The organism is Streptomyces fungicidicus, from assembly GCF_003665435.1.
Taxonomy (GTDB): Bacteria; Actinomycetota; Actinomycetes; order Streptomycetales; family Streptomycetaceae; genus Streptomyces; species Streptomyces fungicidicus.
The window spans coordinates 57672-115342 of record NZ_CP023408.1; the positions used below are offsets into that span (position 1 = coordinate 57672).

The 57671-nt window shown below is 71.5% G+C and carries 43 protein-coding genes and 7 pseudogenes (2 of these 50 cut by a window edge); 26 read left to right on the plus strand and 24 right to left on the minus strand.

What is annotated here, in order from left to right; translation table 11 throughout:
- The 4 genes in view from CNQ36_RS30475 to CNQ36_RS30490 are tightly spaced (at most 53 nt apart) and all read left to right on the plus strand, a layout consistent with a single transcriptional unit that may run on beyond the window.
- Window positions 1-653: the 3' portion of a sigma-70 family RNA polymerase sigma factor gene (locus CNQ36_RS30475; protein ID WP_121548707.1), read on the plus strand. It extends 3169 nt beyond the left edge of the window; the window shows 653 of its 3822 coding nt (coding positions 3170-3822); the start codon falls outside the window, past its left edge; it ends in the stop codon at window positions 651-653.
- Window positions 654-706: 53 nt separating this feature from the next.
- On the plus strand, window positions 707-3835 hold the full coding sequence (locus CNQ36_RS30480) for a helicase-related protein (RefSeq protein WP_121548709.1): 3129 nt from the start codon (window positions 707-709) through the stop codon (window positions 3833-3835).
- Window positions 3832-5682, plus strand: coding sequence for a DrmB family protein (gene drmB, locus CNQ36_RS30485; protein ID WP_121548711.1), 1851 nt, complete (start codon window positions 3832-3834; stop codon window positions 5680-5682). Before CNQ36_RS30480 ends, drmB begins: the two co-directional genes overlap by 4 nt.
- On the plus strand, window positions 5679-6764 hold the full coding sequence (locus CNQ36_RS30490) for a DEAD/DEAH box helicase (protein ID WP_121548713.1): 1086 nt from the start codon (window positions 5679-5681) through the stop codon (window positions 6762-6764). Before drmB ends, CNQ36_RS30490 begins: the two co-directional genes overlap by 4 nt.
- Window positions 6765-6846: 82 nt before the next feature.
- Here the strand turns inward: CNQ36_RS30490 and CNQ36_RS30495 are convergent, their stop codons facing one another.
- From CNQ36_RS30495 to CNQ36_RS30505, 3 genes and pseudogenes are all read right to left on the minus strand, one after another.
- A complete protein-coding gene (locus tag CNQ36_RS30495) occupies window positions 6847-9630 on the minus strand; it encodes a glycosyl hydrolase (protein ID WP_121548715.1) in 2784 nt (927 codons plus the stop codon).
- A 251-nt stretch (window positions 9631-9881) separates the two neighbouring features.
- Window positions 9882-10160, minus strand: a pseudogene (locus CNQ36_RS30500) (high-affinity choline transporter BetT); the annotation flags it as partial.
- A gap of 276 nt (window positions 10161-10436) precedes the next feature.
- Window positions 10437-11258, minus strand: a complete 822-nt coding sequence (locus tag CNQ36_RS30505; RefSeq protein ID WP_121548717.1) for an SAM-dependent methyltransferase — start codon at window positions 11256-11258, stop codon at window positions 10437-10439.
- A gap of 332 nt (window positions 11259-11590) precedes the next feature.
- On the opposite strand from CNQ36_RS30505, the gene CNQ36_RS30510 reads away from it, so the two are divergent.
- The 5 genes and pseudogenes from CNQ36_RS30510 to CNQ36_RS30530 all read left to right on the plus strand — a co-directional run bounded on the left by CNQ36_RS30510 (window position 11591) and on the right by CNQ36_RS30530 (window position 16440).
- Entirely contained in the window at window positions 11591-12856 is a 1266-nt protein-coding gene (locus CNQ36_RS30510; protein ID WP_121549613.1) for a PQQ-binding-like beta-propeller repeat protein, read from the plus strand.
- A gap of 339 nt (window positions 12857-13195) precedes the next feature.
- Window positions 13196-14550, plus strand: a pseudogene (locus CNQ36_RS30515) (DNA/RNA helicase domain-containing protein); the annotation flags it as partial.
- A 187-nt stretch (window positions 14551-14737) separates the two neighbouring features.
- Window positions 14738-15025, plus strand: a complete 288-nt coding sequence (locus tag CNQ36_RS30520; RefSeq protein WP_338058026.1) for a Scr1 family TA system antitoxin-like transcriptional regulator — start codon at window positions 14738-14740, stop codon at window positions 15023-15025.
- A 106-nt stretch (window positions 15026-15131) separates the two neighbouring features.
- Window positions 15132-15307: pseudogene (locus tag CNQ36_RS30525) on the plus strand (DUF397 domain-containing protein).
- 257 nt (window positions 15308-15564) lie between these two features.
- A complete protein-coding gene (locus CNQ36_RS30530; protein WP_121548719.1) occupies window positions 15565-16440 on the plus strand; it encodes a hypothetical protein in 876 nt (291 codons plus the stop codon).
- Between the two features lie 128 nt (window positions 16441-16568).
- On the opposite strand, the pseudogene CNQ36_RS30535 reads toward CNQ36_RS30530, so the two are convergent.
- A pseudogene (locus tag CNQ36_RS30535) lies at window positions 16569-17111 on the minus strand (DUF5753 domain-containing protein); the annotation flags it as partial.
- Window positions 17112-17513: 402 nt separating this feature from the next.
- Between CNQ36_RS30535 and CNQ36_RS35450 the strand changes: the two are divergent.
- The 4 genes and pseudogenes from CNQ36_RS35450 to CNQ36_RS35455 form a co-directional block, all read left to right on the plus strand.
- Window positions 17514-18572: a zinc metalloprotease gene (locus tag CNQ36_RS35450; RefSeq protein ID WP_240659557.1), complete on the plus strand. Its 1059-nt coding sequence runs from the start codon at window positions 17514-17516 to the stop codon at window positions 18570-18572.
- A 9-nt stretch (window positions 18573-18581) separates the two neighbouring features.
- Window positions 18582-18983 carry a DUF6281 family protein gene (locus tag CNQ36_RS30545; protein WP_176118963.1) on the plus strand — a complete coding sequence of 134 codons (402 nt, stop codon included), beginning with the start codon at window positions 18582-18584 and terminating at the stop codon, window positions 18981-18983.
- A 98-nt stretch (window positions 18984-19081) separates the two neighbouring features.
- Window positions 19082-19285, plus strand: a pseudogene (locus tag CNQ36_RS30550) (hypothetical protein); the annotation flags it as partial.
- A 92-nt stretch (window positions 19286-19377) separates the two neighbouring features.
- Window positions 19378-19628: pseudogene (locus CNQ36_RS35455) on the plus strand (DEAD/DEAH box helicase); the annotation flags it as partial.
- 255 nt (window positions 19629-19883) lie between these two features.
- Here CNQ36_RS35455 and CNQ36_RS30560 read toward each other — a convergent pair.
- Together CNQ36_RS30560 and CNQ36_RS30565 are read right to left on the minus strand one after the other, a co-directional pair.
- Entirely contained in the window at window positions 19884-20105 is a 222-nt protein-coding gene (locus CNQ36_RS30560) for a hypothetical protein (protein WP_121548721.1), read from the minus strand.
- A complete protein-coding gene (locus CNQ36_RS30565; RefSeq protein WP_240659558.1) occupies window positions 20102-20434 on the minus strand; it encodes a hypothetical protein in 333 nt (110 codons plus the stop codon). The genes CNQ36_RS30560 and CNQ36_RS30565 overlap by 4 nt, the downstream gene beginning before the upstream one ends.
- A gap of 109 nt (window positions 20435-20543) precedes the next feature.
- On the opposite strand from CNQ36_RS30565, the gene CNQ36_RS30570 reads away from it, so the two are divergent.
- Window positions 20544-20984, plus strand: coding sequence for a hypothetical protein (locus tag CNQ36_RS30570; RefSeq protein WP_121548723.1), 441 nt, complete (start codon window positions 20544-20546; stop codon window positions 20982-20984).
- A 7-nt stretch (window positions 20985-20991) separates the two neighbouring features.
- On the opposite strand, the gene CNQ36_RS30575 is transcribed toward CNQ36_RS30570, so the two are convergent.
- Window positions 20992-21597, minus strand: coding sequence for an HD domain-containing protein (locus CNQ36_RS30575; RefSeq protein WP_121548725.1), 606 nt, complete (start codon window positions 21595-21597; stop codon window positions 20992-20994).
- Window positions 21598-21624: 27 nt separating this feature from the next.
- Window positions 21625-24480: a type 1 periplasmic-binding domain-containing protein gene (locus CNQ36_RS30580; RefSeq protein ID WP_121548727.1), complete on the minus strand. Its 2856-nt coding sequence runs from the start codon at window positions 24478-24480 to the stop codon at window positions 21625-21627.
- A gap of 322 nt (window positions 24481-24802) precedes the next feature.
- On the opposite strand from CNQ36_RS30580, the gene CNQ36_RS30585 reads away from it, so the two are divergent.
- Window positions 24803-25357 carry a hypothetical protein gene (locus tag CNQ36_RS30585; RefSeq protein ID WP_040905602.1) on the plus strand — a complete coding sequence of 185 codons (555 nt, stop codon included), beginning with the start codon at window positions 24803-24805 and terminating at the stop codon, window positions 25355-25357.
- Between the two features lie 53 nt (window positions 25358-25410).
- Here CNQ36_RS30585 and CNQ36_RS30590 read toward each other — a convergent pair whose 3' ends face one another.
- The gene (locus CNQ36_RS30590) at window positions 25411-26175 is read right to left on the minus strand and encodes a CDP-alcohol phosphatidyltransferase family protein (protein ID WP_121548729.1); all 765 of its coding nucleotides are present in this window, start codon (window positions 26173-26175) and stop codon (window positions 25411-25413) included.
- Window positions 26176-26283: 108 nt separating this feature from the next.
- Here CNQ36_RS30590 and CNQ36_RS30595 point away from each other — a divergent pair, with 108 nt between their 5' ends.
- From CNQ36_RS30595 to CNQ36_RS30615, 5 genes and pseudogenes are all read left to right on the plus strand, one after another.
- Window positions 26284-27279, plus strand: coding sequence for a zinc-dependent alcohol dehydrogenase (locus CNQ36_RS30595; protein WP_121548731.1), 996 nt, complete (start codon window positions 26284-26286; stop codon window positions 27277-27279).
- A 115-nt stretch (window positions 27280-27394) separates the two neighbouring features.
- A complete protein-coding gene (locus CNQ36_RS30600; protein WP_040905601.1) occupies window positions 27395-27793 on the plus strand; it encodes a 6-pyruvoyl trahydropterin synthase family protein in 399 nt (132 codons plus the stop codon).
- On the plus strand, window positions 27790-29028 hold the full coding sequence (locus CNQ36_RS30605) for a glycosyltransferase family 4 protein (RefSeq protein ID WP_390463301.1): 1239 nt from the start codon (window positions 27790-27792) through the stop codon (window positions 29026-29028). The genes CNQ36_RS30600 and CNQ36_RS30605 overlap by 4 nt, the downstream gene beginning before the upstream one ends.
- On the plus strand, window positions 29025-29999 hold the full coding sequence (locus CNQ36_RS30610; RefSeq protein ID WP_121548733.1) for a class I SAM-dependent methyltransferase: 975 nt from the start codon (window positions 29025-29027) through the stop codon (window positions 29997-29999). Before CNQ36_RS30605 ends, CNQ36_RS30610 begins: the two co-directional genes overlap by 4 nt.
- A pseudogene (locus CNQ36_RS30615) lies at window positions 29996-30841 on the plus strand (lysylphosphatidylglycerol synthase transmembrane domain-containing protein); the annotation flags it as partial. The gene CNQ36_RS30610 and the pseudogene CNQ36_RS30615, both read left to right, overlap by 4 nt.
- A 197-nt stretch (window positions 30842-31038) precedes the next feature.
- On the opposite strand, the gene CNQ36_RS30620 reads toward CNQ36_RS30615, so the two are convergent.
- Complete coding sequence (locus tag CNQ36_RS30620) at window positions 31039-31830, minus strand: creatininase family protein (RefSeq protein WP_121548735.1); 792 nt, start codon at window positions 31828-31830, stop codon at window positions 31039-31041.
- Between the two features lie 42 nt (window positions 31831-31872).
- Between CNQ36_RS30620 and ribA the strand changes: the two genes are divergently transcribed.
- Window positions 31873-32532 (plus strand): GTP cyclohydrolase II, encoded by a 660-nt coding sequence (gene ribA / locus CNQ36_RS30625; protein ID WP_121548737.1) that lies wholly within the window; start codon window positions 31873-31875, stop codon window positions 32530-32532.
- Between the two features lie 3 nt (window positions 32533-32535).
- Here the strand turns inward: ribA and CNQ36_RS30630 are convergent, their stop codons facing one another.
- Window positions 32536-33765: a serine hydrolase domain-containing protein gene (locus CNQ36_RS30630; protein WP_121548739.1), complete on the minus strand. Its 1230-nt coding sequence runs from the start codon at window positions 33763-33765 to the stop codon at window positions 32536-32538.
- 48 nt (window positions 33766-33813) lie between these two features.
- On the opposite strand from CNQ36_RS30630, the gene CNQ36_RS30635 reads away from it, so the two are divergent.
- Window positions 33814-34260 carry a PPOX class F420-dependent oxidoreductase gene (locus CNQ36_RS30635; RefSeq protein WP_004922599.1) on the plus strand — a complete coding sequence of 149 codons (447 nt, stop codon included), beginning with the start codon at window positions 33814-33816 and terminating at the stop codon, window positions 34258-34260.
- Between the two features lie 27 nt (window positions 34261-34287).
- On the opposite strand, the gene CNQ36_RS30640 is transcribed toward CNQ36_RS30635, so the two are convergent.
- From CNQ36_RS30640 to CNQ36_RS30650, 3 genes are all read right to left on the minus strand, one after another.
- Complete coding sequence (locus CNQ36_RS30640) at window positions 34288-36681, minus strand: ATP-binding cassette domain-containing protein (RefSeq protein ID WP_121548741.1); 2394 nt, start codon at window positions 36679-36681, stop codon at window positions 34288-34290.
- A 185-nt stretch (window positions 36682-36866) separates the two neighbouring features.
- The gene (locus CNQ36_RS30645; RefSeq protein WP_121548743.1) at window positions 36867-38225 is read right to left on the minus strand and encodes an MFS transporter; all 1359 of its coding nucleotides are present in this window, start codon (window positions 38223-38225) and stop codon (window positions 36867-36869) included.
- A gap of 178 nt (window positions 38226-38403) precedes the next feature.
- Window positions 38404-39069, minus strand: coding sequence for a TetR/AcrR family transcriptional regulator (locus CNQ36_RS30650; RefSeq protein WP_004922591.1), 666 nt, complete (start codon window positions 39067-39069; stop codon window positions 38404-38406).
- A gap of 147 nt (window positions 39070-39216) precedes the next feature.
- On the opposite strand from CNQ36_RS30650, the gene CNQ36_RS30655 reads away from it, so the two are divergent.
- The gene (locus CNQ36_RS30655; protein ID WP_121548745.1) at window positions 39217-40104 is read left to right on the plus strand and encodes a shikimate dehydrogenase; all 888 of its coding nucleotides are present in this window, start codon (window positions 39217-39219) and stop codon (window positions 40102-40104) included.
- A gap of 42 nt (window positions 40105-40146) precedes the next feature.
- Window positions 40147-41934 (plus strand): bifunctional sugar phosphate isomerase/epimerase/4-hydroxyphenylpyruvate dioxygenase family protein, encoded by a 1788-nt coding sequence (locus tag CNQ36_RS30660; protein WP_121548747.1) that lies wholly within the window; start codon window positions 40147-40149, stop codon window positions 41932-41934.
- A 43-nt stretch (window positions 41935-41977) separates the two neighbouring features.
- Here CNQ36_RS30660 and CNQ36_RS30665 read toward each other — a convergent pair whose 3' ends face one another.
- The 9 genes from CNQ36_RS30665 to CNQ36_RS30710 form a co-directional block, all read right to left on the minus strand.
- Window positions 41978-42562 (minus strand): histidine phosphatase family protein, encoded by a 585-nt coding sequence (locus CNQ36_RS30665; protein WP_121548749.1) that lies wholly within the window; start codon window positions 42560-42562, stop codon window positions 41978-41980.
- Between the two features lie 5 nt (window positions 42563-42567).
- Window positions 42568-43452 carry a phosphogluconate dehydrogenase (NAD(+)-dependent, decarboxylating) gene (gene gnd / locus CNQ36_RS30670; protein ID WP_004922579.1) on the minus strand — a complete coding sequence of 295 codons (885 nt, stop codon included), beginning with the start codon at window positions 43450-43452 and terminating at the stop codon, window positions 42568-42570.
- A 6-nt stretch (window positions 43453-43458) separates the two neighbouring features.
- Window positions 43459-45102, minus strand: coding sequence for a glucose-6-phosphate isomerase (gene pgi, locus CNQ36_RS30675; protein ID WP_121548751.1), 1644 nt, complete (start codon window positions 45100-45102; stop codon window positions 43459-43461).
- On the minus strand, window positions 45095-46030 hold the full coding sequence (opcA, locus tag CNQ36_RS30680; RefSeq protein WP_121548753.1) for a glucose-6-phosphate dehydrogenase assembly protein OpcA: 936 nt from the start codon (window positions 46028-46030) through the stop codon (window positions 45095-45097). The genes pgi and opcA overlap by 8 nt, the downstream gene beginning before the upstream one ends.
- Window positions 46027-47691 (minus strand): glucose-6-phosphate dehydrogenase, encoded by a 1665-nt coding sequence (gene zwf / locus CNQ36_RS30685; protein ID WP_121548755.1) that lies wholly within the window; start codon window positions 47689-47691, stop codon window positions 46027-46029. The genes opcA and zwf overlap by 4 nt, the downstream gene beginning before the upstream one ends.
- A 634-nt stretch (window positions 47692-48325) precedes the next feature.
- The gene (locus CNQ36_RS30695; protein ID WP_121548758.1) at window positions 48326-49732 is read right to left on the minus strand and encodes a glycoside hydrolase family 16 protein; all 1407 of its coding nucleotides are present in this window, start codon (window positions 49730-49732) and stop codon (window positions 48326-48328) included.
- 366 nt (window positions 49733-50098) lie between these two features.
- On the minus strand, window positions 50099-52207 hold the full coding sequence (locus tag CNQ36_RS30700) for an MMPL family transporter (protein WP_040905594.1): 2109 nt from the start codon (window positions 52205-52207) through the stop codon (window positions 50099-50101).
- Window positions 52208-52358: 151 nt separating this feature from the next.
- On the minus strand, window positions 52359-53030 hold the full coding sequence (locus CNQ36_RS30705; RefSeq protein WP_121548760.1) for a response regulator: 672 nt from the start codon (window positions 53028-53030) through the stop codon (window positions 52359-52361).
- Window positions 53027-54223, minus strand: a complete 1197-nt coding sequence (locus tag CNQ36_RS30710) for a sensor histidine kinase (RefSeq protein ID WP_121548762.1) — start codon at window positions 54221-54223, stop codon at window positions 53027-53029. The genes CNQ36_RS30705 and CNQ36_RS30710 overlap by 4 nt, the downstream gene beginning before the upstream one ends.
- A 196-nt stretch (window positions 54224-54419) precedes the next feature.
- Between CNQ36_RS30710 and CNQ36_RS30715 the strand changes: the two genes are divergently transcribed.
- Window positions 54420-55757, plus strand: a complete 1338-nt coding sequence (locus tag CNQ36_RS30715; protein WP_121548764.1) for a 6-phospho-beta-glucosidase — start codon at window positions 54420-54422, stop codon at window positions 55755-55757.
- A 172-nt stretch (window positions 55758-55929) separates the two neighbouring features.
- Here the strand turns inward: CNQ36_RS30715 and CNQ36_RS30720 are convergent, their stop codons facing one another.
- Entirely contained in the window at window positions 55930-57063 is a 1134-nt protein-coding gene (locus tag CNQ36_RS30720) for an ATP-grasp domain-containing protein (RefSeq protein ID WP_004922556.1), read from the minus strand.
- A 235-nt stretch (window positions 57064-57298) separates the two neighbouring features.
- Between CNQ36_RS30720 and CNQ36_RS30725 the strand changes: the two genes are divergently transcribed.
- A protein-coding gene (locus tag CNQ36_RS30725) for a metallophosphoesterase family protein (protein WP_040905590.1) crosses the window boundary here: on the plus strand, window positions 57299-57671 show its 5' end (the start). The gene runs 485 nt beyond the window's last position; the window shows 373 of its 858 coding nt (coding positions 1-373); it begins with the start codon at window positions 57299-57301; its stop codon lies off the right edge, out of view.

A 57671-nucleotide genomic window follows, 5' to 3' on the forward strand; every position in this document is an offset into this window, starting at 1 on the left:
AGCACGTGCGGCGCCAGGCCGAGGAGCATCTCGCGCGTCTGAAGGAGCAGCACCGCGAGGCTTACGAGGCAGTACTGCGCCGTGCCGAGCGTGCGGAAGAGGCCGCCCGGGAGACGGCCGGCACCAGGCAGCGGGCGGACGAGCTGGAGCAGAGGCTGCGCGACTACCGCGAGGGTGCCGAGGCCCGCATCGGGGACCTCGAGGTACAGCTGAGTGAGACCCGGGCGGTGGCCGCCGAGCGTGAACGCGCCGCCGGGGCGTGGGTCGCCGAGCTGGAGACCCGTCTACGGAAGGCCGAGACGACTGCCGACGAGCGGGAGCGGGCCGCCGCGTCGGCACGGGAGGAATACCGCCAGGGCGCCCGACTGCGTGTCGCCGAGGTGGAGGCACGCCTGCGGGAGGCCGAAGCGGCCGTCGCCCAGCGGGACCTGTTCGTCGAGGCGGCACGGCGGCGCGCCGAGGAGGCCGAGCAGGAGGCGGCCCAGCGCATCGCACAGAGCGAGCACGACGCCTGGATCCGCATCACCGACCTGCAGACGCAACTCGGCGAGATGCGGACGCAGCTCAGCGAGGCGCAGGCACAACTGGCCGAGGCCCAGGAAGCAGTGGACCGCGGTCGCGGCTCCCTCCGGGACCGCTGGCGCCGCTCCTGAGCCCGTCGGCCGCCCACCCGTCCCGTTCCCCACTCATCAACATCAGGAATGTCATGGACCCCAGACAGGAACTCGTCTCCTACCTGCGGCGGCAACTCGTCGGACCGGTCGACGGCGACGACGAGACGCTCGACGCACCGCCCGACCGGCAGTACCTGATGGGCACCCTCTACCCACAGGAAGCCGATCTGCAGGGTCAACTCGACCTCGCCCGGGAAGAGTTCGAAGGAGCTGGCACCGAGCGGGGGGCCGAGGACACCGCACCGGCGGGCGACCCCGTACCGGAGTCGAATTCCTGGCTGCCGTCCTCGCTCGGATTCAGCTTCTACACCGACGCCGAGACCCTCGAGGTCGAGTGCTCCGCCGCCCGCTACCGCACCCAGTCGCGCAGCGACCAGCGCGGCAGGACGTGGCAGCGGATCGCCCTACCGGCCGAGACACACCTCCTCGGCCCGGGCCGGGAGCAGGTCTCCGTCCTGGACGCGCGAGCTGAACTGCGCGTCAAGCGCCGTGACTTCGGAAACGGGAAGCTCGTCACCGTCGCCCTCGTCAACGCCGCCCGGTACGACTCCGCGCTCGGCAAGAGCGCCCACTGGGACGGAATGCTGTTCCAAGTGGAGCTGCGGGCGCGGCCCGTGGACGGGCAGGTGCTCCAGTACCCGAGTGTCCGCCTCACCAGCCGCGACCTGGAGGAACAGGAGCTGCGCCTGCAGTACCGGCATGTGCGCACCCACGCCGTCGGCCACGGGTGCGCCGTCGAGGAACTGCGGGACGGCGACGACCGGACGGTGACGGGACTTCGGACGGCCGTGATGCCCGAGGCGGAGGTCACGGGCGTACGAGCCGCCGGACTGACCGACACACCGGTGCTCAGCCTCGCCCACCTCGCCGACCCGACCGTCTCCGTCGACCAGCTCCGTGAGGAACTGGCCGAGTTCGCCTCCGCCTACCGGGCCTGGTACGTCGGTCAGCTCAACACCGAGGTACCCGAATGGGGCCGCGAGGCAGCCGAGCGCGTCCTCGGGCGGATCGGCACCGCGGTCTCCCGCATCGAGTCCGGCGTCCGTACCCTCTGCGACCCCCGACGCCCCGAACTACTGCACGCCTTCCGGGCCGCCAACCACGCCATGGCCCTGCAGATGCGCCACTCGGCAGCCGACCTCGCCGGCACCAGGCGCCCCCGCCGCGACAACGGCGTACCGCCGGACCCGCAGCCGTACGCGGACGCCACCTGGCGCCCCTTCCAGCTCGCGTTCTTCCTGCTGGCCGTCGACGGAGCCGTCGACCCCCGACACCCGGACCGTGCCGTCACGGACCTCATCTGGTTCCCGACCGGTGGTGGCAAGACCGAGGCGTACCTGCTGCTGGCCGCGTTCGTCATGGTGCTGCGCCGGGGTGAACCCGACGGCGGAGGCACCGCCGTGCTCAGCCGGTACACGCTCAGCCTGCTGACCACACAGCAGTTCCAGCGCGCCGCGACGACCGTGTGCGCCCTGGAGTCCATGCGCCGGGCCGACCCGGCCACCTACGGCGAGGAGCCGTTCTCCATCGGACTGTGGGTCGGTGAGACCACCACCGCCAACAGCTACGACAAGGCGCGCCGCGACTTTGACAACGCGCGCGAGGCCGCCACCCCGGACGACGTGTTCATCCTCGACCGCTGCCCGTGGTGCGGCACGCGCGTCCTGCCCGCCCACAAGTCGCCCGACATCGACGACTACGGGGTGCGTGCCGCCGCCGACTCCTTCGCCTTCTTCTGCCCCAGGGACGAGTGCCTCTTCCACGACGAACTGCCCGTCGCCGTCGTGGACGACCACCTGTACGACCGTCCGCCCACCTTCGTCCTCGGCACCGTCGACAAGTTCGCCCGCCTAGCCTGGGAGCCGCGCGCCGGACGGCTCTTCGGCGCCGGCACCGGGCACCGGCCGCCGTCCCTCGTCATCCAGGACGAACTGCACCTGCTCACCGGCCCGCTCGGCACCACCGTCGGCCTCTACGAGTCCGCCGTCCTCGGACTGTGCGCCGCACCGGACGGCACCGGGCCCAAGGTCGTGGCGTCCACCGCCACCATCCGCCGCTCCGGCGAGCAGGTCCGCGCGCTCTACGGGGGAGACGTCCAGCTCTTCCCGCCCGCCGGACTCGACGCCCGCCACTCCTACTTCGCCGAGCCCGACACGACCCGGCCGGGTCGCCGCTACGTCGGAGTCATGGCCCAGGGACACACCGCCGGCCGTGCCTCCGTCGCCACCGCCGCAGCCCTGCTCCAGGGCGCCTGGGAACTGCCCCAGGAACACCGGGACGCCTACTGGACTCTCGTCGCCTACCACCACAGCCTGCGCGAACTGGGCCGCACGGTCACCGCCGCCGCCGACGACATCCCCGCCCAGCTCGCCGGACTCGACACCGGCGACGGCGTCCGCCCCCTGCCGGACCACCAGGTCGAGGAACTCACCAGCAACCTGCCGCGCTCCGAGCAGCCCGTGCTCCTCGACCGGCTGGAGAAGAGCTGGGACGACACGGGGTCGGTGTCCTTCCTGCCCTGCACCAACATGCTGTCCGTCGGCGTCGACGTGAAGCGGCTCGCCCTGATGCTGATGCAGGGGCAGCCCAAGACGACCGCCGAGTACATCCAGGCCACCAGCCGCGTGGGCCGCCACGCCGTGCCCGGACTCGTGGTGACCTTCTTCAACGCCACCCGCCCCCGCGACCGTTCGCACTACGAGACCTTCGACGTGTACCACCGCGCGCTCTACCGGCACGTCGAGCCGACCAGCGTCACCCCCTGGTCCGTACCCTCCCGCCGCCGCGCCCTGCACGCCGTGCTCGTCGTCCTCGTACGGCACCGGCTCGGACTGGCGGCCGAGAACCAGGCCGGGCGGATCCTCGACCGGATGACCGAAGCGGAGGAACTGGCGGAGGAGTTGGCGGTGCGGGCGGACACCGCGGAGCCGGGGGCCGGTGACGCGGTGCGCAAGGAACTCGCCGGGCTGCTCGCCGCCTGGGAGGACCTCGCGCGCCAGGCCCGCAAGGACGGCCGCGAGCTGTACTACCGCAGCCAGGGCAAGGGCCAGTCCAACCTCATCAAGAGCTTCGAGCAGGTCCACGGACTGTGGGAGACACCCAACTCGATGCGCAACGTCGACCGGGAATGTCAGATGACAGTGAAGGGAGCCGACCTGTGAGCCGCACACTCCGGGTACGTCAGTCGCAGACCGTGGTGCCCTTCGGGGTCGGGGCCGTCTTCGACATCCAGGGCGAGTCGTTCGTCGCCACCGGCATCGGCGACTGGCCCTCCCGCGGCAGACAGCCCATCGACTCGCCCCGGCTGGCCGACCGCCTCGGCGTCTCCGGCTTCTACGCCGCGCCCGCCGCCGCGGGCGACCGCTTCGACGTCGCGGACGCACCCGGAGCGCCGTACATCCGCTTCCCCTCCTGGCTGTTCTGCGGTGCCTGCCGACGGATGAAGCGGTGGAGGATCGCCGACGAGAAGCGCGGCCAGGCACCGCGCTGCCCCTCCTGCTCCCCGACGCGGACGCTGGCGCCGATGCGGTTCGCTCAGATCTGCCAGGCCGGGCATCTCAGCGACGTCGACTGGTGGTTCTGGGCGCACTCGCGGCGCGACGGTGGCGAACGGCGGCAGTGCGGGGAGCGCGAGAAGCTGCGCTTCCTCGTCTCCGAACGGGCCTCCGGCCTCGAAGCGCTCTCCGTCGCCTGCACCGCGAAGGGCTGCGGAGCCGTCCGGGACCTGCTCGACATCCTCGGCACCCACGGTATGCGCTGCTCGGGACGGAACCCGTGGCAGCGTGCCGGTGAAGCCGTCGACTGTCCCCGCCCGGTGCAGATCGTGCAGCGCACCGCCGGCAACCTCTACTACCCGATCGTGCACTCCGCGCTCGACATCCCCGAGACCGACGTCCCCGCGCACACCGACGACGCGCTCGCGGACCAGGTCCGCGAACACCACCTCTGGGTGTCGCTGTGCCGCGACCCCGCCTCGCCCCGTGCCCCCCTGTTCCGGCAGATGATCCAGGAGGACACGGCGGCCGACGACGGTCTGCTGGACGCACTCCTGGCCGAGGAGACGGGCGGAACGAGCCCTGCCGTTACGGCTGCCGCGCCCGACGGCCCCGCACGGCCCGACCTGAGCCGGGAGGAATGGGCCGCGTTCACGGCACCCGCCCCGCCCGCCACCCGTGACTTCGCCCTGCGCGAGACCACGCTCGGCCTGGCAGGCGAGACCGACGAACCCTGGGCCGGTCTCGCGAGCCGCTTCGGACGCGTCGTCCTCGCCGACCGGCTCCGTGAGGTCCGTGCCCTGTCCGGCTTCACCCGGGTTTCCCCGGACGCCGCCGTCGTTCCCGTCGACACCTCGCGCCGGCTGAAGTGGCTGCCTGCCGTCGAGGTCTTCGGCGAGGGCATTTTCCTCACCCTCGACCAGGGCGAGCTGAAGGACTGGGAGGAGGACCCGGAGGTACGCAGACGCGTCAAGGGCATGCGGGCCGACCTCGACCGCTCCTTCCAGAAGGACCGACTGCAGAACGTGACCGGTCCCGAACTCTCCCCGCGCTTCGTCCTGTTGCACACCCTGGCCCACCTCGTGATCCGCCAGCTGTCCTTCGAGTCCGGCTACACGACGGCGAGCCTGCGCGAACGGATCTACGCCCGCCCCGAACAGGACCAGTACGGCATCCTCGTCTACACCGCCGCGGGGGACGCCGAAGGAACCCTCGGCGGACTGGTCCGCCAGGGCGAGCCACCACGGCTCGCCGAAACGCTGCTGCGGATGGTCGAGTCCGCCGCCTGGTGCTCCGCCGACCCGCTGTGCGCCGAACACTCGGGGCAGGGCTTCGGCAACCTCAACCGGGCCGCCTGCCACGCCTGCGCCCTGCTCCCGGAGACCAGCTGCGAGGCCGGTAACAGCCTCCTGGACCGGGCACTCGTCGTCGGCGGCGAACGGGTTCCCGGCTACCTGCAGTCGATCGTCACCGCGGCCCGCGCCGCCGCGGCGGGCGCCCTGGAGCGAACATGACCATCAGCTACCTCGACCTGGACCCCGACCAGCGGGCCGGCCTCGACAGTCTTCCCTTCGACGGCAACCACCTGGTCGGCGGGCCGCCTGGCAGCGGCAAGAGCGTGCTGGCCGCGCAGCGCGCGGCCATGCTCGCCCTCACCGGCACCCCGGTGGTCCTGCTGACCTACTCCAACCTGCTGCGTCAGTCACTCGCCGGCACGGTGCACGCACTGGGCCCCGCGGACCGCTCGGTGCGCGTCATGACCGCACACCGCTGGCTCGCCGAGTGGTACGGAGCCACGCCGCCGGGCAGTGGCGACGGCTGGTACGACTGGGACGCCCTCCACAACCGTGCAGCCGAGACCGCCCCCACCGTCGGACCCACGCTGGTCATCGACGAAGGCCAGGACCTGCCGCCGGAGTTCTACCTGCTCTGCCGCATGCTGGGCGCCCGTACGACCGTCTTCGCGGACCAGTGCCAGCGGCTCACCGATACCAACTCGACCCTCGACGAGATCGTCCGCAACCTCGGCCGGTGCACCCGGCACGAACTCGACGGCAATCACCGCAACACCGAACAGATCGCATCCCTGGCGGCCCATTTCCACACCGGAGCCGACGTGCCGATCCTGCCCGCCCGCCAGGGACCGGTGCCGCGCCTACACCGGTTCCACGAGCGGGGCGTCGCGGACCTGCTCGTCCTGCTCGCCGAGGCGCAGCCCAAGAAGAGCATCGGGGTGATCGCCGCGACCAAGCACACGCAGTTCTCGTTGCTCGGCAGCATCCAGAACCGTGCGCCCCGCCTGAAGCCGCAGCTGTACACGTCCGAGTCCAAGGGCGGTCAGTACCGCAACCTCGACCTCGGCTGGCCCGGCATCGTGATCGTGCACCGCCGCAGCGCGAAAGGGCTGAGCTTCGACACCGTCGTCATCCCCGACACCCACTGGGACGCGGGGACGGACCCCACCTCCGCCACGTTGCGCATGTCGTACTACGTGATGGCCACCCGAGCGCGACAGGAACTGCACCTCGGCCATGAAGGGCAGTCGGAGCCGCCGCTCCTGGCGCAGATCAACCGCATGGACCTGCAACGGGGCTGACATGCGTCGATGGAACCGGTTCAGACAGACGTGCGGCGGGAAACCGGCCGGATGCCGGTCCCCGCCGCGGGCCTTGGACGGCTCAGCTGTAGGGGATCACCACCACCGACTTGTCCGTGCCCGTCTGGAGCTTCGAGGTGCCGTTGCCGATGGCGCTCCACACCTCGAGGCGCACGGTGCCGCCGTTGAGGTTGCCCGGGGTGCCCGTGGACGCCTTGAGGCCGCGCGCCTGCGTGTACTCCTCCCAGCCGGTGACCGGGTCGCTCGCGAAGTACTGGTACGTCTCGGTGCGGTCGAAGCTGCCGTCGCCGGTGAAGTCGTAGCTGATCCGGGCCTGTTGGCCGAGCCCGACCGTGGTGCCGGCGTCCACCTGGAGCCGGAAGGCGGTTCCCGCGCCCGGGGTGAGCGTGCCCTTCACGCCGCGGATCTCGTAGACGAGGGGCTGGTACGGGGTGCCGTCGCGGTTGGCGCCGCCGGCGGAGGCGATGGTGTCGCTGCCCACCGTGCCGCCGGTCGCCGTGGTCAGGGCGCCACCACTGCGCAGCTGGAAGGTGTTCCCGGTCGGCGGCTCCGGATCCGGGTCGGGGTCGGGGTCCGTGGAGCCGGTTCCCGTGCCGGTCGCGGTGGAACGGGCCGGTACGGAGAGGGTCTTGCCGTCGGAGAAGGTGACGGTGCGGGCCGTCGCCCCGTGGTTGTGGGCCGCGTAGGTCCTGGTCGAACCCTTGGTGAAGACGGCGGAGGTGGGGATGTCACCGGTCACGGTGGGGTCCGGTGCGCCGAGGGTGTCGAGGGTGTTGAGCCAGTGGTAGGTGTGCGCCTTCGACTCCCCGTCCTCGGGGGTGTAGTCGGCGTTGCCCGCGTCCCACTTCGCCTTGGCGGTGGCGGGGTTTGCGAAGGACTGGAACTCCCAGAGGATGTCGCGCCATTCGACGGCCGGGCCGCCGTTCTCCCGTTCCATCTCGGCGATGTTGCGCCGGATCGCCGCCTTCTCACCGCCGAGGTGGAGCGATCCGCCGGTCACGGGCAGGACGTTGATGCCGTGGATCTCCTCGGGGTTGGCGGTCCACCAGGTGGAGTAGGCGGCGCCACTGCCCCACACCATGCCGGCCGTGTCGTGACCGAACGAGGACGGGAAGACCTGCTCGTCGGCGTCGAACCAGTACTGGGCGATGGACTCCGACTCGGTGGTCAGCAGGAAGGTGCCGAGGTCACGCAGCGAGGTGTCGCCGGTGGCGGAGCCCCACAGGATGAGGGCGGCGCTGAGGTTGGTGGACTCGGAGGAGGACTCCTGGTTGTTGCCGGCGGCGAACCCCTGGTGGCCGGAGGCCCAGCTGTGGCCCGCGTAGATGTCGAAGCCGCGCAGGAAGGGGAAGGCGGTGTCGGTGCGGCTGGGGTTGGCGGTGTCCCGCACGAGGGTCTTGACCATGCCGCCCCAGGCGGACTCGGCGGCCCAGGCCGGGTCGTACTGGGCGACGATCGCCGCCGCGTAGACGTAGTAGCCGTAGTGGAAGTGGTGGTCGTTCAGCTCGGTGTCACTGCCGTAGGAGGCGGGGTAGCCGGTGAGGGTCTTCCAGTCCTTGTCATAGCTGAACTCGTTCGCGCCGCCTGCCGTGAACCAGTCCTGGAGCTTGCCCTTCATCAGGCCGAGCATCCGGTCGCGGACGGCGGTCTCACCGATCTGGTCGGCCACCGGGACGAGTTGGGCGAGGCGACCGAGGGCCTTGCCGGTCCAGTAGGTGTCGGCGGCTCCGGAGAAGGGGTCGGAGGCGTTGACGACGTCGTTCAGGTAGCCGCGCAGCCGGGCGGTGTCCACGCCGTTCGACTTGGGCAGCGCGGGCAGCACCGGCGCCGCCTTCTGGCGGGTGGTGAACGAGGCCGACTCGCGGACCTTCATGGTGCCGCGCGGCGAGACGTAGGTGTACGAGGTGAGCGGGTCCGTGGTGTTCAGCCACTGATGGCGGTAGAGGGCCTGGAGCGTGCCCCGCTCCGTGCCTTCCTTCGCCTCGGTGGTGAGCGTGTAGGTGGCCCCGACGGTGCCCCCGGTGTAGCTCCAGGTCACCTTGGAGCCGGTGACGAAGCTGTAGGCGTACTTCTTGAACGTCGCCAGCGCGCCGGTGGACGGCAGCACGGCGACGGAGAAGTAGTCCTTGGAGCCGAGGCCCGCGGTGACGGTGGACCCGGCGACGTTCCAGTCGCTGCCGGTCGGCGCGAACAGGGCGTAGTGGTGCCCGGCGACGGTGATGCCGAGGACGTTGCCCTGGTCGGCGAAGACGGTGGGCGCGTTTGCGGTGGTGATCTGGGCGTTGCCGCCGGAGCCCTTGGCGTACACGAACGGAGAGCCGTGGCCGATGGTGGTGCGCAGGGTGCGGGAGCCGTCGGACCAGTAGGGGGTGACCGTCCAGTCGGACCAGTCGTCGGCCTTGGTGTCGGGGGAGTTGAGGCCGGTCAGCCCGATGGTGAGGTCGCGCTTGTGCGCGTACTCGTACTGGCGGCCGTCGCCGACGATCGCGGGGGTCGTCGGGTAGCCGACGTCGAGCCCGCCGGCCGTGGCCTGGTAGGTGAGGGGGTGTCCGTACATGGGGGTGGAGTACGGGTTGTCGCCGTAGCGCTGGAAGGCCAGGGAGGACCACCAGTCGTTGGTCGGCACGGGCCGGTTCTTGGCGGCGGCGGTCACCTTGGGAGTGACCGGTGTTCCCGTGTTGGTGGTGGGGCCCGACGTGCCGGCGGGCCGGGTGTCGGAGTAACTTCCGGAGCCTACGGGGACGGTGGCGGCGGCCGCCGGTGCGGCGGCCGGGCCCAGGCCGACGAAGGCGAGGGCTGAGGCCAGCAGCAGAACGGTTGCCGGTCTGGTGCGTGGGGATGGCATGCGTCACCTCAAGTCGTGACAGGACAAGGCTCTGAGAGCGCTCTCAGATGGCCGGAACGTAAAGCCCATGTAATGCACGTGTCAATGCCTTGAACGCAGTGGGTACGCGGCGAGCCCGTGATTCGTCAGATCTTCGCGTCACGCCCGGGCCCGGCGGGCACCTACGGTGGCCGTCACCACCGTAGGAACGCCAAGCGCGCGGCGCCTACGCCTTCGGCCCGCTGTCCGCGGTGTCCTTGACGGCGTCGGCCGACACCTCTGCGGACCTGCTTCGTCGACGGGTAGGAGCGCATCCGCTCCAGTCGCTGCCGCCAGGTGCGTTCGGGCGCGTGGCCGCCGTGCGCCGCCGCCGAACGCCGGCGCAGGATCCGGCCCTCGCGCTCGGCCCGCTCCATACGCAGGGCCTTGGAGAAGGAGGCCATCACCAGTCAGGCGATGACCGTCACCGGCGGGGCGAAGATGAGCGTCGCGTACTCCATGGTGGTGACCCCGCCGGCCACCAGCATCGCGATGGTGAGTAGCGTGGTGAGGTCGTGAAGAACCGGCTGCACCTCGATGTCGGCCCGATCGACCGCAGTACCGAGGCCAGGTGTTCCGACTTCGCGGCCGAGGGCAACGAGTTCTGCGTGCTGTGCACGTCGGCACCTTGAAAGCGGGCCGTTGGTGAGGAGAGGGACGCCGGCCCAGAGCCCCGCGGCGGCCTTCCCTCGCTCGGCACGGCCGACCGTGCGCCGCGTCCGGCGCGGCGGGCAGAGCGCCGTCCGCGGACCGCCTGCGCCTCGCAGCCGATCCCCGGCAGCCGGGCGCTATACCTTCCTGGCCAGCCCGGCGGCGATGAGGCGTTCCCAGACGCTGAGTTGCCGTTCCGCGCCGCTCGCGGTCCATGGGTTGTCGACCGTGTCGGGACGCCACAAGGGTGCGGGGACGATTCCGGGGGCGAGGATCTCCAGGCCGTCCAGCAGGGAGGCGATCTCTTCGTCGGTGCGCCACCGGCCGCGGCCGAAGGTCTGCTGGAGGACCCGTTCGGCCTCCGCGGTCTCCGGGTTGTCGCCGGAACGGAAGTGGCTGACGAAGAAGTGGCTTCCGGAGGGCACGTGGTCCCGCCAGTGGCGGACGATTCCGGCAGGGTCCTCCTCGTCGTTGACGTGGTGGAGGACGGCGCTGAAGACGACGGCGACGGGGCAGTCGAAGTCGATGAGTTCCAGGGTGGCCGGGTGGGTGCGGACGCCTTCGGGGTCGCGTACGTCGGCCCGGACGACCCGGGTGCGGTCGTTCTGCTCCAGCAGCGCACAGCCGTGGACCAGCACCTGGGGGTCGTTGTCGACGTATACGATCCGGGCCTCCGGGGCGTGCCGCTGCGCGACCTGGTGGACGTTGTCGGCGGTGGGCAGACCGCTGCCCAGATCGATGAACTGCCGCACGTCGGTGGTCGTGACGATCTCTGTGATCGCCCGTGTCAGTGCCGCGCGGTTGGCGAAGGCGATGGCCACCGAGCCGGGCAGGTCCCGCAGGAACACGTCGCCAATTTCCCGGTCCACGGCGTAGTTGTCCTTGCCGCCGAGCAGGTAGTCGTAGACGCGGGCGATGCTGGGCCTGGTGGAGTCGATCGAGGAGCCTTCAACCGTCATGCGGTCATCCTCCCCCGCGATGTCGCCCGCCCACCGGCGTTCGGGAATCCCCGGGCGAAGCGAATTCGGGGGCGCACGGGCCCCCGGCCGGCGGCCGCGCGAGGACCAGCCCGGCGGCGCGTCCCGCGTGGTCGGGCGGTGTTGTCTTGTCTCGACCGGTTCACGGTGCCGTCCCGGTTGTGCTCCGCCGGACTGCGCTCACCAGGGTGTCGGTTAGCGTTCCTCGCGGCAGGGGCGTACGTCCGTATGTTCGGTACGGCGTGGGCCCCTCCTGATGTGTGTTCCCGCTCCGACGCAACACGGGGGTAAGACGAATGGCCACGGGCAACGGCATGGTGCAGGGCAGATCGTTCAGGTCGTCCGGGACGGGCAGGCCCGCTTCCCGCCGGCGTGTGCTCCGGCTGGCCGGCGGCGGTCTCGCGCTGGCCGCCCTGGCCGCCGGTACGGCCGGCTGTGACGACGACGCCGTGGACGTCGAGGATTCCGGCAGTGGCGGCGGCGAGCAGCCGAAGGGCGACGAGAAGGGCTCCGCCGACAGCGGCGGCAAGGGCGGGGACGGCAAGGCTCCCGCACCGCTGTGGACGAGGACGACCTCTGCCGAAACCTACGGGGACAACGACGAGTTCGTGGTCGCGGGCGGCGCCGTGATCGCCAGTGGCAGCCCGCTCGCCGCCCTCGATACCGCGACCGGCAAGCAGAAGTGGTCCCTGCCGGGCGGCACGGTCCCCGGCGCGACCCTGCTGCTCGGCAAGGACACGCTGTACCTGGCCAGCAGCGAGTACGACGGCACCGTCATCGGCTACGCCCCGGCCTCCGGTAAGGAGACCTGGCGCAGCCGCCTGGGCAAGGACTACCGGCAGCCGCAGCCCATCGCGGTGGACGAGAAGCAGGTGTACGTCATCGCCGAGATCCTCGAGGACGACGGGTCGTCGAAGACGAACGTCATCGCGGCCCTCGACAGCGCCTCGGGCAGGATCGCCTGGAAGGAACAGCGCGACCTCGGCACCGCGCAGAACGGCATCCACGCCGCCGTCCGCGGCCGCCACCTCGTCTACACCGACGTCAAGAAGAATCTCACCGTGCGCGACACCGCCACGGGCGGCCAGGTGTGGACGCGGAAGACCACCAAGACGAACTACGGCTTCTTCGCCGTCCACGAGGACCTGGTGATCGTCCCGCAGGAGAGGAACCTCCAGGCCTTCGCCCTGTCCGACGGCAAGGAGAAGTGGTCCCTGGAGGCGTCGGAGTTCGGCCTCTTCAGGGAGCCGGCCGTGGTGGACGACGTGCTCTACATCGCCGACAGCGCCAAGACGCTGCGGGCCGTCGATCCACGGACCGGCAAGCTGCTCTGGCAGTCCGAGGCCCTCGCGGACGCGGGACTCCAGGTGCCGCGGCAGTACGTGAAGGCGGGCGACACCCTCTACGGCGCGACGGACCTCGACGAGAAGGGCGGCATCATCGCGCTGGACGCGAAGACCGGCGCGGTGCGCTGGACGTTCAACGACGGAACCGGCGACCACCACGCCTGGCTGGTGGCCACCGACGGCGAGCGCGTTTTTGCCCTGCACGGCACCAAGTTGCACGCGCTGCCGGTGTGACGCACGGCCCGGACGGATGGACGGCCGGACCGGCACACCGGCGCGAGAGGCAGTGTGCTCGCACAACAACACCCGGTTGGAAACGCTCGGTTTCGCCACCGGGGGGGGGGAGATGTTCCGCGGCACGGTCGCGCGGCTCGCCGGGCCACGACGGTGGGTGGCCGGGACACTGGCACGGCTCTCGGTTGCCTTGGCCACCACGGACGTCTCCCAACGACACGAGGTAATCTCGCAGTCATCGCCAATGCGGCCCGACGGGCTTCCGCTCCACCCCGGTGAAGTTTCGAAGGACAGGCCCCCACCCGCACGAGTCATATTGTGCTGCCTGGGGGGAAAGCCTTGCTGCTCCGCGCGTCCGCCAAAACGGTCGCCGTCATGGCGTTCGACGGTTCGCTGTTCCTGCACCTCGCCGACCAGTTCGCTCATATGCACGGTTACCGGCCCAGCCCCTCGGAGGCGCGCTCCTGGGAGTGCAGCATCCCCGTCCTTGCCGCCGCGCTCACCGACGCCGGTCTGGGCGATGTGGAGATGATGCTGGAGTATGCCCTCCTGCTGATAGCAAGCGTGCCGATGTCGTCCTCGCCGGTTTGCATCCCTCCACCGGAGAACCGTCCCATGTCCTAATAAAGTTGCAGCAGTGGAGCGAGGCCCTGCCCCACGAGGACGATCCGACACTGTGCCATGTCGAGCGCTATACCCACCCTGTTCTCAATCTCTTCGAGCAGGTCTGTCGCTACTGTGACTACCTGGTCAACTTCAACGGAGCCGTGGCCGGTCACGGGCACCGGATCAGCGGCGTGGCTTTCCTGCACACAGCACCGAGGTGAGTTCCTCGACCACCTCCGTTCCGTATCGAGTGACAGGCCTCGCGGTGCCCGAGCCGCTGACGAGCTGCTCTCCGGTGCCACGGCGCCATCGAAGCAATTGATGTCCGTGGCCGTCGAAGAGGTGCGTGAACGACAGCAGTTCGTGCTCCTGGACGAACAGCAGGTGGCCTACCGCATGGTGCTCAACGCCGTGGAGAAGGCCAAGCGCGCCGACCGCAAGGAAGTCGTCGCCACCGGCGGACCTGACACCGGCAGGAGCGTGATCGTCTCCAACTGCTCGGTGAGCTTTATCGGCAAGGGTTGCCGGCCCTGCACGCCACCGGCTCCCAGTCGTTCACCAAGACGATGAGGAAGGTCGCTGGCTCCCGCAAGCGGGAGGTACAGGACCTGTTCAAGTACTTCAACAGCTTCATGACTACCGAGAAGAACAGCCTGAACGTTCTGATCTGCGACGTCGCCCACGTGCCCCTTTTCCTCCTCGACGAGCACCAGGTGGTGCGGCCGGGCGAGATGGGCACCGTGGCCAACAGCAAGGCGGCAGCGGCCAAGCGGGACATCCCGTGCCGCGTCGTCCCGCTGGAGAGCCAGTTCCCTGCGGCGGCAGCGACGCCTACTGCGCTGGGTCGTCCGGCTCCTCGGCCTCGAACCGGGCGGCCCGGTTGTCTGGGAGCCCGACGACCGCATGCAGCTGATGGTTGCCGACAGCCCGCAGGAGATGGAAGTCTTCCTCGAGTCCCGCCGGGCAGAGGGCTACGGAACCCGTGTGTCCGCCGGCTACTGCTGGCGTTGGTGCCGGAGCTCAAGCCCGGCCACCCCCTTCCGCTTGACGTCGTGATTGACGACCGGGGCCGCCCCTGGAACCTGCGGCCATGGTCGGCGAGGGCCAGGTTCACGGTTTTCGCCCCACGTGGGAGAACCTGCCGGAGGAGGCACGCATACCGCACCTGCCAGGGCCGCGCCGGACGGCGCTCCCGCAAGAGGCGGTAGAGCACGGGCCCGCACTCGCCCGATCTGTATCTGTTCTGACGCGCACCGCCTGCATGCGGAGTGGATCTTGTCCAGCCGTGACGCGCTGCTCGCCAGCTTTGTCATGGGTGAGGCAATGTTCAGGCTTCCCATCGGAGGCCGAGGCATCCTGCGTGGCCAGCTTGAGCAGATTCTCCTAATGGGGCAGCGGCGGAACGTCGAGATGCAGGTGATGCTGCTCGACCGTAAGGAGAACGCGGGTATCGCTGGTCCCTTCACCTTGATTGAAACGAAGGAAGGGCGGAGGATCGCGTACGCCGAGGTACAGAACGTCAGCCGCCTGCAAACGGAGCGGGACCGCGTCCGTGCGCTGTAGGCCAAGTACGGGATCATCCGGGCGCAGGCCCTGACTTCTCGAGAATCGTTGGCGTATGTGTAGAAGTTGCTGAGAGAGCCATGAACGAGACGTACGGCAGCCGCAGATAGACCAGTTGGTATGGCGCAGGAACAGCTACAGCAGCGAGGAAGGCGGCGAATGCGTCGAGGTCGCCACCCGCCCCGCCAAGGTCACGTCCGCGACTCGAAGGACACAACTCGCCCCGCACTCGCCGTAGAACCCACGGCGTGGGCTGCCTTCGTGGAGTTCGCGGCACGCTGACAGAGGTGGCACCGATCGCAGGGTCCTCCGGCAAGCACACGCCCACCGGAGGACCCTGCGCATCCCGCCTCCACAGCACACCTTCAGTGGGCCCGGCGCCATGCTCGCCGGGTGCCCGCGCCGGCGATCGCCCCCCGGGTGACAATCGGCCTCGTGACGCGAGCCGACCCTCACGCCACCGTCACTTACATAACGAGGTCTCAACCGAGCTGATCCATGCCGGCCCTTGCAGCTCGGAGGTACTGTAAGTTCCTGCCATGAAGCAGGGTAAAGAGGTCGATGACCCCGAGTCGCGTTTCTTCGCGGTGCTGCTGGCGGCGGCGAAGTTTCCGGGTGTGCGTATCCACAGGGAGGCGTACCTCCGCAGTGCGCTGGCTCGCCACTGCTCCGAGGACGAGATCCGACGAGCGATAGAAGAGACTCCCGCTGCCGCGGGCATCACTGTCGAGGTCCTCGACAAGATCGCCAATGAATCCATCCGCTACGAGACCGCGAAGGTCAGCGCCCTCTCGGCCGCCGCCGGGATACCCGGCATCCTCGCCCTTCCCGCCACGGTGCCCGCCGACGCGGCCCAGTACGTCGGTCACATGCTGCGCATCGCGCAGAAGCTCGCCTATCTCTACAGCTGGCCCGACCTGTTCTCCGACGAGGGCGATGACGTCGATGACGCGACCATGGGGGTGCTCACGCTGTTCTTCGGCGTGATGTTCGGCACCCAGTCGGCGAACGTTGCCGTGGGGAAGGTCGCCGGGATGATGTCGAAGCAGGTCGCGAAGAAGCTGCCTCAGAAGGCGCTCACCAAGGGTCTCATCTACCCGCTCGTGAAAAAGTCCGCGGCCTACCTCGGCGTTCAAATGACCAAGCAGTCCTTCGCGAAGGGCGTCTCCAAGGCCATCCCCGTCGTTGGGGCCGTTGTGTCCGGCGGCCTCACTCTCGCGACCTACCTTCCGATGGCCAAGAGGCTCAAGAAGCACCTCGCCGGCCTGCCTCTGGCGGACCCGGCGCACCGAGCGACGGAGGGGGACGTCGTGGACGGAGAAGTAGTGGAGGAGCACGAGTCATTCGACCCGTCAGACACTGAACAGCACGGCGCGATCACCACTGCCGTCAAGCCGGAGGAACCCAGGCCCTGACGCTTCGAGGGCCCTCCTGGCGGCCCAAGACAGCGGCCTTCTGCCTTCGACCGAGGTGCGGGCCCGAGTCCACCGGCGCCACGCCTGCTCGTGATGCGTTCCGTCCCGCACACGTACCCGCAACGCCATCACCGCGGGTTCAAGGACCGGCGGGCCGAGTTGATGACGTTGTGGGCGTCGGCCCCGTACACCGCCGACTCGCTGAGGGCCCTCCAGACCTTCTTGTACAAGGCTATGTTGTCGGCTTCGTCCAGCCACAGTTCGGCGTGTCAGTCCTCGGCGACGACCAGTCGGCCGTCGAGCACCCAGAAGCCGTTGCCTGGGACGATCTTGACGGGTGCCGCGAAGGGTGATGACACCCAACTCGACCGTGTCCATGCCGATCATGTCGTTGAGGCGGTCGAGTTGGCTCGCCAGCACCGAGGGCGGGCAGATCAGCGACCGCAGCGCGGCCTCCCACATCAACACATGCAGCTTGCGCCCGGACCGGTAAGCCATTTCTGGCGCCGCACTCGGGAGCGGACGTCTGCCTCGACATCATCGGCTCCGTCCAGAAACTCCGAGTACCGCTGGATGACATGTCGGGCGTACTCCGGAGTCTGCAGCAATCCGGCGATCACCGACTCTTCCCAAATCCATATGCCGAAGGAGCGGTCGATATCGGCGTCCACCGCCAAGACGGCCACACCAACATTGCCGCTGCCCTATGCCACACCGCCCGCGACCGCCGAAGTCCCCTGACCGTCCTCGGTCTCACCGGATGAATCCGGACGGATCTCGATCGTGCGAGAGGCCCTGGGTGGTACCGAGGGGTTATTTCAGCCTTGCCGGGCTTCGACGGCAGGATCGGCTATGTGGACTGCTTGGTGAAGGCGTCACCGCAGGCCCGATGACGGCTCGTCACGCGGGAAAGTATGCCTGTGCGGATCCGGATCACTGGCCGGAAAGCACCCTCTCACGATCCGATCATAGATGTAAGGATGTCTGTTCGATTACCGTCCCGTGCAATGGGGCTGAATCACAGGGGGTGGAGAGTGGCTGGACGCCATCCAGGACTCGTAGGTAGAACCAGCGTGGCGTTCGCGTTGGCCGCATCGCTCGCTGTCGCCGGGGGCAACGCACAGGCCGGCGCAGGCGCAATACCGATATGTCCGACCACGGATGAGTTATCGGTATACGAATTGCCGACTGGTTTGAACGTGCACACCTGCGATGTGGAGGGTCTCGTCGTCACCTATGACGGCACCGGAATAGAGATGCCGGAGGCCGACACAGCGGTAAGTATCGACATGCTGGCCGAAGACGGTACGGAGCACGGATTCACGCTGATCGTCACCTCGGACGGCAAGGTCTCCTATGACCTGTCCGAGGCCAACACGGAGTCGGTAACCGCAGGCGAGGACCGTGCCGATGTCGTGAGCCCGCGGCTGACGGCGGGTGATCTGACGGAGGAATCGGACTCACCGGTGTCCGAGCCGCCCGCACCCGACGGCCTCGGAGTGGCCGAGGTGGACGCCGCGAGCTCCCCCGGCGAGTGCCAGGACGGCGCCTACTCGACACTGGACCGGAAAGAGTACGGCATCTACAACTGGTACCTGGGGGACGGGGCCTATCCCGCAGGCATGACACGCTCTCAAGCGCTGGAGTACTTCGAAGGCTCGATCGGACGGATCACGGCCAGCACCAACAACTGTGGCCTGACCGACCAGGTACCCGCCAAGAGTCACTACGCGGGTACGACCACGTATGAAGCGGACGTGAGCGCCAACGGGACGTGCACTGCCCGGGATGGCAAGAGCACGTGGGACGCCGGTGACCTGGCCGCCGGGGCCGTCGCCTCGACATGCGCGTGGACATGGCCCAACCCGGTTGGCAAGAACGACCTCCGGGAAGCGGACGTGAGGTTCAACATCGCGGACTTCGACTTCACGAGGAATCCGACGAGTACCTGCAACGGCAGGTACCACGATGTACTCAACACCGGCACGCATGAGGCCGGTCACATCTTCGGGCTGGGCCACGTGGGTTCCGGACACTCGAATCTCACCATGTACACCAAGGCGGACCGCTGCGAAGTGAAGAAGAGGACACTCGGTAAGGGCGACGTCATGGGGCTTCGCAGCATTTATTAGGAGGACTTCGTGAGCTGGGTCGGACCACGTGCGATTGCGGCGGGATTGGCAGCCGTGGCGTTCACCGCGGTCGGGTGTGGATCAGAAGGGTCCGAAGGTGCCGGCGCGAACAGCGAGAGTGTGTGCGCGAGCGACGTCATCTATGAAGGTCGCACGTACATAAGGCTCTCGAATGTCGAGTTCAAGGCCGGACAGAAGCTCGGTACCGCCACGAGTCCGCCGTGCCGTGACACGAATGACCAAGGCGCCGAAGTGCCGGAGACCTCAGAGAATGCCTATGCGGTGAGCGGCATCTCTCCGGATCTGGCCATAGCGATCGGGCCATCTCCTGAACAGGCGGAAGCCTTCAGGGTCCTCCGCTCCGACAAGAAGATCCCCCCCGAGGTACAAGAGTTGATCGACGGATCGTGAGGTGAGGCGTGGGAACGGGCTTCGCCCGGCCCGCGCCTCCCTGTTACGGCTCCCCAATGAAGAGCGCCAAGCCGACCTCCACAACAACGCCCGACCCCGTCTCCGTCAGCGGAACCTTGCCCGTGGCCGCGCTCGCCCAGCGCGCCGGCATGCCCGTCACCCGGGGCGACGGCTTCGCCGCCGTCCTGCGACAACTCCTCAACTACGACGGCGTACAGGTTCTGGAGACCCTGCCAGACGGCCGCACCCTACGGCTCCACGAGGCGCTGCTGCGCGAGCAGTTCGCCCTCGGAGCGGGCTGAGGACACGACTCGGGGTGCCTCGGTCGCACTCCGACCAGTCCGTCGTCAGACGGTGATCTCACCCGCGTAGGCGGTGGACGCGGCCCATTGCTCCGAGAAAAGGCTGGCTGCGCCTGCGCGAGGACCTTACCCCGGCCGCCTGGCGCGCGGCACGGGAGAACGTCGGCGAGAGCCTGGTCCTGCCCGACGTGGCCCCCGGGCCGTACGCGGCCTGAAGTTCTCCGCCGCCCTTTCGGACCGCCTCGCCGTCGCCACGGTCGCGTCCCGCCTGGCCGACTTCGAAGGCGCTCGTGTGGTGTTGTCGGAGCCCGTACGTATTGTCGGCTCGAGTATCTCCGCCTGAAGCCCAAGGCATGTGCTTCATCCCCTCGTTTCGAGGAAGGGAGCGGACATCGGCTCCTGCACTTCGATCGGCAGGGGCGTGGACAAATCCGGGCGCGGTGCAAGCAGAAGGCAAGGCATGTGCGGGCGCCGCCACCGACAGGGTGTCTGGGTCTTCAACCCGCGCAGGTCCAATGCCGTCGGCTCCGCGGTGCGCCGTCACTGACGACGCCCCGACCGGGGTGACGGCAGGAACGGTGATGCGGGCCAGCGCGCTTCAGCCGGCCCGCACCGCGCTGTAACGGACCGGCCGGTCCTCCACCTTCACCAGCAGACCTTCGCTCGCGAGGTCGCGTAGGATCTGCCGGGCGGGCTTCTCCTGCGGGTCGTGCCCGGCGTCGCGCAGTGCGCGCAGGCCGCGTTCGGTGTCCCAGCAACCACCGTACGTGCGCACCGCCTTCTCGAGGTCGGCGCGCTGGCTGGAGCCCGGTTCGGTCAACGCTCTACCCCTGGCGCCTGCTCGCCGACGGCGGCGTGCGCCTTCTTCGTGTGGTTGGCGACGCTCGCCGGCGCACCCACGTAGTCGCAGGCTGGGCACTTCCGCCACACGCCCTCGGACACGGCACGCGCGCTCACCGAGTGGCCGGGGCCGTATCCGTGTCCGTGCAGCAACTGGGCCACGGAGGAACCGTATTCGGCCGCGAGCAGCGCCGCCTCCGCCACCTTGTCGTGGCCGGGGGCGAAGAACGATCCGGCGCCGACCTTCTTGGCGCAGCCGCACCAGCAGGTACCGGTCGGGGTGAGGCTGGGAAGAGACTTCGTCGTCATGCGGTCACAGTAGATCAACGGACGCAACGGTTCGGGGGCTTCGCCGTGTTCGGCGCCTTCCCGGGCCGCGGTGAAGGGCATCGGCACCGGGACTCGTAGCCTTCTGATCATGGCCGACATCCACGAACTCCAGCTCACGCTCGACCTGCCGGGCTCGCTCCCGCCGCAGGACCTCGCCCTGCTCCGGTGGCACCTGGGGGAGGAGGGCGGTCGGCAGGACGACGGGTACGAGTATCCGCTCTGGGCGGACCGGGGGCCGGCGTTGCGGGTCGGGGGAGCGCTGGTCGGGGAGCTGTGCTCGGACGGTCCGGAGTGGGCGCTGACCGTGCGGCAGGAGGCGCATCCCGACGAGTTCGACGACCTGCGCCGGATGGTGCTGTGGCTCGGCGCGCGGACGACGACCGTGGGCACCGTCGGGTACCTCCGCTTCTACGAAGCCCAAGTCCCCGATGTGCTGATCGCGGAGGCGGGAGCCGTCCGCAGCGCGATCCTGCGGGTGGAGAAGGTCGTCGAGTCGCCGGCGGAGGTGATTCCCGACCCCTGGGGGTGAATCGGGGTCACCGGCGGACGGAGGAACCGGCGCACGGGACCGGCCGGTCGAGGTCCGGGTCGCCGAACTCCGTGCGCAGGGCCTGGAACGCGGTGACCTTCTCCTCTCCGAAACGGCGGACGTGGGCGGCGTACTCGTCGGGGGAGAGGAACGCCGACGGGCGGGACTTGCTGTGGAACTTGTCCGCGTACATCACCAGCTTCTCCTCGCCCGTCACCGCCAGGTAGTCGGCGGGAGGCAGCGGGAGACCCTGGCGCAGGACGTCGTCCTTGGTGACCCCCACCCCGGTGTGGTGGGAGCAGAACCGGCGCAGAGGCTCGGGGAAGCCCTCGTTCTCGAGGATCTCGTGGCCGAGCAGGCCGTGCCGGATGTAGTTGCCGTAATCCAGGCGTCCGTCGTCACCGTAGAGGCGGTAGACGCCGATGTCGTGGAGCAGACAGCCCGCGCGGACGAGTTCGGCGTCGAGGTCGGCGAGGTGAGGTGCGGCGCGCAGGAGTTGTTCGGCGACGCTCCATACGATCTCGCAGTGGGTGTGCACGAGCGTGAACGCCTCGGCGGTGGGCGCGTGCTTCTCGTGCAGCGCGCGGATCTCTTCGGGTCCGGGAATCCTCACGTGGGGAGCGTACCGCCGCCGCTCCGCTCACTTGACCGAGCATTCCCGCACGGTGAGCGGCTCGGTGTCGCCGGCCGGTCTGCTGCACAGGACCGCCGCCTCCGCGAGACCCCCGGTGGTTCTCCTGACCCGTTTGAGGACGATGCTGTGGCCGTGCCGTTCGGCGTACAGGGGCGCGTGGGTGAAGTCGATCGTGCCGGTGGCCATCCCGTCGAGCTTGACGTTCCTCAGGTTGACCCAGGTCGCCGCGCGGCTCTGGCGTACGTCCCCGAGGCTGGCCGCCCAGTAGAGGGCGCGTGTGGCGTCGTGGGAAAGGGCCGTCTGCCCGCTCGCGAAGTCGGCGGCGTCGTAGGTGACCGCTCCGTCCTTCAGCCAGGGGAGGTAGTTGGCGGCGTCCTCGTAGAAGGCGGTCCTGGACGACGCCTCCTTCAACTCGGCCAGGGCCGCGTGGTACAGGGTGATCCGCGGGGCCACGCCGTCGCGGCCGCCCGTGCCGGAGAACTTGGCCTTGCTCAGATCGTCACCCGTGAAGATCGAGATCTCCCTGTTCGCGCACCCCGGTTCGGTGCCCAGCTGGGTCATCAGCGGGCCGATGTCCTCGACCCGTCCCGCGAAGTAGATCACCGAGGGAACGTCCTCGCCCCGGCAGATTCTCTCCGCGTGCAGCCGCAGTTCCGGCTTGCCGTTCGCCACCCGGTAGCGCTGCGCGGGCAGCGTCCTGAAGCCCTCCCGCTTCAACATCCGGCCTCCGTACAGGGCTTGTTCGCTGGTGTAGCGGTCCTGGGACTCCTTGGTGTCACGGGCCAGCACCAGCGCGTGCGGGGCCCGGCCCCGGGGGCGCAGCTGCCGGGCGACGAGGCCGAGCGCCTCGGCCTGGTGCTCGTCGGGAGCGGCGAGGCTGAACCAGTTGGAGAATTCCTTCGGCAGATACGTCGCCGAGTTGGTGCCCGAGACCACGGGCAGCCCCGCCTCGTGCAGCCGGCGGGTGACGTCGGGGCTGCTCTGCAGGTCGCGGCCGAAGCCGACGACGCCGACCACGGACGGGTCGCGTCCGGCGTACTCGGCGATCGCGTCGGCGGTGACCCTCTGATGCCCCATGTCCGCACCGCCGTTGGCGAGCAGCACCCGCAGCTTCACCGTGTAGTTCTCGTTGACGACGCGCTGGGCGAGGTACACGCCCGTCAGCTCCTCGGCGCCCTTGACCAGTGACGGGTCCACGGAGGAGGAGCTCAGGGGTCCCGCGTACACGACGGTGACGTAGGCGTCGGGGTGGTCGCGCAGGACCTTGGCGTTCTCGGCGCGCACCAGCCGCTCCAGCTCCTGCAGCCGCTTGCCCTCCCCGGTGGTTCCGCCGCTCAGCTGCGCGCCGAACCGGACGTCCCCGGTCGCTATGCCGACGCACTCGGTGCCGCCACCGGGCGCGGGACGCAGTTCGGTGTCGCGGTCGGCGGTCAGCAGCCCGGCCGAGCAGTACGTCCGGTGCAGCTCGCGGGCGTGCACGACACCCGCCGTGACGACCAGCGCGAGTACCAGCAGCAGGCTGTGCGCCGACCACACCAGGCGGGCCAGGGGAGGCCGGTGACGCGTCCGGACGCACCGCCAGTCGGACTGCCGCAGCTGCGCCAACTCGTCGCGCGGAAGGGGAATTCTGAGCACCCAGGGCAGGGCGTTGGTCCTGCTGGGCGACTGGTCGGCCCGCAGATTGCCGGCCCACTCGTCGTACCAGTGCCGCAGCCGCTGCGGAAGACGCGAGGGCGGGGAGACGGGCGACGGACGGCCGGGCGGAGGGTTCGTGTCGTCGGCGCCCCGGTCGAGCAGGGCCGCGTCGCCCGCCGCCACGCCCGCCACGATCAGCAGCGGGTCGAGCTCGCTGCGCCGGCTGCGGACGTCGCTGACCGCCCTGATCAGCTCTATGCCGCCGTTCTCCCGGCTCACCCGGCGCAGGAACAGCACCGGCGGGCGGGTCCGCTTGAACCCCCTCAGGTCCCAGCTGCGGCGCCGGTGGTTGTCCCGTAAGTCCTCGAAGAGCGCCAGCACGTACAGCTGCAGGGGGAACGGGCCGCCCTCGCGCATGGCCTCGGCCACGTCGTAGGCCCGGGCCGCGATGGCACGCCAGGAGTGGACGGGCCGCAGCAGCCGCACGCTCGTCGACTGACGGCGGGCGGCGGACTGGAGGAACGTGGTGGTCAGGAACCACCGGCTCTCCGCGCGCAGCCACAGGAAGAGGGGAGCGCGTCCGGGCACGTGGTTGAGGCCGGCGAGGAGGATCATCAGGCCGATGCCCGCCAGGACGGCGACGTACCACTCGGGGCGGGTGAGCAGCGCGGTGAAGGCACCCAGGACACCCATGGGGAGGAACTGCTGCACGTCACTGAGCAGCATCTGCCGGTTCCGCCGCGAGGGTCTGCGGGGGCGCCAGCGCTGCCGGGCGAGGATGCGCAGCAGATGTGTCTGGGCCCGCTCCCGCTGGGCGTTGCCGTCCGGGGTGCCGGAGGCGGCGGTCGGCCAGTGCTCCCGCATCTCCGGGTCGTCGGTGGCCTCCTGGATCGCGCGCACCAGGTTGAGGCGGGGGAAGGAGTAGGGCCGGTAGGAGGCGGACCGGCCGCCCCACTTCCGGGGATCGCCGAGGTCGCACAGGAGCCGCGCGGCCCGGGCGGTCGGATCGAGGTCCCCCTGCTGCGGTTCGGTCGGGGCGACGGCCAGGCGCGTGCCGTGCCGCCGCTGCCCTTCGCCCAGCTCGTCGACGAGTTCGGTGACCCGGCCGTCGTCGGCGGACTCCTCGGCGTGCAGCACGATCACCGGCATCGGAGGATCACTGGTCCGGAAGTCCAGGATCAGGGACTCCAGCTGTCGCTGGACGTCGATCCCCGCCTCGGTCGACATGCCCGGGTGTCCGCCCGGGCAGTCCTGAGGGACATTGTGGTCACGGCCGTGCATGGACACCCCCCGTGGTCGTAAGACACATGTGCCGCACGCGCTTTGTGAGGATAACGCCCGCCCCTGACAACCGTCCCGGTGCGACCGGAGGTCCGTCGGCGCGGTGACGCCCCGGCCGGTGGTGTCGTCACCGGGTGGCGATGTCACGCGATCGGGTGATGCTGTGCGATATGGGCACCTGCGCGGCGGGCGGTCCGTTCGATCCGGTGATGGGGACATCCCCGAGCACGCGCGACGACAACGACGACAACGACCACCGGAGCACATCGTGAGCCTGCACTTCCACCGCAACCCCGACGGCACGACGACGGGGCGCAACGACGCCAACGGCTTCACCGTGACGCACGACGAAGAGGAGGAGGTGAAGCGGCAGTTGTACGAGGACGCGGGGTGGGAGTACACGCCGCCACCGCCCCCGGTGCCACCCGGGTTCCACCGGTTCGCCCTGGTGCACGACGAGTTCGGGGACACCGGGTTCACGGACGAGCGGTACGCGGGGCTGCGGGCACGTCCGCCCGAGGGATGCGTGCCGGTCGACCGGGGGTGCTTCGCACTGCGGTGCGAGCGGCCGGGGCGGACGCTCGTGGACGCGGTGGCCGGCACGGTCGCGGAGGTCCGCCGCGAGCACGGGCTGGTGATGAACGGCCTGGGCGTCGAGAAGCCCGAGGAGTGGTACGACGCCGGCCACAAGAACGGATACGCGGCGGAGATCGTCGCCCACCTGGTGCTCATGGCGGCCGACCGGGCCCGCCGGCTCGGATACGGACGCAGGGAGGTGGTCCGGCTGCTCGACGCGACGGGCATCGACCAGGCAGCGGGGTGAGGGGAGGAGGCCGGGGCACTTGCAGCGGGCCGGCCCGCGCCCCCGGCCGGCCGTCAGCCCGCGACCAGTTCCCGCCGCACCTCGGGTACGGCCGGCGCCGTCGCCACGCGCGACGTCCGCCACAGCCACAGCACGTCCCGGCCGAACGACCACACCAGCAGCCCCAGCGCCAGCGCCACCACACCGGCGTTGACCGCGTGCGGCAGCAGGGCCGCCCCGGACACCAGCAGCAGCACGCCCTGCAGCGCCGCCACCGTCTTGCGGGCCGTGCTCGGCGGGAGCGGGGCGGTCAGCCAGGGCCAGACACGCGCCGCGGCCACGAACACATACCGCATACCGCCGATCAGGAGCACCCATGGACCCATCGCCATCGACACGTACACACTCAGCACCAGGATCAGGAACGCGTCCACCTCCATGTCGAAGCGGGCGCCGAGCGGAGTCGACGTACCGGTCCTGCGGGCCACCTTGCCGTCCACGCCGTCCAGGACCAGGGCGACGGCGGTCAGACCGACGAAGAGGGTGACGGGCGGCGCGTCCTGGAACGAGTCGGCGACCAGCGCGGTCACACCGCCGACGAGGGTGGCCCGGCCGAGGGTGACCCGGTTCGCCGCGCCGAAGGAGCGCAGCCCGGACCGCTGCAGGGCCCGGGAGAGCACCGCCCAGGTGGCGACCGCGAACGCGAGGCCGGTCAGCCAGCCCGCCGGGCCCATGCCGATCGCCGTGCCGATCAGGGCCAGCAACAGGATCTGTACACCCGCCCCCACGGCGGTCTCCTGGTGTACGGGCCTCGCGTCGTAACTGTTGTTCAGGGCCACCGAGCATCCTCCGGCCGTATGACAGAGTCGATCAACGCCGCTACCTTGTGCGCGGCCTGTGCACCACTCGGTACGCGTGCAGCTTCCCGATCGTTCAGGAGGACTCCGATGAACCGCACCGCACGTGCGTTCTGGCTCGACTCGCCCGGCCGGGGGACGATCCGCGAGGTCACCCTGCCCGAGCCCGGCGCGGACGAAGTGCTGGTGCGCTCGCTCTTCTCCGGGGTGAGCCGCGGCACGGAGACCCTCGTCTTCCGGGGCGGCGTGCCGGAGAGCCAGCACGCCGTCATGCGGGCGCCGTTCCAGGAGGGCGACTTCCCGGCCCCCGTGAAGTACGGCTACCTCAACGTGGGCGTGGTGGAGGAGGGACCGGAGGCGCTCGCCGGGCGGACCGTGTTCTGCCTGTACCCGCACCAGACGCGGTACGTCGTTCCGGCCGCCGCCGTCACCCCCCTGCCCGACGGCGTGCCCGCCGGGCGGGCCGTCCTCGCCGGCACCGTGGAGACCGCCGTCAACGCCCTGTGGGACGCGGCGCCGCTGGTCGGCGACCGCATAGCCGTCGTCGGCGGCGGCATGGTCGGCTGCTCCGTGGCCGCGCTGCTGGCACGGTTCCCGGGCGTACGGGTGCAACTGGTCGACGCCGACCCGGCCCGCGCGAAGACCGCCGAGGCGCTCGGCGCCGGCTTCGCGCTGCCCGGCGACGCCCTCGGCGACTGCGACCTGGTCGTCCACGCCAGCGCCACCGAGCAGGGACTGAGCCGCGCCCTCGAACTGCTCCGCCCCGAGGGCACCGTCGTCGAACTGAGCTGGTACGGCGACCGCCCGGTGAGCCTCCCGCTGGGCGAGGCCTTCCACTCCCGGCGGCTCGTCCTCCGCAGCAGCCAGGTCGGCACGATCTCCCCGGCCCGCGCGAACCGCAGCTACGCCGACCGGCTCGCCCTCGCCCTCGACCTGCTCGCCGACCCCGCCCTCGACGCCCTGATCACCGGCGAATCCGCCTTCGAGGAGCTGCCTGACGCCATGCCCCGCCTCGCCTCCGGCGAGATCCCCGCCCTCTGCCACCGCGTGCGCTACACCGACCCGGACCGGGACACACACGCCTGACCTCAGAAAAGACGTAGCGGACGCTGAACAGGGGAAGACAGTCAGCCGTACTACACGGCATCCCCGGCGGAGATCGGCCCGGGGAGCAGACGCGCCGCACCTGGAGGGTCGTCCGTTGTTCAGCATCACCGTCCGCGATCACATCATGATCGCCCACAGCTTCCGCGGCGAGGTCTTCGGACCGGCCCAGCGCCTCCACGGGGCCACGTTCCTCGTGGACGCGACGTTCCGGCGCGAGCAGCTGGACGACGACAACATCGTCGTCGACATCGGCCTCGCCACACAGGAACTCGGCGCCGTCGTCGGCGAGCTGAACTACCGCAACCTCGACAACGAGCCCGACTTCGCGGGGGTCAACACCTCCACGGAGTATTTGGCCAAGGTCATCGCCGACCGGCTCGCCGAACGCGTCCACAAGGGCGCGCTGGGCGAGGGCGCCAAGGGCATCGCGAAGATCGCCGTCACGCTGCACGAGTCGCACATCGCCTGGGCGAGTTACGAGCGTGCCCTGTGACCGACACGACCATCGACAGGCCCGACACGACCATCGATGGGCCCGGCACGGCCGTCGGCCGGGCCCCGGCCGCCCGCCTGGATTACGTCCCACGGCAGGCGTTCGCTCCGAGGAACGGCGGGATTATCCCCATGTCCCTGCGCTCCGTGCACTTCGTGATGCCGGACGGGGTCGACGACCCGGCCGCGCCGAGCGGCGGCAACGCCTACGACCGGCGCGTCTGCCTGGACCTGCCCGGCTTCGGCTGGCAGGTGCACCGGCACACCGTGGCCGGCGACTGGCCCCGCCCGGACGCCGACGCCCGCGCCGCGCTCGCCCGCGCCCTGCGCGAACTGCCCGACGGCGCCGTCGTCCTGCTCGACGGGCTGGTCGCCTGTGGGGTGCCCGAGGTCGTCGTACCGGAGGCGGAGGACGGGCGGCTGCGCATGGCCGTCCTCCTGCATCTGCCGCTCGGCGACGAGACCGGGCTCGACGCGGCCGTCGCCGCCGAACTGGACGCCCGCGAGCGCGCGGTGCTGCGGGCGGTGCCCGCGGTGATCGCCACCAGCGACTGGGCCGTACGCCGTCTCGTCTCCCACCACGGGCTGGCCCCCGACCGGGTCCACGTCGCCGCCCCCGGCGCCGACATCGCGCCCCTCGCCCCGGGCACCGACGGCGTATCGCGGCTGCTGTGCGTCGCCGCCGTGACCCCGCGCAAAGGACAGCACCGGCTGGTCGAGGCACTGGCGGCGGTGGCCGAACTACCCTGGAGCTGCGCACTCGTCGGCGGCCTCGGCCACGATCCCGACTACGTCACCCACCTGCGCGGACTCATCCGCGCCCACGGCCTCGAGGACCGGCTGGAGCTCACCGGGCCGCAGTCCGGCGCCGCACTCGACGCCCGTTACGCCACCGCCGACCTCATGGTGCTCACCTCGTACGCCGAGACCTACGGCATGGCGGTCACCGAGGCGCTGGCACGCGGCATCCCCGTGCTCGCCACCGATGTCGGCGGCGTGCCCGAGGCGGTCGGCCGCGCACCCGACGGCGGCGTGCCCGGCATTCTCGTCCCGCCGGAGAACCCGGCCGCCATCGCCGCCGAACTGCGCGGCTGGTTCGGCGAGGCGGACGTACGACGCCGGCTGAAGGCCGCCGCCCGCAGCCGGCGGGCCGCGCTCGGCGGCTGGGCGAGCACCGCACAGAGCCTGGCGGCGGTACTGCGCCGGCTACCCACCGAACCCCGGAGGGCCGCATGACCGAACAGGCGACCACCACCCAGCACGGCGGGACGATCCCCGCGCAGCCCGGCCCCCGGGACGTCATCCCCGGCGCCGGCCCCGCACCCCGCCCCGGTGAACGGGCCACCCTCAGACTGCGGGGGACCGGCACCGGGGAACCGCCCCGCTACGCCCCCGAGTGGCTCCAGCTGCGCGAACCCGCCGACGCCGCAGCCCGCTCCTACGACCTGCTCGACCCGCTGCGCATCCGGCTGGCCAACCTGCCGCGCCGCGCCGACGGCCTCGTCGTCCACGACATCGGCTGCGGCACCGGCTCGATGGGCCGCTGGCTCGCCCCCCACCTCGACGGCGCCCAGCACTGGGTGCTGCACGACCGCGACCCCTACCTGCTGCACTTCGCCGCCGTCGCCTCCCCGCGCTCGGCCGCCGACGGCAGCCACGTCACCGTCGAGACCCGGCGCGGCGACATCGCCCGGCTCACCCCGGACGCCCTGGCCGGGGCCTCCCTGGTGACGGCGTCCGCGCTGCTCGACGTCCTCACCCGCGACGACATCGGCACCCTCGCCGCCGCCTGCGCGGGAGCCGGCTGCCCGGCGCTGCTGACGCTGTCGGTGGCCGGACGCGTCGAACTGACGGCGCCGCACCCGATGGACCAGGAGATCACCGAGGCGTTCAACGCCCACCAGCGCCGGGACGGACTGCTCGGCCCGGACGCGGTCACCGTCGCCGCCGAGGTCTTCGCCGAGCACGGCGCGACCGTACGGCTGCACCCGAGCCCCTGGCGGCTCGGCCCCGCACAGGCGGCGCTGACCGAGCAGTGGCTGCGGGGCTGGGTCGGCGCGGCGGTGGAGGAGCGGCCGGAGCTCGCGGAGCGCGCCGACGGCTATCTCGCCGACCGCCTCCAGGCTTGCGCGGCGGGGGAGTTGCGGGTCGTCGTGCACCACAGTGATCTGCTCGCCCTGTGCCGGCCGGTGGGCGGGGCCGCATGAGCGCCGCGCTCCTCGGCCGGCTCACCTCACCCGCCGTGCGCACCCGTCTCGGGACGCTCGGCGGCGTCGCGATCCTCGCGGTACTGCTGTGGCGCCTGGACACCGGGCCGCTGCTGGAGGGGCTGCGCCGCATCGACGGGCCCGCACTGCTCGCGGGGCTCGGGATCGGGCTGGTGACCACCGTGTTCAGCGCCTGGCGGTGGGCGCTGGTGGCGCGCGGGATCGGGATCCGGCTGCCGCTGGGGGCGGCCGTCGCCGACTACTACCGTGCGCTGTTCCTCAACGCGGCGCTGCCCGGCGGGGTCCTCGGTGACGTCCACCGGGCGGTGCGACACGGGAGGAGCGCGGGGGACATGGGGCGGGGAGTGCGGGCGGTGGTGCTGGAGCGGACCGCCGGGCAGGTCGCGCTGTTCGCCGTCGGCGCGCTGGTGCTGGTGAGCATGCCCTCGCCGGTGCTGGGCGCGGTGCGGCAGGCCGTGCCGGTCGCCGGGCTCGGCCTGGTGGGAGCCTGTGCGGTGGTCCTGGCGGTGCGGATGAACCGGGCTCCGGGGCGGAAGGAGCGGGCCGGCGCGCGGCGGGGAGTGTTCGCCGAGGCGCGGGAAGCGCTGCTGTCGCGGCGCAACGCGCCCGGAGTGCTGGTCTCGTCCGTCGTGGTACTGGCCGGGTACGTCGGCATGTTCGTCCTCGCCGCGGACGTCGCCGGGGTGGGGGCGTCGGTGGGGGAGCTGCTGCCGCTCGCCGTGCTGGCGTTGCTGGCGATGGGGTTGCCGCTGAACGTCGGCGGGTGGGGGCCCCGGGAAGGCGTGACCGCCTGGGCGTTCGGGGCGGCGGGGCTGGGGGCGGGCCGGGGGCTGACCGTCGCGGTGGTGTACGGGGTGCTCAGTCTTGTGGCCAGTCTGCCGGGTGTGGTGGTGCTCGTCGGACGGTGGTGTGCGGGGGCGCGGGGCGGTGACCGTACTTTCCCCGGGCCCGCCGCCTCTTCTCTTCCCCACCCCGGGGGCGCTGCCCCCAAAACCCCGGCCGGCCTTCGGCCTTGTCCTCAAACGCCGGACGGGCCTGAATCAGCGGGCTCCCCGCTCAACAGGGAGAAGTACGGGGCGAAGGAATCCGTCAGGCTTTCCAGGAGTTTCTTGCCCTTTTCCGCCGAGGCCAGTGAAGGGCGGCCTATGACGCCGGAATCCGTGTAGGCGGACATGCCGGAAGTGAGGAGATGACGCCGGTCGTCCGCGATGTGATCGGAGGTCTCATAACCGGGGCGGAGCAATTCGGGGTGCGTGTGGAGAAGTATGGAGGTCTCGATTTCACCCGCGTGCATGTCGGTGAGGAGGGACGTGGCGACGCCCGCTCGCACACGCGCCGTCTCCCAGTCCTCCGCGGCCGGGAACAGCGCCATGCGCTCGCCGCGGGCGGAGGACTCCTGAACCGCGTTGCCCAGGACGTAGTTGCCGCCGTGCCCGTTGACCAGCACCAGGGCGTCCACCCCCGACCGGCGGAGCGAGTCGGCGACGTCCCGTATCACCGCGTGCAGGGTCACCGAGGAGAGGGAGACGGTCCCCGGCCAGGCCGCGTGCTCGTGCGAGCAGGAGATCGTCACCGGAGGGAGGAGGTGCACCGGACGGGCGTCCGCAATCGCCCGCGCGATCGCGCAGGCGACCAGGGTGTCGGTCGACAGGGGCAGGTACGGACCGTGCTGCTCGAAACTCCCCACGGGAAGTACCGCGATCTGCCGTGAGACGCCGGCTCCCCGATTCCGTACATCTTCTGTAGTATCCGCCGGCAACAGACCGTGCACCGGACCGTATGCCGCCGACCGCTTTTGCGAACCGCCCATAACTTTCACGGCCTTTCGTCTCTGCTTAGGAACCCGGGAATCATGACACAAAAAGTAGGCGTACTCGGCAAGAAGTCTCCGCAGCGGACCGGTGTGGAACGCGTCGTGAATGCGCCGCTGCCCACCGTGTACGGCGCGTTCCAGGCGATCGGCTACCTGGACCACGACCGCGGTGAGGAGCAAGTCGCCCTGGTCCACGGCGACCTCGGCGCGGAGGGTGTCCTCACCCGGCTGCACTCGGAGTGCCTGACCGGCGACGCCTTCGGCTCCCAGCACTGCGAGTGCGGCGACCAGCTGGCGTCGGCGCTGCGCGCGGTCGTCGCCGAAGGAGCGGGCGTGGTCGTCTACTTGAGAGGACACGAGGGCCGCGGGATCGGCCTGCTCGGCAAGCTGCGCGCGATGGCCCTACAGGCGGAGGGACTGGACACCGTCGAGGCGAACCTCGCGCTGGGCCTGCCGGTGGACGCCCGCGACTACGGCGTCGCCGCCGGGATCCTCCAGGACCTGGGCGTGCGTTCGGTGCGGCTGATGTCCAACAACCCCCGCAAACGCGAGGCGTTGGTACGGCACGGCATCCAGGTCGCCGAGCAGGTGCCGCTGCTGATACCGCCGTGCGAGAACAACATCACCTATCTGCGCACCAAGCGGGAGCGGCTCGACCACAATCTGCCCCACCTGGACGCCGTGGCGCACCTGCCCTGACGGTCAGTCCGTCAGCGCCTCGTGCACCAGCCGCCTGAGGTCGCGGAAGACGGTGTGGGAGCCCCTGGGCCGCACCTGCGTGTGGAACTGCACGGTCAGGTCGCGGCCGGGGTCGACCCAGAACGTGGTCGTGGCGACCCCGCTCCAGCCGAAGCTGCCGAGACCGGACGGGACCTGCGTACGGGACGGGTCGACGACGACCGAGACGCCGAGGCCGAAGCCGACCCCGTCGTTGCCCGGCTGGTCGTGGGCGGGCCGGCTGCCGAAGGCGCGCAGATCGGCGCCGCCGGGGAGGTGGTTGCGGGTCATCAGGTCCACGGTGCCGGCGGCGAGCAGACGGGTGCCGTCGAGTTCGCCGCGCCGGCGCAGCAGTTCCATGAAGCGGTGCCAGTCGTGCGCGGAGGCCACCATGCCGCCGCTGCCGGACAGGAACCGGGGCCGGCCCCGCAGCGGCAGTCCCGCGATCGGTTCGATTCCGCCGCCCTCGGACTCCCCGTACAACTCCGCGAGCCGCTCCGCCTGCTCGTCGCTCACCCGGAACCCGGCGTCCGCCATGCCGAGCGGCCGGAAGACCCGTTCGGCGAGGAACACGTCGAGCGGACGGCCCGACACGACCTCGATGATCCGGCCGAGCACGTTCGAGGCGACCGAGTAGTTCCACTGCGTCCCCGGATCGAACTGCAGCGGCAGGCCCGCGTACACCTCGGTCGTCCCCGCGAGGTCCGTGCCCGGCGCCACCGACGACTCCAGCCCGGCCGCCCGGTACAGCGCGTCGACGGGATGGGCGTGGTAGAAGGCGAACGTCAGACCGGCGGTGTGCGTCATCAGATGCCGCACCAGGAGCGGGCCGGCCGCCGGACGGGTCCGCACCCCGTCGCCGGAGCCGCTCTCGTACACGCGCGGTCGCGCGAACGCCGGCAGATGACGGCTCACCGGATCGTCCAGTGACAGCTGGCCCTCCTCCACCAGCATCAGCGCGGCCACCGCCGTCACCGGCTTGGTCATGGAGTAGATCCGCCACAGCGTGTCGCTCTCCACGGGCAGCCCGGCCGCGACGTCCCGCGCCCCGTACGCCGTGAGGTGCGCGACGCGTCCGCCCCGCGCGACGGCGACCAGGAACCCGGGCAGCCGTCCGTCGTCGGCCAGGCGGGTGAAATGCCGGTCCAGCCGCTCCAGCGCACCCGCGTCCAGCCCGGCCTCCGCCGGATCGGCCTCCTGCCGCAGCACTGTCATCGCTCTCCCAGGGGGAACACCGGCCCGGTGCGGACCGTTGATCGAGTCATGACCCAGGACGCCGAACAGAACGCACTGCTCGCCCTGCTCTCCGAGGGGAACGGCGGCGTGCTCGTCACCCTGAAACGCGACGGGCGGCCCCAGCTGTCGAACGTCACACACGCCTACTACCCCGATGAGCGCGTCATCCGCGTCTCGCTCACCGACGACCGGGCCAAGACCCGCAACCTGCGGCGGGACGACCGGGCCTCCTACCACGTCACCACCCCGGACCGGTGGGCCTACACCGTGGCCGAGGGCACCGCCGACCTGTCACCCGTCGCGGACGACCCCTACGACGAGACCGTGGAGGAGCTCATCCGGCTGTACCGCGACGCCAACGGCGAGCACCCCGACTGGGACGACTACCGCGCCGCGATGGTCCGCGACCGGCGGCTGGTGCTCCGGCTCCGGGTGGAACGGGCGTACGGCATCCCGCGCGGCGCCGGCGCATAGCGCACCGGCCGCCGCGCGGCGGCCGGATCAGCCGCCGACGTACGCCGCGAGGTGCTCGCCGGTGAGGGTGGAGCGGGCGGCGACCAGCTCGGCCGGGGTGCCCTCGAAGACGATCCGGCCGCCGTCGTGACCGGCGCCTGGGCCGAGGTCGACGATCCAGTCGGCGTGCGCCATGACCGCCTGGTGGTGCTCGATGACGATGACCGACTTGCCGGAGTCGACGAGCCGGTCGAGCAGACCGAGCAGCTGCTCCACGTCGGCCAGGTGCAGGCCCGTGGTCGGCTCGTCCAGGACGTACACACCGCCCTTGTCGGCCATGTGGACGGCCAGCTTCAGCCGCTGCCGCTCACCGCCGGAGAGCGTGGTGAGCGGCTGGCCGAGGGTGAGGTAGCCGAGCCCGACGTCCGCCATCCGCTCCACGATCCGGTGCGCGGCCGGGATCCGTGACTCGCCCTCGCGGAAGAACTCCTCGGCCTCCGTCACCGACATCGCGAGCACCTCGCTGATGTCGCGGCCGCCGAAGCGGTACTCCAGCACCGAGGCGTCGAACCGCTTGCCCCCGCAGTCCTCGCAGGTCGTGGCGACGCTCTGCATGATCGCCAGGTCGGTGTAGATGACACCGGCGCCGTTGCAGGTGGAGCAGGCGCCCTCGGAGTTGGCGCTGAACAGCGCCGGCTTGACGCCGTTGGCCTTGGCGAACGCCTTGCGGATCGGGTCGAGCAGCCCCGTGTAGGTGGCGGGGTTGCTGCGGCGGGAGCCGCGGATGGGCGTCTGGTCCACCGAGACCACGCCCTCCGGGGCCGGCACGGAACCGTGCACGAGGGAGCTCTTGCCGGACCCGGCGACACCGGTGACCACGCACAGCACGCCGAGCGGGATGTCGACGTCGACGTCCTGGAGGTTGTTGGCGCTCGCCCCGCGGATCTCCAGCGCCCCGGTGGCCTTGCGCACCGTCTCCTTGAGCTTGGCCCGGTCGTCGAGATGGCGGCCGGTGACGGTGTCGCTGGCCCGCAGCGCGTCGACGGTGCCCTCGAAGCAGACCGTGCCGCCCGCCGTGCCGGCGCCGGGACCGAGGTCCACGACGTGGTCGGCGATGACGATCGTCTCCGGCTTGTGCTCCACCACGAGCACCGTGTTGCCCTTGTCCCGCAGCCGCAGCAGCAGGTTGTTCATCCGCTGGATGTCGTGCGGGTGCAGACCGATGGACGGCTCGTCGAAGACGTAGGTGACGTCGGTGAGGGAGGAGCCGAGGTGGCGGATCATCTTGGTGCGCTGCGCCTCGCCGCCGGAGAGCGTGCCCGAGGCCCGGTCGAGCGAGAGGTAGCCGAGGCCGATCTCCACGAACGAGTCGAGGGTGTGCTGCAGTTTGCCCAGCAACGGCGTCACCGACGGCTCGGTCAGCCCGCGGACCCACTCGGCCAGGTCGCGGATCTCCATGGCGCAGGCGTCGGCGATGTTCACCCCGCCGATCCTCGAGGAGCGGGCCAGTGCGCTGAGCCGGGTGCCGTCGCACTCGGGACAGTCGGCGAAGGTGACCGCCCGGTCCACGAAGGCCCGGATGTGCGGCTGCATCGACTCCCGGTCCTTGGACAGGAACGACTTCTGGAGCTTCGGGATCAGCCCCTCGTAGGTGAGGTTGACCCCGTTGACCTTGACCTTGGTCGGCTCGCGGTACAGGAAGTCGTGGCGTTCCTTCTTGGTGTACTCGCGGATCGGCTTCTCCTTGTCGAAGAGGCCCGACTCGGCGATGATCCGCACGACCCAGCCGTCCCCGGTGTAGGTGGGGATCGTGAACGGGTCCTCGGAGAGCGACTTGGAGTCGTCGTAGAGCTGTGCGAGGTCGATGTCGGAGACCCTGCCCCGGCCCTCGCAGTGCGTGCACATGCCGCCGGTGCGGCTGAAGCTGACCTTCTCCGTCCTGGTCTTCTCGGACCCGCGGTCGACGGTGAAGCCGCCGCTCGCCGAGACCGAGGCGACGTTGAAGGAGTACGCGGCGGGCGGGCCGATGTGCGGCGTGCCGAGCCGGCTGAAGAGGATGCGCAGCATCGCGTTGGCGTCGGTGGCGGTGCCCACGGTGGAGCGGGGGTCGGACCCCATCCGCTGCTGGTCGACGGTGATGGCGGTGGTCAGCCCGTCGAGGACGTCGACCTCGGGCCGGGCCAGGTTGGGCATGAAGCCCTGCAGGAACGCGCTGTAGGTCTCGTTGATCAGCCGCTGCGACTCGGCGGCGATCGTGTCGAACACCAGGGAGCTCTTGCCCGAACCGGAGACTCCGGTGAACACCGTGAGCCGGCGCTTGGGGAGCTCGATGCTGACGTCCTTGAGGTTGTTCTCCCGCGCCCCGTGCACACGGATCAGATCGTGGCTGTCGGCGGCGTGCGTCCCGGCCGGCTGCCCGCCCGTCCTGGTGGCCATGCTCATCGTTCTCCATCCGTCGGGCGGGTGCCGCGTCCGCGGCCCCCGCCGGCGTTCCCCTGTACGGCCCGTCGGGCATGTGCCGCCCGCGCTGTGGCGCCAAGGCTAGGCTAGGCGGGCGGCGGTCACCTGCGCTTCTCCATTCCTGACCACGTGCCCGGCCGCTCGGGGAACGCCTCCGGGGCGGCGGATCAGGCCGTCACCTTCTCCGTCCGCTCCGCGCCCTCGCCCGCGGCGCGTTCGCCGAGCCGCTCGGTGGGGACCAGACGGGTCTCGCGGGCCGTGACCGCCGCGATGACCGGGGGCACGCACAGCGCCGCCGTGAACAGGGCCACCGCCGTCCAGTCGTCGCCGTCCGGGCCGGCGATCCGCGCGGCGAAGGTGACCGCGAACCCGGCGACCGCGAAGCCGATCTGGGTGCCGATGGCCACACCGGAGAGGCGGACCCTGGTCGGGAACATCTCGCCGTAGAAGGACGGCCACACGCCGTTCGCGGCGCTGTAGACGACACCGAAGGCGAGGATCCCGAGGAGCATGACGAGCGGGTAGCTGCCGGTGGAGATCGCCCACAGGTAGAGGAACATCGTCACCGCGCTGCCGGCCGCTCCGGCCAGATAGACGGGACGGCGGCCCACCCGGTCGGAGAGCGCGGCCCACAGGGGGATCGCGGCCAGCGCGACGACGTTGGCCAGCGCCGCCACCCACAGCATCGACGAGCGGGACATGCCGACCGCGTCACTGGTGGCGTACGCCAGCGCCCACACGGTGAAGATGGTGCTGACCGAGGCGATCAGCGCGCCGGCGACCACCCTCAGCACGTCCGCCCAGTGGTCGCGCGCCAGCACCACCAGCGGCATCCGCACGACGCCTTCGGTGGCGGTCTGCTGGGCGAAGGCCGGTGTCTCGTCCAGCCTGCGGCGGATGACGTACCCCACGACGGCGACCGCGACGCTCAGCCAGAACGGCACCCGCCAGCCCCAGGACAGCAGCTGCTCCTCGGGCAGCGCGGCGACCGGGATGAAGACCAGGGTGGCCAGCAGCTGGCCGCCCTGTGTGCCGCTGAGCGTGAAGCTGGTGAAGAAGCCCCGCCGGTCCGGTGGCGCGTGTTCCAGGGTCATGGAGTTGGCGCTGGCCTGTTCGCCGGCGGCCGAGACGCCCTGCAGCACCCGGCACAGCACCAGCAGGACGGGGGCAAGGGTGCCGACCTGGTCGCGGGTGGGCAGACAGCCGATGAGGAAGGTCGACAGACCCATCAGCATCAGCGTGAAGACCATGATCTTCTTGCGGCCGAGCCGGTCCCCGACGTGCCCGAGGAAGAGCGCGCCGATCGGCCGCGCCGCGTACGCGACACCGAACGTGGCCAGTGACAGCAGGGTCGCGGTGGCCGGGTCGGAGTCGTCGAAGAAGACCTCCGGGAAGATCAGCGCGGCCGCGCTGCCGTAGATGAAGAAGTCGTAGTACTCCAGCGCGCTGCCGATCCAGGCCGCGGTCGCGGCCTGCTTCGGCTGGCCGGGCGGGGAGGCGTCGCGGGGCGGTGCGGGGACGGACACGGCGTGCTCCTTCGGGGGAACTCCACGGCGGTGCGCGGAGGACGAGCGGAGGGGATGTGCCGATGCGCTAATTAACCCACTGGATAGTTAGTCGCGGCTGGGTACGGATGCTGCGCCCGGTCGCCCGCACTGTCAAGGGGTCGCGTCGTGCCGGCCGGTCCGCGTGCGGTCCGCGGGCTCAGTCCGCCGCGCGTTCCGCCGTCAGATAGGCGATCACCATGTCGCCCAGCATCGTCCGGTAGTGCTCGCGCCGGGCCGGGTCCACCAGGTCGCGGCCGAACAGCGCGCCGAAGGTGTGCCGGTTGGACACCCGGAAGAAGCAGAACGAGCTGATCATCGCGTGCAGGTCGACGGCGTCGACGTCGGCCGTGAACAGCCCCGACTCCTGCCCGGCCGCGAGGATCCGGCGGATCACGTCCAGCGCGGGCGAGCCCATCCGGCCCAGTTCCTCGGAGGCCGTGATGTGCTCCGCGCCGTGGATGTTCTCGATGCTCACCAGGCGGATGAAGTCCGGGTGGCGCTCGTGGTGGTCGAAGGTCACCTCGGCCAGCCGCCGGATGGCCGCCACCGGGTCCAGGTGCCCCACGTCCAGCTGCTGCTCGGCCTCCCGGATCACCCCGTACGCGCGCTCCAGCACGGCCGTGAACAGCCGCTCCTTGCCGCCGAAGTAGTAGTAGATCATCCGCTTGGTGGTGCGGGTGCGGGCGGCGATCTCGTCGACGCGGGCGCCGTCGTAGCCGGCCCGGGCGAACTCCTGTGTCGCCACGTCGAGGATCTCGGCCCTGGTGCGGGCGGCGTCACGGATGCGCTCGCCGGGCCGTGCCGGTTCTTCGACGCTGGTCATCGGGTCCCTTCGGGCCGAGGGGTGCAGTGCCGGTGATTCTAGGAGCAGGCACGCGCCCCGCCCGACGGGTCTTCCCGGAGGGCCGCCGCGGCTGATATAGCTAACGTACTAGTTCGTACATTAGTGAGCCGCCTCTGGAGGTCCGCGGTGCTCAAGGACTCGTATCTCGTCGGGCTGATCGGCTCCGGCATCGGCCCGTCGCTCAGCCCCGCGCTGCACGAGCGGGAGGCCGCACGACAGGGCCTGCGCTGTCTGTACCGGCTCCTCGACCTCGACACGATCGGCGTCCCGCCCGAGGCGGTGGGCGAACTGCTGCGCGCCGCCCGGCTGCTCGGCTTCGACGGGCTCAACATCACCCACCCGTGCAAGCGGCTCGTCGTCGAGCACCTGGACGCCCTCGACCCGCGGGCCGAGGCCCTCGGCGCGGTCAACACCGTGGTCTTCGACGGCGGACGCGCGGTCGGCCACAACACGGACGTGACCGGCTTCGCCACCGCCTTCGCCCGCGGCCTGCCCGACGCCCCGCTGGAGCGGGTCGTGCAGCTCGGCGCGGGAGGCGCGGGGGCGGCCGTCGCGCACGCCACGCTCACCCTCGGCGCCGAACGGGTCACCGTCGTGGACGCGCTGCCCGAGCGGGCCGACGGCCTCGCAGCCTCGCTGAACAGGAGCTTCGGGCCGGGTCGCGCCGCCGCCGCGGCCCCGGACCGGCTGCCGGAACTGCTCGCCGCCGCCGACGGGGGCGGCGGCCTCGTGCACGCCACTCCCACCGGCATGGCCGCCCACCCCGGCCTGCCGCTGCCCGCCGGGCTGCTGCACCCCGGACTGTGGGTCGCCGAGGTCGTCTACCGCCCGCTGGAGACGGAGCTGCTGCGCGCCGCCCGCGCGGCGGGCTGCGCCACGCTCGACGGCGGCGGCATGGCCGCCTTCCAGGCAGCGGACGCGTTCCGCCTGTTCACCGGGCGGGAACCCGACAGCGCGCGGATGCTCGCCGACCTCACCGAGCTGACCGGCGGCGCCGTCGGGGCGCCGCAGTAGACCGAGAGACCGAGAAGCCCCACGGAAGCAAGAGGTACCGACGTGCGTACGTCCATCGCCACCGTCTCCCTCAGCGGCTCCCTCACCGAGAAGCTCACGGCCGCCGCCCGGGCGGGCTTCGACGGCGTGGAGATCTTCGAGAACGACCTGCTCACCGCGGTCCTGACCCCCGAGGAGGTCCGCGCCCGCTGCGCCGACCTCGGCCTGACCGTCGACCTCTACCAGCCGCTGCGGGACATCGAGGCCGTGCCCGCGGACCTCTTCGCCCGCAATCTGCGGCGCGCCCGGCACAAGTTCGCGCTGATGCGCCGGCTGGGCGCCGACACGGTCCTCGTCTGCTCCAGCGTCGACCCGGCCGCCGTCGACGACGACGCCCTCGCCGCCGAGCAGCTCCGCGAACTCGCGGACGTCGCCGACGACTTCGGCATCCGGGTGGCGTACGAGGCGCTGGCCTGGGGCCGGCACGTCAGCACCTACGACCACGCCTGGCGCATCGTCGAAGCCGCCGCCCACCCCGCCCTCGGGACCTGCCTGGACAGCTTCCACATCCTCTCGCGCGGCAGCGACCCCCGGGGCATCGAGGACATCCCCGGCGAGAAGATCTTCTTCCTCCAGCTGGCCGACGCCCCGCTGCCCGCGATGGACGTGCTGCAGTGGAGCCGCCACCACCGCTGCTTCCCCGGCCAGGGCGGTTTCGACGTCGCCGGACTGGTCCGGCACGTGCTGCGCGCCGGCTACACCGGGCCGCTCTCCCTCGAGGTGTTCAACGATGTCGTACGGCAGGCCGAGGCCGGCCCCGCCGCCGTGGACGCCCGCCGCTCCCTGCTGATGCTCCAGGAGGAGGTGGGCGCGGCCGAGCCGCCCGCCCCCGTCGTCCCCACCGGGTTCGCCTTCGCGGAGCTCGTCACCCCCGACGCGCAGCCCCTCGCGGGACTGCTCGACGCGCTGGGCTTCGCCCGCGCCGCCCGGCACCGCTCCAAACCCGTCGACCTGTGGCAGCAGGGCGAGGCGCGGATCCTCGTCAACACCGGCGCCGCCGTACGCCGTGACGGCACCCGGCTCGCGGCCGTCGGACTGGAGTCACCCGACCCCGCCGGCGCCGCCGCCCGCGCCGAGGCACTGCTGGCGCCCGTACTGCCGCGCCGCCGCGCCCCCGAGGACGCCCCGCTCGACGCGGTCGCCGCACCCGACGGCACGGAGCTGTTCTTCTGCGGCGCGCCGGGGCCGGACGGCGGCTGGCGGTCCGACTTCGCGGACGTGGCGCACACCCCCGCCGCCACGGCCGTACGGCACATCGACCATCTCGCCCTCACCCAGCCCTGGCACCACTTCGACGAGGCGGCCCTCTTCCACCGCGGTGTGCTCGGACTGCTCGCCGGCGAGAGCGTGGACGTCGCCGACCCCTACGGTCTGCTGCGCAGCCGCGCGGTCGGCAACGCCGACGGCAGCGTCCGCATCGCCCTCGGCGTCGGCGCCGCGCCCACGGACGACACCGCGCACCCCCAGCACATCGCGCTCGCCACCGACGACGTGGTCGCCGCAGCCCGCCGCTTCCGCGCCGCCGGCGGCCGGCTGCTGCCCATCCCGGCCAACTACTACGAGGACCTCGCCGCCCGCCACGAGTTCGCCGACGGCGAGCTGGAGACCTACCGCGACCTGGGCATCCTCTACGACCGTGACGACCGCGGGGTCCTGCGCCACTGCTACACCCTCACCGTCGGGCGGGTCTTCTTCGAGATCGTCCAGCGCGACGGCGGCCACCGCGGCTACGGCGCCCGCGACGCCCCGGTCCGCCTGGCCGCCCAGCACACCGCGGGGACCGCCGGCTGAGCACCCGCCGCACCCGCCGTGCCGGCGGCGGCCGGCGCGACGGTCACGGCCGGGCGTTCCACTCCGCGACGACGGGGCTGCCGTGCTCCAGCGAGAGACGGCTCAGGGCGCCCGTCTCCAGGCGGAACAGCCGGCCGGCCGACGCGGGCAGACCCAGGCGCCGCGCCGTCAGGACGCGCAGGAGATGGCCGTGCGCCACCAGCATCACGTCCCCCTCCTCGAGCGCCCCGGCCAGCCGGGACAGCACCCGGTCCGCCCGCTCGCCGACCTGCTCCGGGGACTCGCCCGGGAACTCCCGGCCGGGCGGCACCCCGTCGGTCCACAGGTCCCAGCCGGGCCGGGAACGAACGATGTCCGCCGTGCCGATCCCCTCGTAGGCGCCGTAGTCCCACTCCCGCAGGTCCGGCTCCGGCAGCGCGCCGGTGAGACCCGCCAGTTCGGCGGTGCGCCGGGCGCGGACCAGCGGGCTGGTGAGGACCAGCCCGAAGGTCCGGCCCGCCAGCAGCGGCGCCAGCGACCGGGCCTGCGCCTCACCGTTCGGCGTCAGGGGCAGATCGGTCCGGCCGGTGTGCCGGCCCGCTCTGCTCCACTCCGTCTCGCCGTGCCGCGCCAGCAGCAGATCTCCCACCGGCGTTACGCCTTCTCCGCGGACTCGACGGCGTGCCCGCCGAACTGCTTGCGCAGCGCCGCGACCATGCGCATCTGCGGGGAGTCCTCCTGGCGCGAGGCGAACCGCGAGAACAGGGAGGCGGTGATCGCCGGCAGCGGCACCGCGTTGGCGACGGCCGCCTCCACCGTCCAGCGGCCCTCGCCCGAGTCCTCGGCGTATCCGCGCAGCCGCTCCAGGTGCTCGTCGTCGTCGAGGGCGTCGACCGCGAGGTCCAGCAGCCAGGAGCGGATGACGGTGCCCTCCTGCCAGGAGCGGAACACCTCCCGCACGTTGTCCACCGAGTCGACCTTCTCCAGCAGCTCCCAGCCCTCGGCGTAGGCCTGCATCATGGCGTACTCGATGCCGTTGTGGACCATCTTGGCGAAGTGCCCGGCGCCGACTCCGCCCGCGTGGACGTAGCCGTACGGACCGTCGGGCTTGAGCGCGTGGAAGATCGGCTGCAGCCGCTCCACGTGCTCCTCGTCGCCGCCGACCATCAGGGCGTAGCCGTGCTGCAGGCCCCACACCCCGCCGGACACACCGGCGTCGACGAAGCCGATGCCCCGGGCCCCCAGTTCCTTGGCGTGCCTCTCGTCGTCCGTCCAGCGGGAGTTGCCGCCGTCCACGACGGTGTCGCCGGGCTTGAGCAGGCTGCCCAGCTGGTCGACGACGTGCTGGGTGGCGGCGCCGGCCGGCACCATCACCCAGACCGCGCGGGGCCCGTCCAGACGGTCGACGAGGTCGGACAGGTGGCCGACGTCGGAGACCTCGGGGTTGGTGTCGTACCCGATGACGGTGTGGCCGGCGTTGCGGATGCGCTCGCGCATGTTGCCGCCCATCTTGCCGAGACCAACAAGACCGATCTGCATGTCAGCTCACTTCCTGCGTTCGCGGTAGGCGGCCACCAGCGCGGCCGTGGACGGGTCGAGACCGGGGACGTCGGCGCCCCCGGTGAGGGCGGGCTCGACGCGCTTGGCGAGCACCTTGCCGAGTTCGACGCCCCACTGGTCGAAGGAGTCGATGTTCCAGACCGCGCCCTGCACGAACACCTTGTGCTCGTAGAGGGCGATCAGCTGGCCGAGGACCGAGGGGGTCAGTTCGGTGGCCAGGATCGTGGTGGTGGGGTGGTTGCCGCGGAAGGTGCGGTGCGGCACCTGCTCCTCGGGGACGCCGTCCGCCCGCACCTCCTCGGCGGTCCTGCCGAACGCGAGGGCCTGGCCCTGCGCGAACAGGTTGGCCATCAACAGGTCGTGCTGAGCCTTGAGTTCGTCGCTCAGCCCGTCGACCGGGCGGGCGAAGCCGATGAGGTCCGCGGGGATCAGCTTCGTGCCCTGGTGGATCAACTGGTAGTAGGCGTGCTGCCCGTTGGTGCCGGGCGTGCCCCAGACCACCGGTCCGGTCTGCCAGACGACGGGGCGGCCCTGGCGGTCCACCGACTTGCCGTTGGACTCCATGTCGAGCTGCTGGAGGTAGGCGGTGAACTTCGACAGGTAGTGCGAGTACGGCAGTACCGCGTGGGACTGCGCGTCGTGGAAGTTGTTGTACCAGATGCCCAGCAGGCCCATCAGCAGCGGGGCGTTGGCCTCGGCGGGCGCGGTGCGGAAGTGCTCGTCGACGATCCGGAACCCGTCGAGCATCTCCCGGAAGCGGTCCGGGCCGATGGCGATCATCAGCGACAGGCCGATCGCCGAGTCGAAGGAGTAGCGTCCGCCGACCCAGTCCCAGAACTCGAACATGTTCGCCGTGTCGATGCCGAAGTCCGCGACCTTCTCCGCGTTGGTCGACAGCGCGACGAAGTGCGCGGCCACCGCCTTCTCGTCGCCCAGCGCCGCGAGCAGCCAGCTCCGCGCGGAGGTGGCGTTGGTGACCGTCTCGATGGTGGTGAACGTCTTCGACGCGACGATGAACAGCGTCTCCGCCGGGTCCAGGTCCCGGACCGCCTCGTGCAGATCGGCGCCGTCCACGTTGGAGACGAAGCGGACGGTGAGGTCCCGGTCGGTGAAGGCGCGCAGCGCCTCGTACGCCATCGCCGGGCCGAGGTCGGAGCCGCCGATGCCGATGTTGACGACGTTGCGGATGCGCCTGCCGGTGTGGCCCGTCCACTCGCCGGAACGGACCTGCTGCGCGAAGCCGGCCATCCTGTCGAGCACGTCGTGCACGCCGGGGACGACGTTCTCACCGTCCACCTCGATCACCGCGTCACGCGGGGCACGCAGCGCGGTGTGCAGCACCGCCCGGTCCTCGGTGGTGTTGATCCTCTCGCCGCGGAACATGGCGTCCCGCAGCCCGGACACGTCGGTGGCGACGGCCAGTTCCTGCAGCAGGGCGAGCGTCTCGTCGTTGACCAGGTGCCTGGAGTAGTCGATGCGCAGATCGCCGACATGTACGACGTACCGCTCCGCGCGGGACGGGTCGTCGGCGAACAGCGCGCGCAGGTCCGGCTGGGGCAGCGTGTCCGTGCGATGGTTCTCCAGGGCGGTCCACTGGGGCCGGCGGGTCGGCTCGGGGACGTCAGACATGCTGGGGAACCTCCTCGCCGGCCTCGCCGCGCAGGGCGACGGCGTACATCTCGTCCGCGTCGAGGCGCCGCAGCTCCTCGGCGATGAGCTCGGAGGTGGGGCGGACCTTCAGCGCCAGCCGGCGCGGGGGCTGTCCCGGCAGCGTCAGCGTGGCCAGCGGGCCCTCGGGGCGGTCGATGACGATCTCGCCGTCCGCCGTGCCCAGCCGGACCGCCGTGACCACCGGCCCCTCCGTCACCACCCGGTCCACGGTCACCCGCAGCCGCGCCTCCAGCCAGCGCGCCAGCAGCTCGGCTGCCGGGTTGTCCGCCTCGGCCTCCACGGTCGCCGAGGTCACCGCCGCCCGCGCCTGGTCCAGCGCCGCCGCCAGCATGGAACGCCACAGCGTCAGCCTGGTCCAGGCGAGGTCGGTGTCGCCGGGCGCGTAGCTGCGCCTGCGTGCGTCCAGCACCTCCATGGGGTTCTCGGCCGTGTACAGGTCGGTGATCCTGCGCTGGCCCAGCGCGCCCAGCGGGTCCTTCGCCGGGTTCTCCGGCGCGTCCGTCGGCCACCACACCACCACCGGCGCGTCCGGCAGCAGCAGCGGCAGCACCACCGAGTCGGCGTGCTCGGACACCTCGCCGTACGTCCGCAGCACCACCGTCTCCCCGGTGCCGGCCTCGGAGCCGACCCGGACCTCGGCGTCCAGCCGGGGGTGGGTGCGCTCGCGCGGGTTGCGGGTGTGCCGCTTGATCACGACCAGGGTGCGCGAGGGGTGCTCGTGCGATGCCTCCTCGGCCGCCTTGATCGAGTCGTAGGCGTTCTCCTCGTCCGTGACGATCACCATCGTCAGGACCATGCCCACGGCCGGCGTGCCGATGGCGCGGCGGCCCCGCACCAGCGCCTTGTTGACCTTGCTTGCCGTGGTGTCGGTCAGGTCGATCTTCATGGCCTGCGCCAGCTCCGTCCGTCTCGTGCGAGCATCTCGTCGGCTTCCGCGGGTCCCCAGCTGCCCGACGCGTACCGCGCGGGCCGCCCGTTGGCCGCCCAGTACCCCTCGATCGGGTCGAGGATCTTCCAGGACTCCTCCACTTCCTGGTGACGGGGGAACAGGTTGGCGTCCCCCAGCAGGACGTCCAGGATGAGCCGCTCGTACGCCTCCGGGCTGGACTCGGTGAACGACTCGCCGTACGCGAAGTCCATCGTCACGTCCCGGAGCTCCATCGAGGTCCCCGGCACCTTGGAGCCGAACCGGACCGTCATGCCCTCGTCCGGCTGTACGCGGATCACCACGGCGTTCTCGCCCAGCTCCTCGGTGGCGGTGGAGTCGAAGGGGGAGTGCGGCGCCCGCTGGAAGACGACCGCGATCTCGGTGACCCGGCGGCCGAGCCGTTTGCCGGCGCGCAGATAGAAGGGGACGCCCGCCCAGCGGCGGTTGTTCACCCCGAGCTTGATCGCCGCGTAGGTGTCGGTGGTGGAGGACGCGGCGATGCCCTCCTCCTCCAGGTAGCCGCGTACCTTGGCGCCGCCCTGCCAGGCGGCGCAGTACTGCCCGCGCACCGTGTGCAGGCCCAGGTCGTCGGGGAGCCGCACGGCGCGGAACACCTTCAGCTTCTCGCTCAGCAGCGAGGCCGCGTCGAAGGAGGCCGGCTCCTCCATCGCGGTGAGCGCCATCAGCTGCAGCAGGTGGTTCTGGATGACGTCACGGGCGGCGCCGATGCCGTCGTAGTAGCCCGCGCGGCCGCCGATGCCGATGTCCTCGGCCATGGTGATCTGCACATGGTCCACGAAGGACCGGTTCCAGACCGGTTCGAACATCTGGTTGGCGAAGCGCAGCGCCAGGATGTTCTGGACGGTCTCCTTGCCGAGGTAGTGGTCGATCCGGAACACCTGCTCCGGGTCGAACACCTCGTGCACGATCGCGTTGAGGTCCTGGGCCGACTTCAGGTCGTGCCCGAACGGCTTCTCGATCACCGCACGCCGCCAGGAGCCCTCGGGTGCGTCGGCCAGCCCGTGCTTCTTCAGCTGCTGGACGACCTTCGGGAAGAACCTGGGCGGTACGGAGAGGTAGAAGGCGTAGTTGCCGCTGGTGCCCCGGGAGGCGTCCAGCTCGTCGACCGCCTCGCGCAGCTGGTCGAAGGCGTGGTCGTCGTCGAAGTCGCCCGGCACGAACCGCATGCCCTCGGCGAGCTGCTGCCAGACCTCCTCGCGGAACGGGGTGCGCGCGTACTCCTGGACGGCGTCGTGCACGACCTCGGCGAAGTCCTGGTCCTCCCAGTCCCGGCGGGCGAAGCCGAGCAGCGAGAAGCCGGGAGGCAACAGGCCCCGGTTGGCGAGGTCGTACACGGCCGGCATCAGCTTCTTGCGGGACAGGTCGCCGGTCACCCCGAAGATGACCAGCCCGGACGGGCCGGCCACCCGGGGCAGACGGCGGTCCCGCGGGTCGCGCAGCGGGTTGGCCCAGTCGGCCGGGGGCGCGGGGAGGGCCCTGGGCGCCTCCCGGCCCTCCTCCGGCCGTTCCTCCCGGCCCTCCTCCGGCCGTTCCTCCCGGCCCTCCTCCGGCCGTCCCTCCGGGGCGTCCGTCGTCGGTTCGGTCGTCTCGTCGGTCATTCCGCGTCAGCTCCCTCGCTCCCGAGCGATTCCTTCACCGCGTCGGGCAGCTCCTGCCAGGCGTCCTCGAACTTCTCCTCATACAGGGTGTCCCGGTATGGGGTGTCCTTCACCCGGTGAAACGCCTTCCGCGGCACCTGCCCGTCGCCGCGGGGGGCGCCCGCCGGCCCCGGAACCGGACTCCCGGCCACCTCGCCGGGCCGCTCCACCGGCCGGACGGGGCCGCCGCGCCCCGGTGACGGTGCCCGCCGCGGCGCGCGCCGGCCGGGGACGGCCGCGCGGGCCGGCGGGCCGGCGGCGGCACCGGTCACGGGCCCGCGCTCGTCCAGTCGGGTGAGGCCGCCCGGGCCCGGACGCCCGTGGGCCCGGCCGTCCGGCCGGACCGGGGCCCGTCCGTCGCACGGCCTCTTCCGTGTTCCCGCTCCCGCGCCCGCGGTTGCTTCGCTCACAGTGATCATCTTCTTCCTCGCGGTCGGGTCAACCGCGCGCGGCGGCCGGCCATTCCCGGACGCCGGTTCGACCGAACGCGCGTGCGGTGCGCCCCCGCACCGCCGGCCGCGGGAACACGACAGCGGGCCCCACGCAATGCGTGGGGCCCGCTGTCCGGCCGGGGAGGCCGGTGTGGGGGGTGGGATCAGTGGGCGAAGGTGAACCAGTTGACGTTCACGAAGTCGGCCGGCTGGCCGCTGGTGAAGGTCAGGTAGACGTCGTGGGTGCCCGTCACGTTGCTGATGTTCGCCGGGATCGTCCGCCAGGACTGCCAGCCGCCGGTGTTGCCGACCGCGAAGCTGCCGATCGGCGCGTTGCCACGGCTGTCCAGACGTACCTCGACCAGTCCGCTGACGCCGGCGCCCGCTCCGCTCGCCACCCGCGCGGAGAACTGCCGGGCCGGGTTCGAGCCGAAGTTGACGCCCTTGAACTGCAGCCAGTCGCCGTTTGCCAGCGCGCCCACGTTCTGGCCGCCGCCCGAGTCCGAGGTCGACTCCGTCAGCACGCCGGACTGGCCGTCGTAGGACTCGGCCTGGATGGTGCCGTAGGCGTCGCGGTTGCCGCTCGGCGGGGGAGTGGTGCCGCCACCGCCGGAGGTCAGCACCTGCACGTAGTCGACGAGCATCGAGTGGCCGGGCTGGGTGCCCGAGTCGGGGCCGCCGCCGAAGGCGTCGGGGAAACCGCCGCCCATCGCCACGTTGAGGATGACGAAGTAGCCGTGGTTCGTCGCGTTGGCCCAGGTCGTCGCGTCGACCTGGTTGGCCCGGACCGTGTGGAAGTTGTTGCCGTCGAGGTAGAAGCGGATCTCCTCCACGCTCGTCGAGCGGTCCCACTCCATCCGGTAGGTGTGGAAGCCGGCCTGACAGGTCGTGCCCTGGCAGGTGGTCGAACCGCCGATGCCGCTGGTCTCGTTGCACGGGCCGCCCGGCGAGGTGCCGCAGTGCATGGTGGCGAACACGGTGTTGTTGCCCTGCGTGTTCTCCATGATGTCCAGCTCGCCGACGGCGGGCCAGTTCCAGTAGTTGCCCCGGTAGGGGGCGCCCAGCATCCAGAAGGCCGGCCAGTAGCCCTTGGCGGCGGCGCCGGTGACGTTGGGCACCTGGATGCGGCTCTCCACGCGCAGCTTGCCGCCGGCCGGGGGCTGGAAGTCCGTGCGGTTGGTCTCGACGCGGCCCGAGGTCCAGTTGCCGGAGCCGTCGCGGCGCGGGGTGATGCGCAGGTTGCCGTTGCCGTCGAGCGAGACGTTGTCCGTGCTGGAGGTCATCGTCTCGATCTCGCCGGTGCCCCAGTTGGCGGGGCCGCCCGGATAGCCCTTGCCGGTCGCGTACCGCCAGTTGGAGGTGTTGACACCGCTGCCCGCGGCACCGTTGAAGTCGTCGGCGAAGACCTGGGTCCAGCCCGACGGCGGGGGCGGCACGGAGGCGCTCGCGGACGGGCTCGCGGCCGTCGCGGCGCCCGCCGCCAGGGCGAGCGTGCTGACGACGGCGAGCAGCGCCCGCCGCAGCGGGCGGGGTCTGCGGAGGGTGCGGGGTATGCCGGAGGTGTCACTCATGTGGGGATGCCCTCTCGGGTACGGATGGCCGGTGCGGGGGTTGCTTCATGAGACGCTGTGAGAGCGCTCTCAAAGTGACGCCAATGTGCTCCGCGGCCTCCGCTCCGTCAAGAGGTGTAACCGTAAAAGTCCTTGCGGGCGTGGAGAGTTCATGTCCCGAAGTAACGCGAATACGGGCAAGGGACGCCACGCCCGCGGAGCGGTCGCGGCGACCCGGGGCTCCCGCGCACCGTGCGAGCCCCGCCCGTTCGACCACGCGGGTCGCGGGCGCTCCCCGGACACCCGTGGGAACGCGCGGGCGCGGCGCCCGGACGGGGTCCGGGCGCCGCGCCTGTCAGCCGTTGCGGCGTCTGCCCGGGCGGGACCTCACACCCCGCTCGGCACCCGCGGGCGGGGCGCCTCCTCAGGCTCCTCGCTCAGTCCGAAGCGGTCGTGCACCTTGCGCAGGGGCGCCGGGGCCCACCATGCGTGGCGGCCCAGGAGGGACATGGTGGCCGGGACCAGGAGCATCTGCACGACCGTCGCGTCGATGAGGACGGCCAGGGTGAGACCCAGGCCGATCTGCAGGATGGGCGAGAAGCCGCCCGTCATGAAGGCGGCGAAGACGATCGCCAGCAGCAGCGCCGCGCAGGTGACCACCCTGCCGGAGCGGCGCAGTCCGTCCACCACGGCCTCGCCGTCGTCACCGGTCCGCTGCCGGGCCTCGCGCATCCGGGCCAGGATGAACAGCTCGTAGTCCATGGCGAGTCCGAACGCGATCGCGACGATCAGCGGGGGCGCGGTGAGACTGAGCGCGCCCAGTCCCTCGGCGCCCAGCAGCCCGGCCAGGTGGCCGTCCTGGAACACCCACACCACCACCCCGAGCGCTGCAGCCAGGCTGAGCAGGGTCGTCGCGACCGTGCGCAGCGGCAGCAGCACGGACCCGGTGAACGCGAACAGCAGCACGAAGATGCCGGCCAGGACCGTCACGGCCGCCCACGGTGCCCGTTCGGCGAGCATGTCGCGGAAGTCGACCAGCCGTGCCGCGGGCCCGGTGACCTCGACCGCCTCGTCGCCCCGTACCTCCCGCACCCGCTCGACCAGCCCGGTCGCCTCGTCGCCGTCGGCCTCGCCGGGCGGCTGGATCTGCAGGACCGTCGCGCCGCCCGGCAGTTCACGGACGGCGGTGTTCGGGGACAGCGCGCGGATCGCGTCGGTGGCCGCCGGGTCGGCGGAGGGCCGGACGACGACGGTGACCGGTGTGACGCCGGTCCCCGGCGGGAAGTGCTCGATGACGGTGTCGTGCAGCTGGCGGGCCTCCGTGTCCGTGGGCAGCTGCCGCGCGTCCCCGATGGCGATCTTCATGCCGGCCAGGGGAAACGCCAGGACCAGCAGCACAGGGACGGCCACGGCCAGTACGGCGATCCGGCGCCTGGCCGCGAAACGGGCGAGACGGGCGAAGAACCGTCCCTCCTCGCCCTCCGGCCGCTCCTTCGCCGGAGCGATCCGTCCGCCGAACCGCGCCAGCAGCGCGGGCAGCAGGGTGAGGGCGGCCAGCATGTCGATGACGACCACGGCGGCGACCGCGAGGCCCATGCTGCGCAGGAACACGCTCGGGAAGACCAGCAGCCCGGTCAGACTGACGGCCACCGTGAGCCCGGAGAACAACACCGTCCGCCCGGCCGCCCCGACCGTGCGGTGGACCGCCTCGACGACGTCCTCGGTGTGCCGGCGCTCCTCCTTGAAACGCATCAGCATCAGCAGCGCGTAGTCCACGGCAAGCCCGAGCCCCAGCATCGTCGTCACCTGGATCGCGTACACCGAGATGTCGGTGACCTCACTGAAGGCGAACAGCGCGAGGAACGCCCCGGCGATGCCGCTGATCGCGATGACCAGCGGCATCAGCGCCGACCGCAGCCCGCCGAACACCACGAGCAGCAGCGCCAGCACCACGGGCAGCGAGACGATCTCCGCGAACTTCACGTCCTCCTGCGCCCGTTCACCGAGCTGCTGCCCCAGCAGCGGGCCCCCGCTGACATGGACGTCGGGTGCGTCGATCTCCCTGAGCCGGTCGGCCGCCGCGTCGAGCGTCCGCTCCTGGGCGTCGTCGTCCAGTCCGCCCTTGAGCGTGACGGGGATGATCAGCGCCCGTCCGTCCTCGGCGGTCAGACCGCGGGTGGTGTACGGGTCGGGCACGGCGGCGACGCCTTCGACCGCCCGGACGTCGGCCACGGCCCGCCCGACCTCGGCGCGCAGCTCCGGGTCCGCCACGGCGGTGCCGGCCACCACGCCGCTGATCGACTCGCCCGCGGGGTCCGCCCGCTCCAGGTACTCGGCGGCCGACTGCGACTCGGTTCCGGGGACTTCGGGCACGTTGTCGGAGAGCCGCGCGAAGACGCCCGTCCCCAGCCCGAAGCCCAGCAGCAGAAAGAGCCCCCAAAGGAGCATCACGGTCAAGGGGCGGCGGGTGGCCGCCCGGGCAAGTGCGGAAAGCACGGTCCCTCCCGGCGGGTGTCGGTGATTCGTCGCCTCACAGACTCGTGCCACGGGGCGGTGCGCCGGATCGCCGGAGGGAGCGGTTTGCGGGCCTCGCCCGTACGGGGGAGCCGGCCCCCGCACTCGTCCCCGAGAGGGAGCGGGGACCCGCTCAGGGGGAGCCCGGGACGATCAGCCCCGTCTCGTAGGCGCAGATCACCGCCTGTACCCGGTCCCTGAGAGCGAGCTTGCCGAGCACGTTGCTCACATGGGTCTTGACGGTGTGCTCGCTGACGAACAGGGTCGTGGCGATCTCCGCGTTGGACAGGCCCCGCGCCAGCAGACGCAGGGTCTCCACCTCGCGGGCGGTGAGCGTGTCCAGCCGCTGCGGGGTCGCGGTGTCGGCGGCGGCCCGCTCCCGGCGGCGCCGCACGATGTCCGCGACCAGCCGCCGGGTCACCGCGGGGGCGAGCAGCGAGTCACCGGCCGCCACCACCCGCACCGCGTGCACCAGGTCGTCCCGGCGGACGTCCTTCAGCAGGAAGCCGCTGGCCCCCGCGTACAGCGCCTCGTACACGTACTCGTCCAGGTCGAACGTGGTCAGCATGACCACCTTGCAGCCCGACTGCGCGCACACCAGCCGGGCCGCCTCCAGCCCGTCCATCACCGGCATGCGGATGTCGAGCAGCAGCACGTCCGGGGTGTGCCGGCGCACCGCGGCGACGGCCTCCTCGCCGTCCCCGGCCTCGGCGACCACCTCGATGTCGTCCTGGGCGTCGAGGATCATGCCGAAGCCGGCCCGGACCAGCTCCTGGTCGTCGGCGACGACCACCCGGATGCTCACCCGAAGGCCCCTTCCCGGTCGGCGGCCACCGGCAGGCGTACGACGACCCGGAAACCGCCGTCCGGGCCGCTGCCGGTCTCGGCGCTGCCCCCGCAGGCGGCTGCCCGCTCCCGGATGCCGATCAGCCCGTGCCCGCCGACCGGCGTGGCCGGGCCCCGCCCGTCGTCCGTCATGGTGAGGGTCACCTGGTCCTCCGCCCAGTCCAGCTCCACCACCGCGCGGGAAGCACGGGCGTGCTTCACGGTGTTGGTGAGAGCTTCCTGGACCACACGGTAGGCGGCGACCTCGGTGTCCGAGGACAGCGGGCGGGGCTCGCCCTTGGTGCGCAGTTCGGTGCGCAGCCCGGTGGAGTCCTGCACCTGGCGGACCAGCCGCGGCAGCGCCGCCACGCTCGGCTGCGGCAGCCGGGCGGTGACCTCGCCGTCCGGCCGTTCCTCCTTCAGCACGCCCAGGATGCGCCGTAGCTGGGACATGGCGTCACGGCCGGTCGAGGCGATGGTGTCGAACGTGGCCTCCGCGCGTTCCGGATCCTTGCGCACCACCACGGGCCCCGCCTCCGCCTGCACCACCATCAGGCTCACGGCGTGCGCCAGGATGTCGTGCATGTCCCGGGCGATACGGCCGCGTTCCTCGGCCCGGGCCCGCGCGGTGTCCGCCGCCCGCTCCCGTTCCAGCCGGCGCGCCCGGTCCTCCAGCTCGGTGGTGTAGGCGCGCTGGACACGGGCGAGCACCCCGAGTGCGTAGGCGCCGCCCAGGCCCATCAGGTGGAAGGCGTACTCGAAGGGCTGCTTGTCCGACTGGTGCTGCATGGTCACGACGACCCCGATCACCCAGCCCGCGAGCATCATCCGCCGCTGCCAGGGCTTGCCGAGGGCGGCCAGCGTGTACAGGACGACCATCCCGCCGTACATCACGTCCGGCGGCGGAGCGTGGTGCAGCGCCTGCGCCGGGGTGGCGACCGACACCGCGTACGCGGCCGCGCACGGTGCCCGCCGCCGCCAGATCAGCGGGATGGCGGTGGCGGCGCCGAGCAGCCAGCCGTGCCAGGTCAGGGGGTCGTCGCCCTCGTCGGGAAACATCCACTGCAGGGAGACGGCGAACAGCACGAGCGCGGCGAGCGCGGTGTCGAGGGCGTACGGATTCGCCGTACGCCACCGTACGACGACCGGCGCGAAGGCGGACCGGAAGGACATGGGCGGCTCCTCGGGGCGGGGGCCGTCCCAGTATCACGAGCGGCCCCGCACCCGGTCCTCACCGGTGAGAGGGATTTCGCGGCCCCGCCGCGCACCGGCGGGCGCCCGCCGGTCCGGCCGGTCCGGCGTGGTCCGGCGTGATGTCCGTGGCGCGAGTAGGGTCGGTCACGGTCGCCGTGGTGGGAAGGGTGCGGGTGTGAAGCTGACGATTCTGGGCGGCGGGGGTTTCCGCGTGCCGCTGGTGTACGGGGCGCTGCTCGGGGACCACGCCGACGGCCGGGTGACCCGTGTCGTCCTGCACGACGTGGACGCCGGGCGGCTGCGCGCCATCGCCCGGGTGCTGGCGGAGCGGGCGGCAGGGGTGCCCGACGCGCCCGAGGTGACCGCCACCACCGACCTCGACGAGGCACTGGGCGGCGCGGACTTCGTCTTCTCCGCGATCCGCGTCGGCGGACTGGAGGGCAGGGCGGACGACGAACGGATCGCCCTCGCCGAGGGCGTGCTCGGCCAGGAGACGGTCGGCGCGGGCGGGATCGCCTTCGGCCTGCGCACCGTCCCGGTCGCCGTCGACATCGCCCGCCGGGTGGCCCGCCTCGCCCCCGACGCGTGGGTCATCAACTTCACCAACCCCGCCGGACTGGTCACCGAGGCGATGTCCCGTCACCTCGGCGACCGCGTCATCGGCATCTGCGACTCGCCGGTCGGGCTCGGCCGCCGTGTCGCGAGGGTGCTCGGGGCCCGGCCGGCGGAGGCGTGGGTCGACTACGTCGGCCTCAACCACCTCGGCTGGGTGCGCGGCCTGCGGATCGCCGGCCGCGACGAACTCCCGCGGCTGCTCGCCGACCCGGTGCTGCTCGGCTCCTTCGAGGAGGGCAGGCTCTTCGGCGCCGACTGGCTGCGCTCCCTCGGCGCGATCCCCAACGAGTACCTGCACTACTACTACTTCAACCGGGAGGCCGTGCACGCCTACCGGGAGGCCGGGCGGACCCGGGGCGCGTTCCTGCGCGACCAGCAGGCCGGGTTCTACGCCGGGGTGGCCGACCCGGCCGTCCCCGCCCTGGAGTTGTGGGACCGCACCCGCGCCGAACGCGAGGCCACCTACATGGCCGAGAACCGGGAGGCGGCGGGCGCGGGCGAACGCGAGGCCGAGGACCTGTCCGGGGGCTACGAGAACGTGGCGCTCGCCCTGATGCGGGCCATCGCCCGCGACGAACGCGCCACCCTGATCCTCAACGTCCGCAACCGGGGCACCCTGGCCGCGCTGGACGGGGACGCCGTCATCGAAATTCCCTGTCTCGTGGACGCCCACGGGGCGCACCCGGTCGCCGTCGACCCGCTGCCGGGCCACGCCACCGGTCTGGTCTGCGCCGTGAAGGCCGTCGAACGCGAGGTGCTCGACGCCGCCCGGTCGGGGTCCCGCGCGGCGGCCGTCAAGGCGTTCGCGCTGCATCCGCTGGTCGACTCCGTGAACGTGGCCCGTCGTCTCGTCGACGGCTACACCGCCGTCCACCCCGGACTGGCCTACCTCCGGTAGCGTCCCGGACACGGCTTCGGGCCGGCCGGTCGCCCCCCGTGACAGCGGCCGACCGACCCGAGCCCCCCGTTCCCCCGTGCTTCCCCCCGGCGGCTTCCCCAAGCCGCCTTCGTCATCAAGAGCACCCGACCCGGCTCCTGATACACCCCCGGTCGAACTTTTCTGGAAATTTCTACGGGCGCGCCCCGGTCGCCGCCCGCGGCTCCGGGGACGCCGCCCGAGCCGGTACGGCACCCAGCGCGGATACGGGCCCCGGCTCCTCGGTGCGCTGCCGCGGCAGCGACACCGGCCGCAGCGGACGCAGACCCGACACCACCGTGTAGTCCTGGCCCAGGAACGGCGGCGTGATCTCGCCCGGGTCGTCGCCGAGCGCCAGCCGCACCGCCGCCCACGGGGCGTTCACCCCGCACTGCGACAGCTGGTGCAGCCCGCCCGCCGGCCGGGTGTTGACGTCCATCAGCACGGGCCGCTCGCCGAGCATCCGGAACTGGATGTTGGACAGGTGGTGCAGTCCGAAGCCCTCGGCGATCCGCCGGGCCGGCTCGAGCCACTGCTCGTGCAGGGTGAAGCCGCGGCGCCGGCCGTTCTTGGTGCGCCCCACCGCCAGCCGGATCCGGTTGTCCGTGCCGGTGAGGCAGTCCACCGACACCTCGGGCTGCTCCAGCCGGGGCATCACCAGCCAGTCCACCGGCTCTTCGGCCTCCCGTACGGCGTCCAGCACCTGGCCGAGCGGCACGTACGGGCTCGGGAAGCCGCTCAGCTGCGTGAGCGAGAACGGGGAACGTGTGATCATGCGGAAGCCCACCCCGCCCGCGCCGGACGCGGGCTTGAAGCAGGCCCGGTACCCGCGCCCCTCCAACTCGTCGACGGCCGCCACGAGTTCGTCGGCGCAACGGACCCGCCACCAGGGCGGCACGGGCACCCCGATCGCCTGCACCGCCTCATAGGCGATCACCTTGTCGTGGAACACCGCCACCGCCTCGGGCGGCGGCGCCAGCAGCGCCGTGCCGACCGCCTCGAAGTCGGCCCTGCGCGCGACGATCGCCGGCTGGTGCAGCCGGGGCACGAACACGTCGATGCCGCGCCGCTCGCACTGGGCGAGCGCGTACTCGACGTACGCCGCCGGGGAGAGGCCCTCGGGCTCTGGTTCGGCGGTGTCGGCGGCGGCCAGCACGGGGGAGTCGGGGTCGCCGTGGGTGGCGTGGATCTCCACGGCCCGGCCGGCGGGATTTCTCCGCAGCTGATCCATGAAGAACACGTTCTCCGCGTACGTGCGGTTGAGCCAGACGCGTACGCGAGAGACCATGCAGGCCGCCTTTCACGGTTCGCGGGCAGGGCTCAGCGGCCCGTTGCCCGGGCAGGAGTATGGAGGGTCACCAAACCGCCCTGTGCGAAGGGCGTCTCACGGCGGTGGTGTTGGCCAGATCATACGGCTTCGGGGACCGTTCCCGTACCACACACCGGAGACCGGCCGTGCTTGTTCCCGCGGCACGGATGTGATCTCGTGGTGGCGTTCGGGACGGCTGAAGGAGCGACGGGTGATGTCGGGGACGAACGGCGGCAGCAGGCTGTGGGCCATCAGCGACCTGCACATCGGCTACGCCGAGAACCGTGCCCTGGTCGACGCCATGCGGCCGGAGACCGACGGGGACTGGCTGATCGTGGCCGGGGACGTGGCGGAGACCGTGGAGGACATCCGCTGGGCCCTCAAGACCCTCGCCGGCCGGTTCGCCAAGGTCGTCTGGGTGCCGGGCAACCACGAGCTGTGGACCCATCCGAGCGACGCGGTGACGCTGCGCGGCGTCGCCCGCTACGACCACCTCGTCGAACAGTGCCGCGACCTCGGGGTGCTCACCCCCGAGGACCCGTACCCGGTCTTCGACGGGCCGGGCGGCCCGGTGGCCGTCGCCCCGC

Bases quoted from the DNA above. Each gene is read 5' to 3' on its own strand.
- CNQ36_RS30650 (WP_004922591.1), bottom strand. From the start codon at position 39,069: ATGACCAGCGTCGAAGAACCGGCACGGCCCGGCGAGCGCATCCGTGAC.
- CNQ36_RS30695 (WP_121548758.1), bottom strand. From the start codon at position 49,732: ATGAGTGACACCTCCGGCATACCCCGCACCCTCCGCAGACCCCGCCCG.
- pgi (WP_121548751.1), bottom strand. From the start codon at position 45,102: ATGTCTGACGTCCCCGAGCCGACCCGCCGGCCCCAGTGGACCGCCCTG.
- CNQ36_RS30580 (WP_121548727.1), bottom strand. From the start codon at position 24,480: ATGTCGACCGAGGCGGGGATCGACGTCCAGCGACAGCTGGAGTCCCTG.
- CNQ36_RS30620 (WP_121548735.1), bottom strand. From the start codon at position 31,830: ATGGGCGGTTCGCAAAAGCGGTCGGCGGCATACGGTCCGGTGCACGGT.
- CNQ36_RS30495 (WP_121548715.1), bottom strand. From the start codon at position 9,630: ATGCCATCCCCACGCACCAGACCGGCAACCGTTCTGCTGCTGGCCTCA.
- CNQ36_RS30630 (WP_121548739.1), bottom strand. From the start codon at position 33,765: ATGACAGTGCTGCGGCAGGAGGCCGATCCGGCGGAGGCCGGGCTGGAC.
- CNQ36_RS30710 (WP_121548762.1), bottom strand. From the start codon at position 54,223: ATGTCCTTCCGGTCCGCCTTCGCGCCGGTCGTCGTACGGTGGCGTACG.
- CNQ36_RS30640 (WP_121548741.1), bottom strand. From the start codon at position 36,681: ATGAGCATGGCCACCAGGACGGGCGGGCAGCCGGCCGGGACGCACGCC.
- CNQ36_RS30610 (WP_121548733.1), top strand. From the start codon at position 29,025: ATGACCGAACAGGCGACCACCACCCAGCACGGCGGGACGATCCCCGCG.
- CNQ36_RS30490 (WP_121548713.1), top strand. From the start codon at position 5,679: ATGACCATCAGCTACCTCGACCTGGACCCCGACCAGCGGGCCGGCCTC.
- CNQ36_RS30565 (WP_240659558.1), bottom strand. From the start codon at position 20,434: ATGACGACGAAGTCTCTTCCCAGCCTCACCCCGACCGGTACCTGCTGG.
- CNQ36_RS30505 (WP_121548717.1), bottom strand. From the start codon at position 11,258: ATGACGGTTGAAGGCTCCTCGATCGACTCCACCAGGCCCAGCATCGCC.
- CNQ36_RS30635 (WP_004922599.1), top strand. From the start codon at position 33,814: ATGACCCAGGACGCCGAACAGAACGCACTGCTCGCCCTGCTCTCCGAG.
- CNQ36_RS30720 (WP_004922556.1), bottom strand. From the start codon at position 57,063: ATGGTCTCTCGCGTACGCGTCTGGCTCAACCGCACGTACGCGGAGAAC.
- CNQ36_RS30595 (WP_121548731.1), top strand. From the start codon at position 26,284: ATGAACCGCACCGCACGTGCGTTCTGGCTCGACTCGCCCGGCCGGGGG.
- CNQ36_RS30480 (WP_121548709.1), top strand. From the start codon at position 707: ATGGACCCCAGACAGGAACTCGTCTCCTACCTGCGGCGGCAACTCGTC.
- gnd (WP_004922579.1), bottom strand. From the start codon at position 43,452: ATGCAGATCGGTCTTGTTGGTCTCGGCAAGATGGGCGGCAACATGCGC.
- ribA (WP_121548737.1), top strand. From the start codon at position 31,873: ATGACACAAAAAGTAGGCGTACTCGGCAAGAAGTCTCCGCAGCGGACC.
- zwf (WP_121548755.1), bottom strand. From the start codon at position 47,691: ATGACCGACGAGACGACCGAACCGACGACGGACGCCCCGGAGGGACGG.
- CNQ36_RS30510 (WP_121549613.1), top strand. From the start codon at position 11,591: ATGGTGCAGGGCAGATCGTTCAGGTCGTCCGGGACGGGCAGGCCCGCT.
- CNQ36_RS30530 (WP_121548719.1), top strand. From the start codon at position 15,565: ATGAAGCAGGGTAAAGAGGTCGATGACCCCGAGTCGCGTTTCTTCGCG.
- opcA (WP_121548753.1), bottom strand. From the start codon at position 46,030: ATGAAGATCGACCTGACCGACACCACGGCAAGCAAGGTCAACAAGGCG.
- CNQ36_RS30570 (WP_121548723.1), top strand. From the start codon at position 20,544: ATGGCCGACATCCACGAACTCCAGCTCACGCTCGACCTGCCGGGCTCG.